This window comes from Cedecea sp. NFIX57, from assembly GCF_900177785.1.
Taxonomy (GTDB): Bacteria; Pseudomonadota; Gammaproteobacteria; order Enterobacterales; family Enterobacteriaceae; genus Cedecea; species Cedecea neteri_C.
Genome location: NZ_FXAS01000019.1, coordinates 56,495 through 97,946, shown reverse-complemented (window position 1 = coordinate 97,946; position 41,452 = coordinate 56,495). Strand labels below are relative to the sequence as shown.

Sequence of the window (41,452 nt, the reverse complement as noted above, 5' to 3'; positions counted from 1 at the left end):
ATGGCGCTGCTGGCGCATCTTTGCTGGCTTTTTAGCATGGTGACGGCCTTCATGAGGGGATATGTGGCCCGGAGGCTGTGGCTGAAAACGCTGGCAGGGTGAGAGAAAAAATATCGCGATCGCGACCTGCGGTCGCTCAAAAACAGAACCCCACCAAAAAACAGTGGGGTTAGTCAGCAGTCTGAAGCGCCCTGAGGCGCTTTTTCAATGCTTCACAAACGGTGGATTACCCGATGTATTCCAGGCCGTTCATGTAAGGACGCAGCACTTCTGGTACCTGAATGCGGCCATCAGCCTGCTGGTAGTTTTCCAGGACAGCGACCAGAGTACGACCAACCGCCAGACCAGAGCCGTTCAGGGTGTGAACCAGGCGAGTTTTCTTGTCTGCTTTACTGCGGCAGCGTGCCTGTAAACGACGAGCCTGGAAATCCCACATGTTTGAACAGGAAGAGATTTCACGATAGGTATTCTGCGCGGGCAACCAGACTTCCAGATCGTAAGTTTTAGCAGAACCAAAACTGATATCACCGCTGCACAGCAGCACCTTACGGTACGGCAGACTCAGCAGCTGTAGCACTTTTTCCGCGTGGCCGGTCAACTCTTCCAGAGCGTCCATTGAGTCTTCCGGGCGAACGATCTGCACCATCTCAACTTTATCGAACTGGTGCTGACGGATCAGACCACGGGTATCACGACCATAAGAACCCGCTTCGGAACGGAAGCACGGCGTATGCGCGGCAAGCTTCAGCGGCAGGGAATCTTCGTCGATGATCTCGTCGCGAACCAGGTTGGTCAGCGGCACTTCTGCGGTAGGGATCAGCGCATAGTTGCTGCTGTCCGCTTCTTCTTCCAGCGGACGGGTATGGAACAGGTCACCGCCAAACTTAGGCAACTGGCCGGTACCGTACAGCGTGTCCTGGTTAACCAGATACGGAACATAGTTTTCCATGTAACCGTGCTGCTCGGTGTGCAAATCCAGCATAAACTGGCTCAGCGCACGGTGCATACGCGCCACCTGCCCCTGCATTACTACAAAGCGGGAACCGGTCAGTTTAACCGCCGCAGCGAAATCCAGACCTTTGGCCATTTCGCCCAGAGTCACGTGATCGCGCACTTCGAAATCAAATTTACGCGGTTCACCCCAGCGGCTGACTTCGACGTTTTCGCTGTCGTCTTTGCCCAACGGCACGCAGTCATCAGGAATGTTTGGCAGGGTCAGCGAGATATCGCGAATTTCTGCCAGCAGAGAATCAAGCTCGTTTTTCGCTGCATCCAGCTCTTCGCCCAGCTGGTTAACCTGCAGGCGCAGCGGCTCAATGTCTTCTCCGCGCGCTTTCGCCTGGCCGATGGATTTCGATCGCGAGTTACGTTCAGCCTGCAGATTTTCCGTTTTGACCTGCAGTACTTTACGACGCTCTTCCAGAGAGCGCAGCGTGTCTACATCCAGCTTAAAGCCCCGGCGTGCCAGTTTTTCAGCGACTGCGTCTGGCTCTGTACGCAGCAGATTGGGATCGAGCATGCTTATCCTGTGCTTATCGAATTGAATTTATAGGAGTGCGGCCACAGCCTGCGGCCGCTTTGATAGTCTTGCTAACCTTACCGCAACGCCTGCATTAGCGGTAGCGTTTTGTGGGGCTTTTCTGATCCTGTTCGGTAAGCCAGGCTAGCTTTTCACCAATCTTCCCTTCCAGACCTCTGTTGGTCGGCCGATAGTAGCGAGTTTGTGCCATTTCAGGTGGGAAATAGTCTTCCCCGGCGGCATAGGCATTCGGCTCATCGTGGGCGTAACGGTATTCCTGGCCATAGCCCATTTCTTTCATCAATTTCGTTGGGGCGTTACGCAGATGAACGGGCACGTCATAATCGGGACGTTCGCGTGCATCGGCCATTGCGGCTTTGAATGCCGTGTAAACGGCGTTACTTTTCGGGGCGCAGGCCAGATAAACAATCGCCTGAGCAATAGCCCTCTCCCCTTCTGCCGGCCCTACGCGGGTGAAGCAATCCCAGGCGGCAATCGCCACCTGCATACCTCTCGGATCGGCATTGCCAACGTCTTCAGAGGCAATCGCCAGTAAACGTCGTGCGACGTAGAGCGGATCGCCGCCTGCGCTAATAATGCGTGCGTACCAGTAAAGGGCCGCATCCGGGGCAGAGCCGCGAATTGATTTATGTACCGCTGAAATCAGATCGTAAAAGCGATCGCCTTTATTATCGAAACGCGCGCTGCGTTCGCCAGCAATCTCCGTTAGCAATTGGGTTTGCAAAATCCGGTTGCCGCTGGCGTCAATTTCAGCCATATCCGCCATCATTTCGAGCGTATTCAGTGCCCGGCGCGCATCGCCGTTTACCAGCTCGGCAATGGCTTTACGCGTTTCTTCCGGCAGGATGATATTTTGCCCGCCGTAACCCCTGGCTTTATCGTTCATCGCCTGATTGAGTACCTGCTCAATATCCGCCACGGTCAGTGATTTCAGCAGATAGACGCGGGCGCGGGAAAGCAGCGCCGAGTTCAGCTCAAAAGAAGGGTTTTCGGTTGTCGCACCAATGAAAGTAATGGTGCCGTCTTCAATATGCGGCAGGAAGGCATCCTGCTGGCTTTTGTTGAAACGGTGAACTTCGTCGACAAACAAAATGGTGCGCCGCCCGGCATTGCGGTTTTGCCGCGCACGTTCGATGGCCTCACGAATATCTTTTACGCCTGAGGTTACCGCAGAAATACGTTCGACGTCCGCGCTGGCATAGCGAGCAATCACTTCAGCGAGGGTCGTTTTACCGGTGCCCGGTGGCCCCCAAAGAATCATGGAATGCAGATGACCTGCTTCAATAGCTCGGGGCAGCGGTTTTCCATCGGCCAGCAGATGCTGCTGCCCGATGTATTGCGCCAGATTTTCTGGCCGCATACGCGCGGCCAGTGGCTGGAAGGTATTCTCTGAAAAATCGAGCGACAGGTTGCTCACTCAAGCCTCTACTTACGTTGGTCGTCCACCGTGACGCCTTTTGGCGGGGTGAACGTAAACTTACCGGCATCCACTGCGCCGTTTTGCTGAGCCTTCAAAGTATAGCTGCTGCGCTGGTCGTCTTGCTCCACTGCGCTGAACTGATGGATAGTGCCGTCACGGCCGACGTTGATGGTGAATTGCTTCAGGTTACCCGAACTGCTTTTTGGCGTCAGCACGAAGTCATCGCCGTTTTGCTTGATGTTGTATTGCTTCCAGTCGCTGGACTGGTTGCGGGCAATCAGCATAAACGGCGTATTGCTGGTGGCGTCTTTTAGCCAGGTGGCCGTAACCTGCTCAACAAACGGGTTGTAGAACCACAGGGTTTTACCGTCGGAAACAAGGATGCTTTCATCGGGCTGAGTCATGTGCCAGTTGAACAGGTTTGGGCGCTTAACCCACAGGTCCCCCTGACCTTCCTGCACGGCAGCGCCGCTGCCATCGGTGACTTTCTGGGTGAAGCTGGCGTGGAAGCTGCCAACTTTATCAAGGCGGCCCTGCAAATCCCCGGCCGCGTCAGCCCAGGCTCCGGTTGCGGTCAGGCCAGCTAACAGCGCGCAGGTCATTACGATTTTTTTCATTATTTTCCCTCTGGATTCATTGACCACCTGATGATGGCGCTTCTGCTGCTCACTCTAGTGAAGTCTTTGGCTACCGCAACAGAAGAATAAGCTGATTTTCCGGTAATTTACCCATCTTTGCAAAAAGAGCCGCAGATGCGGCTCTTTTTTACTCAGTGAACTAGCGCTTGGTCAGATTACTCAAACTGAGGCGGCGCAAGCACCTCTCGGTTACCGTTATGTCCTTGTGGACTCACGATCCCCTGCGCCTCCATCTGCTCGACAATCCTCGCGGCCCGGTTGTAGCCGATACGGAACTGGCGCTGCACGCCAGAGATAGATGCTTTCCGTTTCTCAACCACGAAAGCGACAGCCTGATCGAAGAGCGGATCCAGCTCTTCGTCGCCGTCCATCCCGCCACCACCGCCGTCACCGCTGCCTTCATCATCGGTAATGCCGGTGATGTACTGCGGACGACCGCGTGCTTTCCAGTCCTGCACCACCGCATGCACTTCTTCGTCACGAACAAAGGCGCCATGCACGCGAATCGGCGTCGTGGAATTTGGCGCAGAATAAAGCATATCCCCCATGCCGAGAAGTGATTCAGCACCGCCCTGATCAAGGATGGTACGTGAGTCAATTTTGCTCGACACCGTAAACGCGATACGGGTTGGAATGTTAGCTTTAATCAGGCCGGTAATGACGTCAACCGAAGGACGTTGGGTAGCCAGAACAAGGTGAATACCTGCGGCGCGCGCTTTCTGTGCGAGGCGAGCGATCAGCTCTTCTACTTTTTTACCTACCGTCATCATCAGGTCGGCAAATTCATCCACCAGCACCACGATGTACGGCAGTTTCTCCAGCATCGGGTGGCTGACTTCCATACTGTCGCCAGGCTTCCAGAACGGGTCAGGAATTGGGCGCCCCATGCGCTCAGCTTCCAGCACGCGTTCGTTGTAGCCCGCAAGATTTCGCACCCCAAGCGCGGACATCAGCTTATAACGGCGCTCCATCTCGTTCACGCTCCAGCGCAGCGCATTCGCGGCGTCTTTCATATCCGTAACCACTTCGGTCAACAGATGTGGGATGCCTTCATAGACCGACAGTTCGAGCATTTTCGGGTCGATCATAATGAAGCGAACGTCTTCCGGTGTTGCTTTATACAACATGCTGATGATCATGGCGTTTACGCCGACCGACTTACCGGAACCCGTTGTACCGGCTACCAGCAAGTGAGGCATCTTCGCCAGGTCTGCAACCACAGGCTCACCGCCGATGTCTTTACCCAGAACCACGGTCAACGGAGAGCCGTTGTCGCGGAATTTAGCGCAGTCGAGCACTTCTCGCAGATACACGGTCTGGCGCTTTTTATTAGGCAGCTCAAGGCCAACGTAAGGTTTACCCGGAATAACCTCAACCACACGCACGGCGACAGTGGAGAGTGAACGCGCCAGGTCACGGGAAAGGTTAGAGATACGGGCAGCCTTCACGCCCGGAGCTAAATCAAGTTCAAATCGGGTGATAACCGGGCCCGGAGAATAGTCCACGACATCGGCTTTGATACGGTAATCAGCCAAACGCGCTTCTACCAGACGCGCCATCTGCTCCATCGCAAAGGTATCTACTGGTTCAACCTCAGTTGGAGGAGAAGTCAGTAGATCCAGTGACGGCAGCGGCGTGGTCGGCTTCTGAAGTGGGCGGTCGTCACCGTTGCGCATCAAGAACGGATGGATCAGGCTCTCTTTTGGCTCTGGCGCAGCGGGCTGATGCTGAGCCGCCTGAACATATTGAGAAGGCTGTGCCGCTGGTTGACTGTGCTGAACTGGCTGCGAGGCCGGTTCAAAGCTCGGGGTAAACAACGGCTCGCTCGGCGTATCATCCACCAGCTCCTTCAACGATGACTGGAAATCAAAATCGTCCAGGGAGAACGGCGCATTATTTTGCTGCGGCTGCTCGCTGTAGCGCTGTTGCTGCTGCGCAGCAAACTGACGCGCAAGTTCCGCTTCTTCCGCCTCAGCCTGCTGTTCTTCAGACCAGCTTTCGTCTTCGTATTCTTCGCCATAGCGTTGCTGTTGCTGAGCTGCAAACTGGCGGGCCAGTTCGTGCTGCTGCAGCGCATCGCCTTCATCGCCGTAATCGTCTTCAGACTGCTGGTTCTCAGCGAGTCTTGCCTGCTCTTCAGCCATTCGCTGGGAAGGCAGTTTTATGCCGTAGGACGCCAGTTCACGACGAGTTGGAACGCGTACCCGGTTTGGGCGCGGCAGTTGAGGGCCAATGCCTTCTTTTACCTGCGGACGTGGCGCATCACTGGCGATACTGAATACGGGTGAAAATGCTGCCGCAGTCGCCGCAGTTTTTACTGCCTGCTGAACACCTGAGGCAGCCTGCGTTACATCCGACACTGGCATTTCGGGTGCCGATAACGGCGCGGAAACGGGCGCAGGTGTCGGTATCGAAGGTTGAGCCTGCTCCGGTGTCACAGATTTTACAGGCGCATAGTTGTAAGGATCAGGCTTTGGCTCATTGACTGGTTGGTACCACGCCGCAAGCTGTTCACGTTCGCGAGCTCGCTTCTCTTCGACTTCTTCAAAGTGGTACATCGGCGGGCGAACGTATTTCACCTCTTCTACCGGCTCAGGCGCAGGCTGTGGTTCAACGACTGGCTGAGCCACTGGCACAACAGGTTCAGACCAGCTTTGATGTGTCTCAGGCACAATCTGCTGTTGTATGCTTGCCGGGTGCGGCGAAGTGTAATGATCCGGGGCTGGCGCAATAACCGGTTCTGGTGTGACCGTTGTCGGTGCCGGTTCCCAGGCAATCGCTGGGGCAGCAGGCTCAGCGTCAACAGCAGGTGCCGGTGTTGATACTGGCGGCATTGGCGCAACCGGCGGTACTGGCGCAGCCCAAGACTGATTAGCCGTTGTCGCCGCGACCGCAGCAGCTATAGGTTCAACGGCAGAATGTCCACTGAACAGCGGATCGTATTCCTGATCTTCAGGCAAAGTCGCTTTATGCCCGGAGAACAGTACATCGTTCGGATCGGCTTCTACCCCACGCGCGCTGAACAACACGTCGTCTTCAGCATCGTCCATACGTTTGCCAGAGAACAATGCAGCATCCGTTTTGCGACCGTTAGGATTAGCAAACTTCTGTGACAGGCGCTGCTTGCGCGCAAGTGCACCGCGTAAAATACGCGCACGACGGGATTCGCGTTTCTCAGCAGAAACCTGCGGCGCTACGTCTGCGTCATGCTCTTCTTCGTATTCATCCTCATCCTGCCAGGTGTTATCCCGACGGGTGCGGTTGCTGGCAAAAGTCAGCACGGTAAGCACTGCGCTACCGAGTTTCTCGGCGATGCTGACCCATGACCAGCCGGTGAACAGTGTCAGGCCCGCGGCCCAAACGCAAAGCAGCGCAATTGTGCCACCGCTGCTGTTCAACAGCGGCATCATCGCGGTGCTAAGCAAGCTGCCCAGCACGCCGCCCGAAGCGAAATACCAGATATCGTCCGCATTGATGGCCGCCAGCCCGCATGAGGTCAACACCATCGCAAGGACGCCGATTAGGCGCAGCGAAACGGCAAAATAATCGATGAACTCTTCACTGCCGCGCTGGCGCCAGGTGAACCAACAGCCACCGATGATGATCACCGGAATGGTGTAGGCCATCACGCCAAAAATGAAGAACAGCGTATCGGCAAACCACGCTCCCGGCGCGCCACCCAGATTATGGATTGGCTCATGCCATGCGGTTTGCGACCAACTGGGGTCTGAGGGGTTAAAGCTTAACAAGGCAACCATCAAATAGATGGCGAATAAGGCGACAAGGATCAGCAAAGCCTCGAGTAAACGGCGCCCGCTGCTCAGTTTCCGCAATGTTACTTCTTTATCTTCGGTATATTCCTGGCTCAAGAAAGGCTCTCCAGGTCCTTAAACTCAATGGAGACAACAGCACCGGCGGCCTGCCGGAGCTGTTGCTGTATGGATTCCCAGGAGTGTAACCAAAATACGCCAATTTTGCACCTGGCCCGTATTAACGGGTCTTAATGACCAAACGGTTACTCTGTTTGACCTCTTCCATGACAACATAAGTACGGGTGTCGTTCACGCCCGGCAGACGCAGCAGGGTCTCACCTAAGAGTTTACGATACGCCGACATATCCGGCACGCGTGTTTTCAACAAGTAGTCGAAATCACCGGATACGAGATGACACTCTTGAATTTCTTCAAGTTTCTGCACTGCGGCGTTAAATTGCTCAAACACATCCGGGGCGCCACGATTCAGAGTAATCTCAACAAATACCAGCAGCGAGGCATCCAGATAATGCGGGTTTAACAGCGCCGTATAGCCCTGAATAAAACCCTGACGTTCCAGACGACGAACGCGCTCAAGGCACGGCGTCGGCGAAAGCCCAACACGCTTGGAAAGCTCAACGTTAGAAATGCGCCCATCCTTTTGCAATTCGTTGAGAATATTGCGATCGATACGGTCGAGATCTTTGCCCGGGCGCTTCTTGCTATCTACCATTATTATTGTCTCTCTCTATTCCTTCCTTCACCTGCCATAACCCTGGTGACGTCAATGTTCAGGGTGTACGTGAGAAGACCGATGCCTTGCGGCTGCTATCGACATCACGCATAGCGTCTGTCCACGTCATGCGTAAATTTCAATAACTCGGTAAATTTGCATCAGGTTTGCGCGAGAGCACGCGGCTTCCACATCACCAAATGTTTTTCTTCCTCGAATGTTTTCGCAAATGCTTAGGGGATTGTCAAAGCAAAACATCTATTTTTAGTGGAACGTGCCAGATATTCCTTTTGGCTGATGATTATTCATCATTTTCGCCCCGTGATTACCGTGCTATTACAATGATTATTTATGCACATGACGGCGATATTCATTGGGCTTATAGGCAGCATCAATGACACACATCGTTAACAACATTGCTGCACTCTTTTTTTAATGCAACGAATTCCCTACAATCATCCCCATTGTCTGTAAACGTTCAATGAGGATCTCATGGGCACAGCTAAACACAGTAAGCTGCTTATTCTTGGCTCCGGCCCTGCGGGCTATACCGCAGCGGTCTATGCTGCACGCGCCAACTTAAAACCGGTTCTGATTACCGGGATGGAAAAAGGCGGTCAGCTGACCACCACAACCGAAGTCGAAAACTGGCCTGGCGATCCTAACGACCTGACTGGTCCGTTACTGATGGAACGTATGCACGAGCATGCGGCTAAGTTCGAAACTGAAATTCTGTTCGACCACATCACCAGTGTCGATCTGCAGAACCGTCCTTTCCGCCTGGTGGGCGACAGCGGCGAATATACCTGTGACGCGCTGATCATCGCGACCGGCGCATCTGCACGCTACCTTGGCCTGCCTTCCGAAGAAGCCTTCAAAGGCCGCGGCGTTTCTGCCTGCGCCACCTGTGACGGTTTCTTCTATCGCAACCAGAAAGTCGCGGTTATCGGCGGCGGGAATACCGCAGTTGAAGAAGCGCTTTATCTGGCCAACATCGCCTCAGAAGTGCATTTGATCCACCGCCGCGACAGCTTCCGTGCGGAGAAGATCCTGATTAACCGTCTGATGGATAAAGTGCAGAATGGCAACATTGTGCTGCACACCCACCGCACGCTGGAAGAAGTCACAGGCGATCAAATGGGCGTCAGCGGTCTTCGCCTGCGCGACACGCAAAACACCGATATTACCGAAGAGCTGGAAGTCGCCGGCCTGTTTGTGGCTATTGGTCACAGCCCGAACACCGCCATCTTCAACGGTCAACTGGAGCTGGAAAACGGCTACATTAAAGTGCAGTCCGGCATCCACGGCAACGCCACGCAGACCAGCATTCCGGGCGTATTTGCCGCGGGCGATGTGATGGATCATATTTATCGTCAGGCCATTACCTCCGCCGGAACCGGCTGTATGGCTGCTCTGGACGCCGAGCGCTATCTCGACGGCCTGGCCGAACAGTGTAAATAATTTAAAGATGTTAAAAAAGGCGGCCTTGCAGGTCGCCTTTCTTGTTTCTGCCATGTAACATTGCCTGTCAAAATTGCCTGAGAATTCCTTCTTCTACCAGCATCTGGCACGCGATGAATAAAACCCGTCAGCAAGAACTTAGCCTCTGGCTAAAGCAGCAAAGTCTTATCTCTCGCCGTTGGCTCGGCTTGTCACGTCTGCTCGGTTTGGTCAGTGGTTTACTGATTGTCGCCCAGGCCTGGCTGCTTGCCCGCATTCTCCAGCACATGATCATGGAAAATATTCCGCGTGAAGCACTGCTCATGCCGTTTATTTTGCTGGTTCTGGTATTTGTGCTGCGCGCGTGGGTCGTGTGGCTGCGCGAAAAGGTCGGATTCCACGCAGGGCTGCACATTCGCCAGGAAATTCGCCGCCAGGTACTCGACAGATTGCATCAGGCAGGTCCTGCCTGGATTCAGGGCAAACCCGTCGGCAGCTGGGCGACGTTGGTACTTGAGCAAATAGAAGACATGCACGACTACTATGCGCGCTACCTGCCGCAGATGTCGCTGGCGGTCATGGTGCCTCTGCTGATTATTATTGCCATTTTCCCGATCAACTGGGCAGCAGCACTCATTTTGCTGGGCACCGCGCCGCTTATCCCCATTTTCATGGCGCTGGTAGGCATGGGCGCAGCCGATGCGAACCGCCGTAATTTCCAGGCGCTGGCAAGGCTCAGCGGCCATTTCCTCGATCGTCTTCGTGGGATGGAAACACTCAGGGTATTTAACCGCGGTGCGGCGGAAACTGAAAATATTCGTGCGGCAAGCCAGGACTTTCGTCAGCGCACCATGGAAGTGCTGCGTATGGCCTTTCTTTCTTCCGGCGTGCTGGAGTTTTTCGCCTCGTTATCTATCGCCGTGGTGGCCGTCTATTTCGGCTTCTCTTACCTGGGCGAGCTCAATTTCGGCCACTACGGAACCGGAGTGACGCTATTCGCTGGCTTCCTGTCACTCATTCTTGCGCCTGAGTTTTTCCAGCCTCTACGTGATATGGGTACCTTCTATCACGCCAGGGCTCAGGCCGTGGGCGCGGCAGAGACCCTCAAGACCTTCCTCGACGCACCGCTGCAACATCCCGAGCAAGGCACCGTGCAGCTTTCAGGCAACGGGACTTTTACTCTTGAAGCCCGAGAGATGTCAATTCTGTCCGCAGAGGGGAAAGTGCTGGCCGGGCCGCTGAATTTCATGCTTCCCGCCGGGCAACGCGTGGCCCTGGTGGGCCAAAGCGGTGCGGGCAAAAGCTCCCTGCTAAATGTCCTGTCCGGCTTCCTGCCCTATCAGGGGCAGTTGCTGGTCAATGGCGTCGAGCTGGCACAGCTTTCACCTGAATGGTGGCGTACGCAGCTTAGCTGGGTGGGACAAAACCCGCAGCTACCGGCGGCTACCCTACGTGGCAACGTACTTCTTGGGATGCCAGAAGCTGACGACGCTCGTTTACAGGCCGCTCTGGATAAAGCGTCGGTGACAGAGTTCCTGCCGCAGTTGCCAGAAGGAATTGACACCCCAATCGGCGATCAATCTATCCGTTTATCCGTGGGTCAGGCGCAGCGAGTGGCCGTTGCCAGAGCGTTGTTGTCCCCTTGCGGTATTTTGCTGCTGGATGAGCCTGCCGCAAGCCTGGATGCTCACAGCGAACAGCGCGTAATGGAAGCGCTCACGGAAGCGTCCCACAAACAAACCACGCTGATGGTGACTCACCAACTCGACTACATCAGCAGTTGGGATCAAATTTGGGTGATGCGTAACGGACAGATTGTTCAGCAGGGAAACTTCGAACAGCTCTCCGCTGAAGAAGGCCCCTTTGCTGTATTACTGGCAAGCCGCCAGGAGGAGATTTAATGCGCGCATTGCTGCCTTATCTGGCGCTTTATCGTCGCCACAAATGGTTACTGTCTTTAGGCGTTGTGCTGGCGATTATCACGCTGCTTGCCAGCATTGGCCTGTTAACGCTTTCCGGCTGGTTCCTTTCTGCCTCGGCCGTGGTGGGCGTAGCCGGGCTCTACAGCTTTAACTATATGCTACCTGCTGCAGGCGTTCGCGGAGCGGCTATCACCCGCACTGCGGGTCGCTATTTTGAGCGTCTGGTCAGCCACGATGCCACCTTCCGCGTCCTGCAGCATTTACGCGTTTCAACCTTTAGCAAGCTGCTCCCCCTCTCCCCTGCCGGACTGGCGCGCTTTCGCCAGGGAGAATTGCTCAATCGCGTCGTGGCAGATGTCGATACGCTCGATCACCTTTATTTACGGGTTATATCCCCGCTGGTCGGCGCGTTTGTGGTGATCCTGGTGGTCACTTTTGGTCTGAGTTTCCTTGATGTTTCCCTCGCCTTAACGCTTGGAGGAATTTTACTCGCGACGCTTATCTTGTTACCGCCGCTGTTCTACCGCGCCGGGCAGCCAACCGGAGAAGCGCTAACCGTTCAACGCGGTAACTATCGCCAACAGCTAACCTCCTGGCTGCAAAGCCACGCGGAATTAACCATTTTCGGCGCAGCAAACCGCGCACGCGAACAGTTAGATGCCACAGAAAACAGCTGGCAGGAAGCACAACGACGCCAGGCCGGGCTAACTGCTCTGTCGCAGGCTGTCATGCTGCTCATCAGCGGTATTGCCGTGCTGACGATGCTGTGGATGGCTTCTGCAGGTGTCGGCGAGAGCCAGTCTCCCGGCGCGCTGATTGCCCTGTTCGTCTTTTGTGCCCTGGCCGCTTTTGAAGCGATGTCCCCGGTTACCGGCGCCTTTCAGCATCTTGGCCAGGTCATTGCCTCCGCGCTCCGCGTGACGCAAATCACCAGCCAGACACCCGAAGTTATTTTTCCCGAAGCAACGCAGCCCGAGCAACGGCAGGCTGCTCTGGACGTTCGCGGGCTGAACTTTACCTATCCAGGCCAGAGCCAGCCGGCACTGAAAGACATTTCACTGTCTGTCAGCGCTGGGCAGAGAGTAGCGATCCTCGGTAAAACCGGCTGCGGTAAATCCACTTTACTGCAATTGCTAACGCGCGCTTGGGATGCTCAGCAGGGCGATATTCAACTTAACGACATAGCCCTTAGCGCTTTTGATGAAGCCACTCTGCGCAAAGCTACGAGTGTAGTCCCGCAGCGCGTACACCTGTTTAGTGCCACACTTCGCGATAACCTTTTACTGGCGTCTCCAGAAGCCAACGATGAGCAACTCAGCATCGCCCTGACTCAGGTAGGACTTGAAAAATTGCTTGAAGACGGCGGGCTTAATAGCTGGCTCGGCGAAGGTGGTCGTCAGCTTTCTGGCGGGGAACTTCGTCGCCTTGCGATTGCCAGAGCAATATTGCATAACGCTCCTCTTATGCTGCTGGATGAACCTACCGAAGGCCTGGATGCAGAAACAGAGCGCCAAATACTTGATTTGTTAGCTGAAGTCACCAGAGATAAAACTGTGCTGATGGTCACTCACCGCCTGCGCGGTTTGAACGCTTTTGACAGCATAATTGTGATGGACAACGGGCAAATAATTGAGCAAGGTAATCACGCCGAATTAATGGCGTCCGGTGGACGTTATTATCAATTTCGCCAGCGCCTGTAGGCGTTCCTGATAAACTATGTATAACCCTAAATAATTCGAGTTGCAGGCAGGCGGCAAGACCGTAAGTCCCCAGGAGCATAGCTAACTATGTGACTTGTGTAACAAATCTGTCGGGAACAGATTTGAACGTTGCTCGCAGCGGCCCTTCAGGGTGAGGCTCATGGATGAGCCGAATAACGGGTGCAGTCCACGCACCTGCAGCTTGAAGTATGACGGGTTTATCAATTTATTATTGCTCTATTGCTCTGGAGTATTGGTCGTCATGCGCCTGGTACAGCTGTCTCGTGACTCGATTGCCTTTCCTTCACCGGAAGGGGCGTTGCGTGAACCTAATGGGTTACTGGCGCTTGGCGGCGACCTGACCCCCGCACGTCTGCTGATGGCCTATCAGCGAGGTATCTTTCCGTGGTTTTCTCCCGGCGATCCTATTTTGTGGTGGTCGCCCGATCCCCGTGCCATTCTTTACCCGGAACAGTTTCACCTTAGCCGCAGCATGAAGCGCTTTCACCGCACTTCGCCTTACACCATCACGCTCAACCATGCTTTTGAGCGCGTACTCTACGGCTGCGCAAGCGACCGTAATGAAGGCACCTGGATCACCGCTGACATTGTAGAAGCCTATTTGCGGCTGCATGAATTAGGCCATGCTCATTCCATTGAAGTATGGGAAGGAAAAGAGCTGGTGGGCGGCATGTACGGCGTGGCGCAGGGGGCATTATTTTGCGGCGAATCCATGTTTAGCCGCCGGGTGAATGCCTCCAAAACGGCGCTGCTGGTTTTCTGTCAGCACTTTATTCGCCACGGTGGCAAATTGATCGACTGCCAGGTATTAAATGAACACACGGCTTCACTGGGCGTGATTGAAATTCCCCGTCGGGAGTATCTGCAAGCATTAGCGGAACTTCGCCCGCAACATTTAGGCTCTCATTGCTGGGTTCCACAGACGCTTGAGCAATAATGTTTAACAACACATTTTATGTGAGGGTGTTATAATTAGCGCCGCTAAGTGGCTTTTGCCTGCTACCCCGCCGTTATCTGGGATTTATTGTTTAAGGGAATACCCTCTCATTTATCTCCTTGCGTTTGTCATCGCAGCCGTTGCCATGCGGCAAGCGGGTGACCGGCGGGTAATAAGCAAAATGCACTTTCACTGGTGATTTCACCAACAATTCTTTACATGATAAGCGAACTTCGGCATTATCTTGCCGGTTCAAACTACGGTAGTGATACCCCAGAGGATTAGATGGCCAAAGAAGACAATATTGAAATGCAGGGTACCGTACTTGATACGTTACCTAACACCATGTTCCGCGTTGAGCTGGAAAACGGGCACGTGGTTACCGCTCATATCTCCGGTAAAATGCGCAAAAACTACATCCGCATTCTGACGGGCGACAAAGTCACCGTTGAGCTGACCCCGTACGACCTGAGCAAAGGCCGCATTGTCTTCCGTAGCCGTTGATAGTTTTTATTCCGCGGCCTGAGATGGGCGGCGTTGAGAGTTAGTTGTAATAGAAAGGCCGGGCAATGCCCGGCCTTTTTTATGCTCGTTTCACGGCACTAGTGCGCCGCTTCCGGCTTGTGTTTCTGGGCACTCACGAAGCTGTAGGTCAGCTGCTGCTGGTCTTTATCCAGCGCAACGGTGACCTGCCCACCGTCAACCAGGCTGCCGAACAGCAGTTCGTTGGCCAGCGGTTTTTTCAGGCTGTCCTGAATGACCCGCGCCATTGGGCGAGCGCCCATTGCACGGTCATAGCCCTTCTCTGCCAGCCAGTCACGCGCTTCCTGGCTAACTTCCAGCGAAACGCCTTTCTGATCCAGCTGAACCTGGAGCTCGACGATAAATTTATCCACTACCTGATGAATCACCTCGGTGGAGAGATGGTTGAACCAGATAATGTTGTCGAGACGGTTACGGAACTCCGGCGTAAAGATCTTTTTGATCTCTTCCATCGCATCGGTGCTGTTATCCTGGCGGATAAGCCCGATAGATTTACGTTCGGTTTCCCGTACCCCGGCGTTGGTGGTCATCACCAGAATCACGTTACGGAAGTCCGCCTTACGCCCGTTATTATCTGTCAGCGTACCGTTGTCCATCACCTGCAACAGCAGATTGAAGACATCCGGGTGCGCTTTTTCGATTTCATCGAGCAACAGAACAGCATGCGGATGCTTAATCACCGCGTCCGTCAGCAGCCCGCCCTGATCGAAACCAACATAGCCTGGAGGGGCACCAATCAGGCGGCTTACGGTATGGCGTTCCATGTACTCAGACATATCAAAGCGCAGCAGCTCAATGCCCAGCGACTTCGCTAGTTGTACCGTGACTTCAGTTTTACCAACCCCGGTAGGGCCAGCGAACAGGAACGAACCAACGGGCTTATGATCCTGCCCCAAACCGGCGCGGCTCATCTTGATCGCTTCGGTCAACGCTTCAATCGCTTTATCCTGGCCAAACACCAGCATTTTCAGGCGATCGCCCAGGCTTTTCAGCGTATCGCGATCGCTCGCGGAAACGCTTTTTTCCGGGATGCGCGCAATGCGGGCGACTACGGTTTCGATGTCCGCCACGTTAACGGTTTTCTTACGCTTGCTGACCGGCATCAGGCGGCTACGTGCGCCCGCCTCATCAATAACGTCGATAGCCTTATCCGGCAGATGCCTGTCATTGATGTATTTCACCGCCAGTTCAACCGCCGCGCGAATCGCCTTCGCGGTATAGCGAACATCGTGGTGCGCTTCGTATTTCGGTTTCAGCCCGTTGATGATCTGCACCGTTTCTTCAACGCTTGGCTCAGTAATATCAATCTTCTGGAAGCGGCGCGCCAGGGCACGATCTTTTTCGAAGATGTTGCTGAACTCCTGATAAGTCGTCGAGCCAATCACCCGAATTTTACCGCCGGAAAGCAGCGGTTTAATCAGGTTAGCGGCGTCGACCTGGCCACCGGAAGCCGCGCCCGCGCCAATAATGGTGTGGATTTCATCGATAAACAGGATGCTATTTTGATCCTGCTCAAGCTGTTTCAGCAGCGCTTTAAAACGTTTTTCAAAATCGCCGCGGTATTTGGTACCAGCCAGCAGAGAACCGATATCCAGAGAGTAGATGGTGCAGTCGGCCATCACTTCCGGCACATCACCCTGCACAATTCGCCACGCCAGCCCTTCGGCAATCGCCGTTTTACCCACACCTGATTCACCGACCAGCAGCGGGTTATTTTTACGGCGACGGCACAGAACCTGAATAGCACGCTCCAGCTCTTTATCGCGGCCAATCAGCGGATCAATCCCGCCCACGCGCGCAAGCTGATTAAGATTGGTGGTGAAGTTTTCCATACGTTCCTCCCCGCCTGCTTGCTCTTCGTTGACCGGATTTTCAGAACCCGAAGACTGATTCGGTTCGTCTTTACGCGTGCCGTGAGAGATAAAGTTCACCACGTCGAGGCGGCTCACTTCATGTTTGCGCAGCAGATAGGCTGCCTGGGATTCCTGCTCGCTGAAAATGGCAACCAGCACGTTGGCGCCGGTCACTTCACTGCGCCCGGAGGACTGCACGTGGAACACCGCTCGCTGCAGCACACGCTGGAAGCTGAGCGTCGGCTGCGTGTCGCGCTCTTCAACGTTGGGTGGCAGGACCGGCGTAGTTTGTTCGATGAAGGCTTCGAGTTCCTGTCGCAGCGCCACCATGTCCACAGAACACGCTTCCAGCGCTTCGCGGGCAGATGGGTTACTGAGCAATGCCAGTAACAGATGCTCGACGGTCATAAACTCATGTCGGTGCTCGCGCGCTCTGGCGAAAGCCATGTTTAAACTGAGTTCCAGTTCTTGATTGAGCATAGGCACCTCCCCAAATTATCGGCCTTGTCAGGCTTTTTCTAGCGTACACAGCAACGGGTACTCGTTCTCCCTTGCATACTGGTTCACTAACGCCACTTTGGTTTCCGCTACTTCTGCAGTAAAGATGCCACAGATAGCTTTACCCTGATAGTGAACCGTGAGCATCAACTGCGTGGCACGTTCAACATCATAAGAAAAGAACTTTTGCAGTACGTCAATAACAAATTCCATTGGCGTGTAGTCATCGTTCATCAGTATAACTTTATACATGGAGGGCGGTTTTAGCGTTTCGCGCAGTTTATCCGCCGCCATTTGGTCAAAGTCCAACCAGTCGTTCGTCTTACCCATTGCGATTTATCATCGTTTGTTGAAGCCCAACATACTGTCAGGCAAGGCCTTATATTGAGTGTAATACGCTTTTCGCAAACGTATGACAACGTATTCGATCCCGTGACGAATCTCCGTAAGCGAGCTACATCACATTAATAGCAATAGCGTTAACTGCTTCAAATTTTTGACTCATTGTTGCCTTACCTGCCCCGCCAGACGCTTGACGCAGTGTATAAAATATCTACATTGTAGCGGGGTGAGTTGGCGAGGTTTTGAACAGCCCGCCCTTACCCACCGGTTGATTCCATCTCACTATTAAGAGTTACGAAGGATGTCGAAGCATGGAGACGGGTACTGTTAAATGGTTCAATAACGCCAAAGGGTTCGGTTTCATCTGCCCGGAAGGCGGCGGCGAAGACATCTTCGCCCACTACTCCACCATTCAAATGGACGGATACAGAACGCTAAAAGCCGGACAGCTTGTCAGGTTTGATGTGCATCAGGGACCTAAAGGCAACCATGCCAGCCTGATCGTTCCCCACGAGGCGGAAGCGGTCGCGTAGTTCCCCATTGATTGTGTACATCCCGCAAATAAAATGCCAGCCCATAAGGCTGGCATTTTTATGACCAACCGCCGGGATTACTCACGGGCTAATGCATCGATAGGGTTCAGGCGTGCCGCGTTTCTGGCCGGCAACCAGCCAAAGAGCACACCCGTTGCCGTGGAGCAGCCAAACGCGGTCAGCAGCGCCACCGGCGAGAAACCTATCTGCCAGCCCGGCAGCACCAGCTGCAGCGTGAACGCGATAACCAGCGACAGCGATATCCCCAGCGCGCCACCGACCAGACAAACCAGCACCGCCTCAATTAAAAACTGCTGCAGCACATCGCTGGCTCGCGCGCCCACCGCCATACGGATACCGATCTCTTTGGTACGTTCAGTGACCGACACCAGCATAATATTCATGACCCCAATCCCCCCGACCAACAGCGAAATAACCGCCACCAGCGTCAGGAACATCTGAAGAGTACGTGTGGTCTTTTCCGCCGTTTTCAACAGCCCGTCCATGTTATAGGTGAAAAAGTCTTTCTTGCCGTGACGCAGCGACAGCAGGCGATTAAGCTGCTGCTCGGCTTCGTGGCTGTCATACCCTTCTTTAACACGCACCGTTATTGAGTTGAGCCAGCTCTGCCCCATTACTCGCCCGGCCATCGTGTTATAAGGCAGCCAGACGCGCAGCACTTTGCTGCTGCCGAACATCGATTGTTTCTCTTCCGCCACGCCAATCACCGTGGCGGGCATATTGCCTACTAGCACAACTTCCCCGACAACATCACTTTTGTTCGGGAAAAGCTGTCTTTTGCTATTGGCATCCAGCACCACAACCTGCGCACGGCCCTTCATCTGCTCGTCGTTAAAGCTCGCGCCCTGGCTTATGGTCATGCCGTAAACATCAAAATAGTCGCCGCTGACGCCATTGACGCTGGCCGCCGCATCCACGTTGCCGTAGCGAAGGCGTAAATTGCTGGAAATAGAAGGCGTGGCCGAACTCACCCAGGGCTGCTGGCCGATAGCCAGCAAATCATCATATTTTAATGCCTGCTGGAACTGCGGATTGTCATCACCAAAATCTTTACCGGGGTAGACGTCGATAGTATTGGTGCCGATAGAACGAATATCCTCCAGCACCATCTGCTTAGCGGCATCGCCCACCACAACAATAGAGACCACTGAGGCAATGCCAATAATAATGCCAAGCATGGTTAGCAGCGTGCGCATCTTGTTCGCAGCCATCGCCAGCCAGGCCATACCGAGCGCCTCGCGGAAGCTACTGATGAGTTGCTGTATTGACGAGCCGCTCCGCAGAGCCTGATTTTCAACCTTCCGCGCGGCCGGCTGATGAACAGGCGGAGGATTACTGATAATTTCTCCGTCGCGAATTTCAATAATACGCTGAGCCTGCGCCGCCACGGCCGGATCGTGAGTCACGATAATCACCGTATGCCCACGCTCACAAAGCTGCTTCAGCGTGGCGATCACCTCTTCGCCGGAATGGCTATCCAGCGCACCCGTGGGCTCATCCGCCAGAATCACCTGGCCACCGTTCATCAACGCGCGGGCGATACTGACGCGCTGTTGCTGCCCGCCAGAAAGCTGCGAAGGCAGATATTCCACCCGCTCCTTTAGCCCCAAACGCCCAAGCAATTCATGCGCACGCTGCTGACGCTGGGCCCTGGTTGTCCCGGCGTACACCGCAGGGACTTCAACATTTTGCGAAGCATTAAGGTGAGAAAGCAGGTGATAACGCTGGAAGATAAAGCCGAAATGCTCGCGACGCAGCGTCGCCAGCGCATCGTTATCCAGCCCCGACACATCCACCCCCGCCACTTTATAGCTGCCGCTGCTGGGTTTATCCAGGCACCCGAGGATGTTCATTAGCGTCGATTTACCGGAACCGGACGCGCCGACAATCGCCACCATTTCCCCGGCTTCAATCGTCAGGCTGACGCCCTTCAGCACCTCAACCTGCTCTTCACCAGATGGGTAGCTGCGACGAATGTCCTTTAATTCAAGCAGCGCCGTCATTTGCCACTCCCGGCATTGGCGCGACCAGTCACCACCTCTTCGCCTTCTTCCAGCCCGTTAACGACCTGAACCTGCGTGTCGTTACGCATACCGATAGTTATCTCACGGGTTTTGGTTTCCCCATTGCGCAGCACCGTGATGTTATAGCGATTATCACCAATCGGCTCGCCCAACGCGGCCAGCGGAATCGTCAGCACATCTTTTACGCCGCCGAGTTGAATATGCACCTGAGCAGTCATATCCAGGCGCAGAATGCCCTTCGGATTCGGCACCTCGAAACGCGCATTATAGAAAATAGCCTCATTGACTTTGTCTGGCGTCGGCAGAATATCTTTCAGCACTCCTTCATAGCGCGTCATCGGGTCGCCAAGTACCGTAAACCAGGCTTTCTGGCCCGGCTTGAGGTGGATAACATCGGCCTCAGAAACCTGCGCCTTCACCAGCATGGTGCTTAAATCCGCCAGCGTCAGAATATTTGGCGCCTGTTGCGCGGCAATCACGGTTTGCCCCTGCAGCGTTGTGATCTGCGTCACTTCCCCCGCCATTGGCGCGACGATACGGGTGAACTCGAGGTTAGTTTTCGCGGTGCTCAAAGAGGCCTGATTGCGTTTAATTTGAGCGTCAATGGTGCCAATCTGCGCCTGTTTTACCGCCAAATCGGTTGCCGCTTTATCAAGATCCTGGCGGGATACCGCCTGAGTTTTTGCCAGTGCCTGCTGGCGGGAGAGCGTCACCGCGGCAAGTTTACTTTCGGCCTCGGACTGCATGCGCTGGGCACGCAGCTCCATCAGCGTGGCTTCAACCTCTTTGACCTGGTTTTCTGCCTGTTCGGGATCGATAACCCCCAAAAGCTGATCTTTTTTCACTTTATCGCCAATGCTAACTGACAGCGTTTTTAACTGCCCGCTCACCTGCGCCCCGACGTCAACTTTGCGTACGGCATCGAGCTTTCCGGTTGCCAGAACGCTTTGCTGAAGCGAAGCCTTACGCACGATCATCGTTTGATATTGTGGGGCTGGCGCATGCAAAAACTGCCAAAGCCAGAGGAAAAATATCACCACCAACAGCGCGTAAAGCCAATAACGTTTTTTAAATTTTCCCTTAATTTTCATATAAATCCTGAAATAGCTAACGCATGATTAAACGGTTCTTAAACAAACTGCACAATGTGAAGATATGTAACAGTTATTGAACGTCGGTTGACATCCGGCGTGCTGAAATAGTGCCATCTTTCCCGAATATCAGGTTGTTATTATGTCCCAGATCGCTGCCGCGCATGTTACCGAAACCCTGCCTCAAACAGGCTGGAAACTCTTCCTTTCCCTCGCGACGGGGGAGTGGCAGCCGGGAGCATCCTGGGGCAAGAAGGCTTACCGCCGCAAGTTTATTTTACGCTCGCTGGCGATGCCGGTGTATACCGCCAGCCTGATGAAAAACCTGGCAAGCCAGCCACATCTTGCCAACATGCTGAACGCTCAACCGGGTCTGCCATGCCGACTGCATCGCCCTTACCTTGCGATGCCGCTGAAACGTAAGGATACGCGGGATACTATCGCTTACCACTACCAGAAAATTGCCGAGAAAATGCCGAAAAAGTTACTTAACGGGCATTTCTCTACCGAAGGTTACCGTCTGGCCTCGCTGGTAGGTAAAAACAACGAGTTGATGTTTATCGATCTCACCTCGCACGATATAGAAGGTAAAGAAGGTGAAGCCTTCCTTAATTTCTGTAATGAAGAGGGCGTTCCCCTGGCGCGCATAACCTTCACGCTCAACCAGTTCGAAGGTAAGAACACTTTCTTTATTGGCTGCCTGCAGGGCGCAAAACCCTGGGTGCCTCATGAAGCTATACAGGCTGCAACTAAAGCCTGCCACGGATTGTTCCCTAAACGCATACTGCTTGAGGTTGCGTGTGAACTGGCAAAACTTTTCGACGCAGAGCGCATTCTGGCCGTAGGCAACAGCACGCATATTTACCGTTCATGGCGCTACGAGAAGAAGAAAAAAGACAGTCTACATGCAGACTATGACAGTTTCTGGCAGTCCATGAGCGGCGAACCTCGCGCCGATGGCCTGTTTGCCCTACCGTCCTGCGTGGAACGCAAACCGCTGGAAGATATTGCCAGCAAAAAACGTGCGGAGTATCGCCGCCGCTATGAACTGCTCGACGGTATGATGAGCAGCATCAACAGTCATTTCTAAATCTGCATTATCAGCCGGGCGCTAATCCGCCCGGCCACGCGCCAGCCAGAGTACCCTGGAGAACATTTTCCTCAGTAAAGGCGGGACCGCATCCACGCCCCGGCGCCCGGCTTCCAGCGCCACTTCGATGGCTAAATCCGGCTTTGACGAGCGATGAATCGCTTTGGTAATAATCCTGCGCAAATTCATCGGCACATTTTCGGGCAACTGAGCCACGCGATGAAACACATCTGAAAAACCCTGCCGATACATAAAATGCTCCATATCCAGCGCAGGTAACGCCGTCAAATGTTCACGCTCCCGATCGCGGTCGTTGTCCAGCAAGCCGCGTACGGTTGCCGCATATTTTTTACCGGCATCATCCCCGTCCACCAGCACATGCCATTCAATGCCCATCCTGCGAGCGAATTTAATCAGCGGGCGCAGGCCGGATTGTGCAAACTCGATAACCTTCACGCCTTCAGCATCGAAATGATGTCCACACTGCCGCGCCAGTTCGTTCATCACCCACACTTCGGTCTCGCCTTCTACCAGCAACCAGCAGCGAGCAAAAAGCGAGGACGCGCGGTTAAAACGAATGTGAAAAGCAATTCGCCGGCTGTCCTCCGCGTTCATGCCGCCCGGTCCTAACCGCCATGCAGCTACCCGGGAGGATTCACGCACCAGCCGACAAACCTGTTCTACCGGCGTCAACGAGAGCAACTCTCCGGAATTTGTCGTAGTAATTTTTTGCAGCGGCAGCAAATTCAGCAAGTGCCAGGCAACAGAGAGCATAATCGGGTGCAAACGAGTTTCAGGATCTTCCACCAGCAGCAAGGGGCGAGCGTCCCTGTCGAGCGCAATACTCCCCTTCGCCTGCAGCAACGTGGAAAACATGCCCAGCAGGATCATCCGATGCGAACGGCTGCCGGGCTTGTCGATCATGCGGTTGATCACATCCAGATAGCGCCAGCTGCGCTGCTCATCATGAGAGCGTCGTCGCATCAGCCGCTGGTGAGCTATCGCGCCTTGTTCAGAGAAATAGTGTTCAAGCAGCTGCACCATGGCCGACAGCCCCTGCCGTAGCTGCGCATCGGTAAGGTTTTGCGGCCTTGATACCAGCTCTCGCGCCAGGAAATCGAGCTGGCGCGCGGTCAGCTCCGTTTCCGGCATTTCGGGCATGCTGCCGTTGCGCAGTCGCCGCATGAATCTGGCATCCCTGAGGCGCAGCACGGGGTTCAGCCGTGTGATATTCATGGCCATGTCGTCAATTTCGTCCAGCGCCAGCGGCTGGCCGTGGGCATTAAGAAAGCTTCGCAGGGTTAAAACCGTCCCTTCATCCCCAAGCTCTCCTTCCAGACGGTAATAAATACGATGAAAGCCGTCGTTCCCTTCCACCCAAACCGGGGAAAGATTACGATACCGCCGTCCTAAATGGTGGCCAGACGCCGCCTCGCGGAAGGTCAGGATAATTTGCAGGTGACTCTCTCGCCCATGCAGCTCGCCAGGGGGAAAGTAGAAATCTTCGCGAACAAAATGGTACAGCTCCCTGTGCGGGGAAAGTAACAAGGTCAGCGCATCTAACAGGCTGGATTTACCCCAGGCATTTTCGCCAATCAGCACGTTGTTTTGCTCAAGCATTAACGACAAACGGTTAATACCGCGAAAACCAACCATCTCAACTCGCTCGAGAAACATACCGCCTCCTGTGCATCCGCTTTCATCCAGCGTCCTTTTCGAGTATAGCGGCAACCCGAAGGGCAATGTAACCACACAATGTCAAAGCGTTACGCGATAAACACGTGCCGCACTTACCATAATCAATTCGTGCTGAGACGTATTTTTTTATTATCCAGAATATTCTTACTTCATTCAAAGATAACCTATACTTCTGCTACCTCTCCTCAGAAAAGGAATAACACCTCATTGCCCTAAATCAAAAAACTGGAATTTATTGTGCTGGTGGCGAATTGGCGAAATACCTAATATTAACGCGCATTTAATATTACTTTCGTCATTCACTTAATGACGGTGAATTAGCGACAGTCAGGGTCATGTGATTTAGCGCCTGAACCTTGCATTGTTTCTGGCTTTTATCAGAGGTGGTTATGTTTAGAAAATTAGCAGCCGAGTTCTTCGGGACGTTCTGGCTGGTATTTGGTGGCTGTGGTAGCGCAGTATTAGCGGCAGCATTCCCGGAATTAGGCATTGGCTTTGTCGGCGTCGCGCTGGCATTTGGTTTAACCGTGCTGACCATGGCTTTTGCCGTCGGTCATATTTCCGGTGGTCACTTTAACCCGGCCGTCACTCTTGGCCTCTGGGCCGGCGGCCGCTTCCCGGCTAAAGAAGTGATTGGCTACATTATTGCCCAGGTGATTGGCGGGATTGTCGCAGCCGCTATCCTTTATTTAATCGCCAGCGGTAAAGCAGGCTTTGATGCAGCAGCCAGCGGTTTTGCTTCTAACGGCTACGGCGAACATTCACCGGGTGGATATTCCATGCTGTCCGCCATTGTGATTGAAATCGTATTAACCTGTGGCTTCCTGATTGTTATTCACGGTGCAACGGACAAATTTGCTGCACCGGGTTTTGCGCCAATAGCCATTGGCCTGGCATTAACTTTAATTCACTTAATTAGTATTCCGGTTACCAACACCTCCGTAAACCCTGCGCGCAGTACCGCAGTGGCTATTTTCCAGGGTGGCTGGGCGCTGGATCAACTGTGGCTTTTCTGGGTCATGCCTATTATTGGCGGGATCCTGGGCGGTATTATTTACCGTACTCTGCTGGAAAAACGCAGCTAAGTTCCCAGGCAGGCTTACCCCGGTAAGCCTGCTATTTTCTTTTTTTCCCCGCGCAAACCTTTTTCTTCTCCCCTACTCGACTCGATTCCTTTCTTTCGGTAGTGTGACATCCGTCGTAACATTTTAACTACAAGGATTGTCCCTCCCATGCTGTCAGGATTACTTATTATCCTGGTGCCGTTGCTCGTCGGTTACCTGATCCCATTGAAACAAACTCATCTGCTCAGGCTGATTCACCGACTGCTGGGCTGGATTGTTTACGTGATCCTGTTCCTGATGGGCATTAGCCTGGCGTTTCTGGATAATCTCGCCAGCAACCTGCTGACTATCCTGCATTACTCGGTGATAAGCGTCATAGTGATCCTGCTGTGTAACATCGCCGGCCTTCTGCTGCTGGAACGCTCTCTCCCGTGGCGGCATCAGCATAAACAGGAAAAACTGCCCTCGCGCCTGGCGATGGCCCTGGAGTCCTTACAGCTCTGCGGCGTTGTGGCCTTGGGCTTCCTGCTGGGGCTGACCGGGTTCGACGTGCTCAAATACGCCACTGAGGCCAGCGAATACACGCTTATCTTCCTGCTGCTGCTGGTCGGGATCCAGCTTCGCAACAGCGGCATGACCTTCCGGCAAATCGTGCTTAATCGTCGCGGCATTATCGTCGCCATTGTGGTCGTGTTCAGCTCAATGGTCGCAGGGGTGATTAACGCCCTGCTGCTTGGCCTGCCGATAAAAACAGGCCTCGCGATGGCTTCCGGGTTCGGCTGGTATTCGCTGTCCGGGATCCTGATGACCGAGTCCTACGGGCCGGTAATTGGCAGCGCGACCTTCTTTAACGATCTGGTGCGGGAATTACTGGCTATTATGCTTATTCCGGCGCTGGTGCGCCGCAGTCGATCAACGGCGCTCGGTCTTTGTGGTGCTACCTCGATGGACTTCACCCTACCGGTGCTGCAGCGCAGCGGCGGCGTGGAAATCGTGCCTGCCGCTATCGTTCACGGGTTTATTCTTAGCCTGCTGACTCCGCTGCTCATCGCCTTCTTCGCCGCCTGATACCTCTCTGGCGGTAGCCTGCTGCCGCCAAAGTTGAGCTATATCAATCTCCCTTTAAGTTGCACCAAAAAGTCCTTTTAACCTGTTAAGCCGCAGCCTAACCTTAAACATGTATTTAAAATATAACTTTAAGGTGACATCATGTTTTGTGTGCAATGTGAACAGACCATCCGTACCCCGGCCGGCGACGGCTGCGCCTATGCCCAAGGCGTCTGCGGTAAAACGGCCCAGACTTCCGATCTACAGGATCTTCTGATCGCGACATTGCAGGGCCTGTCCGCCTGGGCAGTGGCCGCGCGCGAACGAGGCATTATCGACCACGAGATTGATAACTTTGCTCCCCGCGCCTTTTTCTCAACGCTGACCAACGTGAACTTCGACTCCGCCCGCATCGTTGGCTATGCCCGTGATGCCATTGCTATGCGCGAAGATCTGAAAACCCGCACGCTGGCTATAGATCCTGCAGCAACCGTAGCCAACCCGATGGCAGAACTTCAGCTGACCAGCAGCGACCTCGGTGAGCTACAGCGCCAGGCCGCCGAATTCACGCCAAACCGTGACAAAGCCGACATTGGCGAAGATATTCTCGGCCTGCGTCTCCTGTGCCTGTACGGCATGAAAGGCGCTGCCGCTTACATGGAACACGCGCACGTCCTGGGCCAGTACGACAACGATATCTACGCCCAGTACCACAAAATCATGGCGTGGCTTGGCACCTGGCCTGCGGACATGGGCGCCCTGCTGGACTGCTCCATGGAAATCGGCCAGATGAACTTCAAAGTGATGAGCATTCTGGATCAGGGGGAAACCGGTAAATACGGCCATCCAACCCCAACCCAGGTTAACGTTCGCCCGGTAGCCGGGAAGTGCATCCTGATTTCCGGCCATGACCTAAAAGATCTCTATAACCTGCTCGAGCAAACCGAAGGCACCGGCGTGAACGTCTACACCCACGGCGAAATGCTCCCGGCGCACGGCTATCCCGAACTGCGTAAATTCAAACACCTGGTCGGCAACTACGGTAGCGGCTGGCAGAACCAGCAAACGGAATTCGCCCGCTTCCCTGGCCCTATTGTCATGACTTCCAACTGCATCATCGACCCAACCGTGGGCTCGTACGATGACCGCATCTGGACCCGCAGCATCGTCGGCTGGCCAGGCGTCAGCCACCTCGAAGGCGACAACTTTGGCCCGGTGATTACCCAGGCCCAGCAAATGGCCGGTTTCCCGTACAGCGAAATCGAGCATCTGATCACCGTCGGTTTTGGCCGCCAGACGCTGCTGGGTGCGGCGGACACGCTCATCGATCTGGTCAGCCGTGAAAAACTTCGCCACATCTTCCTGGTCGGCGGCTGCGACGGCGCACGCGGAGAACGTAACTACTTCACCGACTTCGCCACCAGCGTACCGAAGGACTGCCTGATCCTGACCCTGGCCTGCGGCAAATACCGCTTCAACAAGCTGGACTTCGGCAACATCGAAGGGCTGCCTCGCCTGGTGGATGCCGGCCAGTGTAACGACGCTTATTCAGCGATTATTCTGGCGGTCACCCTCGCTGAGAAACTCGGCTGTGGCGTGAATGACCTGCCGCTGAGTCTGGTGCTCTCATGGTTTGAGCAAAAAGCGATTGTGATTCTGCTCACGCTACTGTCGCTAGGCGTCACAAATATCGTCACCGGCCCGACCGCACCGGGTTTCCTGACGCCAAATCTGCTGGCGGTACTGAACGAGAAATTTGGCCTGCGCGCCATCACTACCGTTGAGCAAGACATCCAACAGTTAATGAGCGCGTAAGGAGTAGCCATGACCATGCCAACGCCGCTGTGCCCGTACCGAATGCAGGTACACCATATTCATCAGGAAACGCCGGATGTCTGGACGCTGTCGCTGATTAACCACGACTTCTATCCCTACAAAGTCGGGCAATATGCGCTGGTGAGCATCCGCAACGGCAGCGAGACGCTGCGGGCCTACACGATCTCTTCCACACCGGGCCTCAGTGAATTCATCACGCTGACGGTACGGCGCATCGACGGCGGCGCTGGCTCGGAGTGGCTGACCGGAGAAGTGAAAATCGGCGACTACCTGTGGCTGTCTGAAGCGCAGGGCGAGTTCAGCTGTGAAAACATCGTGTCGGAGCGCTATCTGCTGCTGGCGGCGGGCTGCGGCGTCACGCCCATTATGGCCATGCGCCGCTGGCTGGCTAAGCATCGCCCACAGGCGGACGTGCAGGTCATCTATAACGTGCGCTCCCCGCAGGACGTGATTTTTGCTGACGAATGGCGGCATTACCCGGTCACGCTGGTGGCAGAAAACAACGCCACCCACGGCTTTATTGCCGGGCGACTGACTCGCGAGATCCTGGCCGCGGTGCCGGATATCGCCAGCCGGACAGTCATGACCTGTGGGCCTGCGCCTTATATGGCTATGGTTGAGAAGGAAGTAAAAGCGCTGGGCGTCACGGCGTTTTACCAGGAAGTGTTCTTCACGCCAGCCGCAGCACCCTCAGCGGGTGGCCTGAAGTTCACCACGCTCCAGCCGATGCGTGAGTTTTACTCGCCGGTAGGCAGTACGCTGCTTGCCGCCCTGGAGAGTAATCGCGTGCCGGTGAATGCCGCCTGCCGCGCCGGGGTTTGCGGCTGCTGTAAAACAAAAGTGGTCTCCGGCGACTATACCGTCTCCAGCACCATGGCGCTGACCGAAGAGGAAATTGCCAGCGGCTACGTTCTGGCCTGCTCCTGCCATCCTCAAAGCGACCTTGTGCTCGCTTGACCTTAAAGAGGCACCTTCACGGTGCCTCTTCTTTTTTTACCGCCAGGCAGACTTACCAAACGCGTAACGCCCTCCACCACAAAAGACTATCGCCAGCGCGCCGAGGAAAAAGTACATCAGGCTTTCAATGCCCCAGGCCCCGGTTTTATCCAGCATAAAGGTTTCCCCCACGCCCACCAGTAGCCAGGCCACAATCATCGTGCACGCCAGCCCAAGCGCGGACAGGCGCGTTAGGATCCCTAAAATAATCAGCAGCGGCGCAAGCACCTCGCCCAGCAGCACGCCGTAGGCGACAAACTCCGGGATGCCGTGCGCCGCCAGCATTCCTTTAATTCCGCCCACACCGCCAAACAACTTGTGCAGGCCGTGAAACAGCATCAGGCCGCCTACCGCCAGACGCAGTAAAAGTTTCCCCAGATCGTCTTTATTCAGCGCGCCATTCACTGCATTTAACAATTTAGTAACCATATGAATTGCCAACCTTTTAAAATGATAACGAGAATAATTTACGCTTAATATTTGCTAACAAATAGCCCCAATTTTAGGGAGGCCATTCCCCGCCGTTACGTGGAATTGAACTAAGCTTGTAAGCGCTATCACACTGGACAAGGAAAACCGATGAAACAATCCGTAGCGGCCTGGCTGGCCAAAACCCTTGAGAGCGCGGGCGTGAAACGTATCTGGGGCGTCACTGGTGATTCGCTGAACGGCCTCAGCGACAGCCTCAACCGGATGGGCACGATTAAATGGATGCCAACTCGCCATGAAGAAGTGGCCGCTTTCGCCGCCGGGGCCGAAGCGCACCTCACCGGCGAGCTTGCTGTCTGCGCCGGTTCATGCGGGCCAGGTAACCTGCACCTGATAAACGGCCTGTACGATTGCCACCGCAATCACGTGCCCGTTCTCGCCATTGCAGCCCATATTCCCTCCAGCGAAATTGGCAGCGGTTACTTCCAGGAAACGCACCCCGAAGAGCTTTTTCGCGAATGCAGCCACTATTGCGAACTGGTTTCTAACCCGGAGCAGATCCCGCAGGTATTAGCGATTGCCATGCGCAAAGCTATTCTGAACCGGGGCGTTTCCGTGGTAGTGCTGCCTGGTGACGTGGCGCTCAAACCCGCGCCAGAACATGCCACGACGCACTGGTATCCTGCACCGCAGCCCATCGTGGTTCCCCCTCACGATGAGCTTAAAAAACTCGCCCAACTGCTGCGCTACAACGACAATATCGCCCTGATGTGCGGCAGCGGCTGCGCAGGAGCGCATACTGAGCTGGTGCAGCTGGCAGCAACCCTGAAAGCGCCCATTGTTCACGCCCTGCGCGGCAAAGAGCACGTTGAGTACGACAACCCTTACGACGTTGGCATGACCGGATTAATCGGCTTCTCATCCGGCTTCCACACCATGATGAACGCCGATACGCTGATCCTGCTCGGCACCCAGTTCCCCTACCGCGCGTTCTACCCGACGGACGCAAAAATTATCCAGATTGATATCAACCCCGGCAGCATCGGCGCGCACAGCAAAGTCGACATGGCGCTGGTGGGCGATATCAAAGCCACGCTGTCTGCCCTGCTGCCCATGCTGGAAGAGAAAACCAATCGCAGCTTCCTCGACAAAGCACTGGAGGATTACCGCAAAGCGCGGGAAGGACTGGATGAGCTAGCCAAACCCACCGAAGGCAAGCAAATTCACCCGCAATATCTGGCACAGCAAATCAGCCATTACGCCGCCGATGACGCCATTTTTACCTGCGACGTGGGCACCCCCACCGTCTGGGCCGCGCGCTACCTGAAAATGAACGGTAAGCGCCGCCTGCTGGGTTCGTTTAACCACGGCTCAATGGCCAACGCTATGCCACAGGCGCTGGGCGCCAAAGCCACCGCGCCCGAACGCCAGGTGGTGGCGATGTGCGGTGACGGCGGCTTCAGCATGCTGATGGGCGACTTCCTGTCCGTTTCGCAAATGAAGTTGCCGATTAAAATCGTGGTGTTCAACAACAGCGTGCTCGGTTTTGTGGCGATGGAGATGAAAGCCGGGGGCTACCTCACCGACGGGACCGAACTGCACGATACCAACTTTGCCCGTATAGCCGAAGCCTGCGGCATTACCGGTATCCGCGTTGAGAAACCCGAGGAGCTGAACGCCGCGCTGGAACGGGCCTTCAGCATTGATGGCCCGGTGCTAGTCGATGTTGTCGTCGCCAAAGACGAGCTGGCTATCCCGCCGCAGATCAAGCTGGAGCAGGCGAAGGGGTTCAGCCTTTATATGCTGCGCGCCATTATCAGCGGGCGAGGAGATGAAGTGATCGAGCTGGCGAAAACCAACTGGTTCCGGTAAAAAAGAAGGTTGCCTCAGGCGCCCGGATAACCATCCGGGCGCAGCCTCTCGATAAAGGACCCGTCATGATCGATTTACGCAGCGATACCGTTACCCGCCCTTCCCGCGCCATGCTGGAACAAATAATGGCCGCCCCGACCGGGGATGATGTTTACGGCGATGACCCCACTGTTAACGAGCTTCAGGCATACGCGGCAAAAATCAGCGGGAAAGAAGCTGCCCTGTTTTTACCTACCGGCACGCAGGCCAACCTCGTGGCTTTGCTGAGCCACTGCGAACGCGGCGAAGAGTATATCGTTGGCCAGGCCGCGCATAACTACCTGTATGAAGCTGGCGGCGCAGCGGTGCTGGGCAGCATTCAGCCTCAGCCCATTGAAGCGGATCGTGACGGCACGCTCCCGCTGGATAAAGTCGCGGCAAAAATTAAGCCGGACGACATCCACTTCGCCCGCACTAAACTGCTGAGCCTTGAAAACACCCATAACGGCAAAGTGCTGCCGCGCGAATACCTCCAGCAGGCCTGGGAATTCACCCGCAAACACAACCTGGCGCTGCACGTAGACGGCGCGCGTATTTTTAACGCCGTGGTGTCCTACGGCTGCCAGCTGGAAGAGATTACTCGCTACTGCGACAGCTTCACCATTTGCCTGTCGAAAGGTCTGGGCACGCCGGTGGGATCCCTGCTGGTGGGCAGTAAAGAGTACATCAAGCGCGCTGTGCGCTGGCGCAAGATGACCGGCGGCGGTATGCGCCAGGCCGGTATCCTCGCTGCGGCAGGCCTGTATGCGCTGAAAAATAACGTCGAGCGGCTGAAAGAAGACCACGACAACGCCCACTGGCTGGCAGGCGAGCTACGCGAAATCGGCGTCGATGTGATGCGTCAGGACACCAACATGGTCTTTGTCCGCATGACGGCGGAAGAAGCAGAAGATTTAGGGCCATATATGCGTGAGCGCGGCATCATCATCAGCGCAGGCCCGGCAACTCGCCTGGTTACCCATCTGGACGTCACCCGCAGCCAGCTGGCAGAAGTCGTCGCCCACTGGCGCAGCTTCCTGCAAAACTAACGGGACTCAGGGACGATGGCAGAACCTCAAAGGATAGTGGTCCTCGGCGCCAGCGGCTACATTGGCCAGCACCTGGTGCCGTTACTCGTGGCGGCGGGGCATCACGTCACCGCCGCCGCCCGCCGCATTGACTGGCTGAAAAAACAGCCCTGGCCAGGCGTGGAATGCCGGCACGTAGATTTGCACTGGCCGCACAGCCTGGGCGCCCTGCTCGAAGGGGCGGACACCGTCTACTACCTGATCCACAGCATGGGAGACGGCGATAATTTTCTGGAGTTCGAACGCCAGGCGGCGCTGAATATGCGCGACGCGCTGAATATGCGCGACGCGCTGACCGAACATCCGGTTAAGCAGGTCATTTTCCTCAGCTCATTGCAGGCCAAAAGCGGGCAAACGCATTCGAAGCACCTGAAAGCCCGGCAAATCACCGCGGATATCCTGCGAGACTCCGGCGTACCGGTCACCGAACTGCGCGCGGGGATTATTGTGGGCGCTGGCTCGGCGGCTTTCGAAGTCATGCGGGATATGGTGTACAACCTGCCGGTGCTGACGCCGCCGCGTTGGGTTCGCTCCCGTACTTCACCGATAGCGTTGGATAACCTGCTGCATTACCTCGTCGCGCTGCTGGACCATCCGGCCACGGAACATCGCCTGTTTGAAGCCGCCGGGCCGGAAGTCCTGAGCTATCAGCAACAGTTTGAGCGCTTTATGGCTATCAGCGGCCGCCACCGCCCGCTGATCCCCGTACCACTCCCCACCAGCTGGATTTCCGTGTGGTTTCTGAATGTCATTACCTCGGTGCCGCCCGGCATTGCTAAGGCGCTGATTCAGGGGCTCGAGCACGATTTGTTGGCGGACGACCGCAGCCTGCGTGAACTTATCCCGCAGCAGCTCATCAGCTTCGACGACGCCGTGCGGCTGACGCTGGCCAACGAACACCAGCTTGCTAACTCGCAGGACTGGGGCTACGACGCCCAGGCGTTTGCCCGCTGGCGGCCCGACTACGGTTTTTTTGCTAAACAGGCGGGCTGCACGCTGACCACCCAGGCCTCGCTCTCTTCGCTCTGGCAGATGATCAACAAGCTAGGCGGCAAAGAAGGCTACTTTTTTGGCAACGTGCTGTGGAAAACCCGCGCGCTGATGGATTTGCTGGTCGGGCATCGGCTTGCCAAAGGGCGGCCTGATAAAGCCATGTTGGAAGTGGGCGATGCCGTCGATAGCTGGAAAGTGATTATCGCCGAGCCGGAAAAAGAGCTGACGCTGCTGTTCGGTATGAAGGCTCCGGGCCTGGGGCGGCTGTCGTTCACCTTACAGGATGATGGCAAGCAGCGCCGTCTGGACGTCAGAGCCTGGTGGCATCCTCATGGCTGCACCGGTTTGATCTACTGGCTGACGATGATCCCCGCCCATTTATTTATCTTTAGGGGAATGGCGCGGCGAATTGTTCATTTAGCGGAACAAAACTCGATCAAAAAGAGAAGTTAGCTCCTAATCTTTCAGTATTCCCATTGCATGCGCTGCCGTTTCACGGAAAAATGCGCAGCGTTAATCCAAAACATAACGAGTTGGTCACATGAAGGTACTGGTCACGGGCGCAACCAGCGGTTTAGGCCGAAACGCGGTCGAGTATTTACGCGCCAGGGGCATCAGCGTTCGGGCCACCGGGCGCAACGAAGCGATGGGCAAACTGCTGCAGAAAATGGGCGCCGAATTTGTCCATGCCGATCTGACGGAGCTGGTTTCTTCCCAGGCAAAGGTCATGCTCGCCGACGTCGACACGCTCTGGCATTGCTCCAGCTTCACCTCGCCGTGGGGAACCCAGCAAGCCTTCGACCTCGCCAACGTCCGCGCCACGCGCCGTCTGGGCGAATGGGCCGTGGCCTGGGGCGTGCGTGACTTTATTCATATCTCGTCGCCGTCGCTCTACTTCGACTACCACCACCACCGCAACATCAGCGAAGATTTTCGCCCGGTGCGCTTCGCCAACGAATTTGCCCGCAGCAAAGCCGCCAGCGAAGAGGTGATTCAGCTGCTGGCGCAGGCCAACCCGAATACCCGTTTTACCATTCTGCGCCCGCAAAGCCTGTTCGGGCCGCACGACAAAGTATTCTTCCCGCGTCTGGTGCAGATGATGCGCCACTACGGGAGCGTGCTGCTGCCGCGCGGCGGCGATGCGCTGGTGGATATGACCTATCTGGAAAACGCGGTACACGCGATGTGGCTGGCGACGCAGAAACAGGATTTACCTTCTGGCCGCGCCTACAACATCACCAACATGGAAGCGCGCCCGCTACGCACCATCGTGCAGAAGCTGATCGACGAACTGGGCATCAAATGCCGCATTCGCTCGGTGCCATACCCGATGCTGGATATCATCGCCCGCAGCCTGGAGCACTTTGGCAATAAATCGGCCAAAGAGCCGGTGCTCACGCACTACGGTGTTTCCAAGCTGAACTTCGACTTAACGCTGGACACCACGCGCGCGGAAACAGAGCTGGGCTACCAGCCTATCGTGACCCTCGATGAAGGCATTCGCCGTACCGCGCTGTGGTTGAAAGATCACGGCACGCTACACCGCGGTTAACCCTGACCATATTTTTCCAGTAATGCCTCGGCAATCGCCAGGCTCTCCGCATCCGCCTCGCCGCTGTAGTTGGCCGGGCGGAAATGCATCTGGAAGGCGGTAATCACCCTTTTCTGCTGCGCCTCGGTCATGCCTGGCAGCACTTCGTAGCCATACCGGGAAAGCACATCCAGCAGCTCGGTTTTATCCACGGGCTGCAGCGGGCCGCGGCCGTTAAGATAAAACGCCACTCTAGCGGCGTCCGGCCATGCGCCAATCCCTTTTTCCGCGAATTGCTTCCAGGGGAACAGCGGGCCAGGATCAACCTTGCGCTGCGGCGCAATATCGCCGTGAGCGACCACGTTCTGCGGCGCGATGTTATAGCGCGCAATAATCTGCTTCGCTAAATCCTCAAGCACCGCAATCTGCGGCTGGCTGAAGGGGTAAAAGCGCTGAACGCCCCCTATTCTCGTATAACCTTTGTTTTCCAGCTCAATGCCAACGGACGTGTCGTTAATCCGCGTAGCCCCTCGCCAGAAACTGACCCCGGCATGCCAGGCCAGCTGTTCTTCCGGCACCAGCTGCCAGACAACGGGCTTCCCGCCGGACAGAGGCGGCTCGGCAGGAACAAGATAGTGGGCGCTGACGTTACGATCGGTAAGCGTGGAAAGTGAACTTGAAAAATCATCCGCCGTGTAGTGGATCACCAGAATTTTCACACGCGGATAAGCGGCCTGAGCCTGATGCGTGGTGTCCACTTTATAACTGCCCCGATCGACAATCCCTTTTTGTCCGGCGCAACCCGCCAGCAACAGCGCCAGGGCAATCGCTAAGATCCTGGTTTTCATTTACGCGTTTTCACCGCCGTCCCGCTGACGCAAACCATCAGCATGCTGCCGTCCTTGCCGACGGTTTCATAGTCGATATCAATCCCGACCACGGCGTTAGCGCCCAGGCTTTCCGCCTGTTCCTGAATTTCACGAAACGCGATGTCCCGCGCTTTGCGTAACTCTTTTTCATAAGCCCCGGAGCGGCCGCCGACGATATCGCGAACCCCGGCAAAAAAATCGCGGAAAATATTGGCACCCAGGATAGCTTCCCCGGTCACCACGCCGCAGTATTCAGTAATGGTGTGGCCTTCCAGGCCTGGCGTCGTTGTAAACTGCATCACGTTCTCCTCTCTTTGCCATCAACATGTTAGCCCGGCAATCGCCACGCGATTTTGAGCCAATACGCTATGCTAAGGTAGTCCTCCTGAGAAAATAAGGAAATAAAAATGCGCAGCTCAGCTTTGGTTCTTCTTCCCTGTGCGCTGGTGTTGTCGGCCTGTACCACCGTCACTCCGGCCTTCAAAGACATCGGCACCCGCAGCGGCCCCTGCGTCAGCGGCGGCCCGGATGACGTCGCTCAGCAGTTCTATGATTACCGTATCGCGCACAAGGGTGAAGGCCTTAGCTCCGTTGCCGCGCTGCGCCCCTACCTGAGCGATTCCTTGTTCCAGCTTCTGCAAAAATCCAGCACCTCTCCGGCGGCGCAAAGCGCATTTACCCGCAGTGATATCTTCTCCAGCCAGTCTGAAGGGCCTGACAAAGCCAGCGTGGCTTCGGCGTCAACTATCCCGAACACCGATGCGCGAAATATTCCTCTGCGCGTAGAGCTGACCCGCGGCAGCCAGACCTGGAAAGATGAAGTGTTGATGGTCCGTGAAGGCCAGTGCTGGGCGGTGGACGATGTGCGTTACCTCGGCGTGGCGAGCCACGCGCCAACCGGCACGCTGCGTCAGGCAGTTGAAGGCAAATAACGGCAATTTATGCTTACGCTATGCGGGTGGAAGAAACGTAACCCCTGTAAATAGTCTGGTATATTCAGGGATCCCGGTTTTTTATACTTAGCCACCACCCGCCTCGCTATTTTGTGCTAACTTTAGGCAAGATAAGTGGTTACTTATAAGTTTTAACGCACAAAGATTGCATAACTATTCTGTTAAAGGTACCCTTTGCGGCCTCAATTGCTATTCAACTTCAGCGCATGAGTATTCAACTAGACAGCATTAATTGCTTTTACGGTGCCCATCAGGCGCTGTTCGATATCACACTACATTGCCCGCAGGGCGAGACACTGGTATTGCTGGGCCCTAGCGGCGCCGGCAAGAGTTCTCTGCTGCGCGTCCTTAACCTGCTTGAGATGCCGCGTTCCGGCAAGCTGAGCATTGCGGGCACAACGTTCGATTTTGCCAAAGCCCCCAGCGACAAAGCGATTCGCGATCTGCGCCAGAACGTCGGCATGGTCTTCCAGCAATACAATCTGTGGCCGCACTTAACCGTGCTGCAAAACCTGATTGAAGCGCCTTGCCGTGTGCTCGGATTAAGCAAAGATCAGGCGCGTGAACGCGCCGATAAATTGCTTGAGCGCCTGCGCCTGAAGCCGTACATGGACCGTTATCCGCTGCACCTTTCCGGCGGCCAGCAGCAGCGCGTTGCCATTGCCCGCGCCCTGATGATGGAGCCGCAGATTCTGCTGTTTGATGAGCCTACCGCCGCGCTGGATCCGGAAATCACCGCGCAGATCGTCAGCATTATCCGCGAACTGGCGGAAACCAACATTACTCAGGTCATCGTGACCCATGAAGTAGAAGTGGCGCGTAAAACCGCCAGCCGCGTGGTGTATATGGAAAACGGCCACATCATCGAACAAGGTGATGCCGGCTGCTTTGCTAACCCGCAAACCGATGCGTTTAAATTCTATCTCTCTCACTGATGTTGAACGGGAAAACGACAATGAAAAAAGTTTTGCTGGCCACTCTTTTAGCCACTCTGAGCCTTTCTGCTACCGCCGCACAGACTATCCGTTTTGCTACCGAAGCCTCTTACCCCCCGTTTGAGTCTATCGACGCCAACAACAAGATCGTCGGTTTTGACGTTGATCTCGCTAACGCCCTGTGCAAGCAGATCGATGCCACCTGTACCTTCACCAATCAGGCCTTCGACAGCCTGATCCCAAGCCTGAAATTCCGCCGTATTGACGCGGTAATGGCGGGGATGGACATCACCCCTGAGCGTGAAAAACAGGTACTGTTCACTAAACCTTACTATGACAACTCCGCGCTGTTTGTTGGCGTGAAGGGTAAGTACGCTGATATTGCCGCGCTGAAAGGCAAAAAAGTGGGTATCCAGAACGGCACCACCCACCAGAAATACATCACCGACAAGCACCCGGAAATCACCACCGTGCCTTACGACAGCTACCAGAACGCTAAGCTGGATCTGCAGAATGGCCGTATCGACGCTGTCTTCGGCGATACCGCCGTGGTGACCGAGTGGCTGAAAGCCAGCCCGGAACTGGTTGCCGTGGGTGACAAAGTGACCGACAAAGATTACTTCGGCACCGGCCTCGGCATCGCCCTGCGCCAGGGCAACACTGACCTGCAGAGCAAATTCAACGCCGCGCTGGATAAAGTGAAACAAGATGGCACCTACAAAGCCATCTACGACAAATGGTTCCAGAAGTAATCGACTCGATGAACGAATTGTTTCCATTAGCAAGCGCCGCCGGGATGACCGTCGGCCTTGCCGTTTGTGCCCTCATCGTCGGCCTCGTGCTGGCGATGATTTTTGCCGTCTGGGAATCCGCCAAATGGCGCCCGGTGGCATGGATAGGCTCCGGGATGGTCACGCTGTTCCGCGGCCTGCCTGAAATTCTGGTGGTGCTGTTCATCTACTTCGGCTCCTCCCAGCTGCTGCTGATACTCTCTGACGGCTTTACCCTCAACCTCGGTTTTACCGCGATCCCGGTCAAAATGGAGATTGAGAATTTTGACGTCAGCCCGTTCCTCTGCGGTGTGATTGCCCTCTCCCTGCTCTACTCTGCCTACGCGTCGCAGACACTGCGCGGCGCGCTGAAAGCGGTGCCGGTGGGGCAGTGGGAATCGGGCCAGGCGCTGGGTTTATCCAAAACCGCGATTTTCTTCCGGCTGGTCATGCCGCAGATGTGGCGCCACGCGCTGCCGGGCCTGGGTAACCAGTGGCTGGTGCTGTTGAAGGACACCGCGCTGGTGTCGCTTATCAGCGTGAACGACCTGATGCTGCAAACCAAAAGTATTGCCACACGCACCCAGGAGCCGTTTACCTGGTACGTCATCGCTGCGGCCATTTATCTGGTCATTACCCTGCTGAGTCAGTACATCCTGAAGCGCATTGACCTGCGCGCCACGCGCTTTGAACGGAGACCTGGCTGATGCTCGAGTATTTACCGGAGCTGATGAAGGGTCTGCACACCAGCCTGACGCTCACCGCCGCTTCCATTGCCGTCGCGCTCGTGCTGTCGCTGCTGTTCACCATCGTTCTGACGCTGAAAACGCCGGGACTGGTGCACATTGTGCGCGCCTACATCACGCTGTTTACCGGCACGCCGCTGCTGGTGCAGATCTTCCTGATTTACTACGGTCCGGGGCAGTTCCCGTCGCTCCAGCATTATCCGGTGCTGTGGCATCTGCTTTCCGAACCGTGGCTGTGCGCGTTAATTGCACTCTCGCTTAACAGCGCCGCGTACACTACGCAGCTGTTTTATGGGGCAATTCGCGCCATTCCGGAAGGTCAGTGGCAGTCCTGCAGCGCCTTAGGGATGAGCAAGAAAGACACGCTGGCTATTCTGCTGCCTTATGCCTTCAAGCGCGCGCTCTCTTCTTACTCAAACGAAGTCGTGCTGGTGTTCAAGAGCACCTCGCTGGCCTACACAATCACGCTGATGGAAGTGATGGGCTATGGGCAACTTCTGTATGGCCGTACCTATGATGTGGCGGTGTTCGGTGCCGCCGGTCTGGTCTACCTGATCGTCAACGGGCTACTTACGTTGCTGATGCGCCTGATCGAACGCCGGGCGCTGGCGTTTGAACGCCGCAACTAGAGCAGCTAACAGAAAAAGTGGGGCAACCCGCTTTTTTTACGCCCACGAAAGTATAATTATACATTTTAATTGCATATAAATTCACACTTTGGCATGGTGGTCTGACGCCGGGAAACGGCGACTTAAAACAATATTGACAGACAGGAGCAACACGCATGAAAAAGTTACTGTTAGCCGCCATGTTCGCTACAACCGCATTCAGCGCGGCTGCAGCGGAGAAAATCAACTTCGGCTCTTCGGCAACCTATCCTCCTTTTGAATCTCTGGACGCCAGCAATCAGATCGTCGGTTTCGATATTGATCTGGCCAAGGCATTATGCAAACAAATGCAGGCAGAATGCACCTTCACCAACCACGCTTTCGACAGCCTGATCCCTTCCCTGAAGTTCCGTAAATACGACGCGGTGATTTCCGGGATGGATATCACGCCTGAGCGCGCCAAACAGGTCGCCTTTACCAACCCGTACTACGCCAACTCAGCGGTAGTGATTGCGAAAAAAGGCCAGTTTGCTTCTCTGGACGATCTCAAGGGCAAACGCATCGGGATGGAAAACGGCACCACGCACCAGAAATATCTGCAGGATAAACATCCTGAGATCAAAACCGTCTCCTACGACAGCTACCAGAACGCGATTATTGACCTGAAAAATGGCCGTATCGATGGCGTATTTGGCGATACCGCCGTGGTGAACGAATGGCTGAAGACCAACCCGCAACTGGGCACCGTGGGCGAGCATGTGACCGACGCACAGTACTTTGGCACCGGTTTAGGGATTGCAGTGCGCCCGGATAATCAGGCCCTGTTGAAGAAGCTGAACGACGCGCTGGCGGCGATTAAAGCGGATGGGACGTACCAGAAGATCAGCAATCAGTGGTTCCCGCAGTAAATTTATCCTCACCCGGGCCGCTCCTTAGTCACAAATATGCTTAATGTAAGGCCCACTAAGATTCCGTTCACCTAAAGTGCAAGCTCATATGCAGCCACCGCACCAGTGAACGTGTCAGGGGGCATTACGCCATGCCCCCTGACAACCCCTGGCGCCCGGCGAGCTCATCGCCGCTGAAGCGGTAAACCCACCGGCTATCACCCAAACATTCGGGGAAGTTGAGAAAGAACCGGGAACATGTATTCCCCTCACCCCGGCCCTCTCCCCAAGGGGGCGAGGGAGAAAACACCAGGTCAGAACAGAACACAATCTATTCCCTCTCCTTTCCAGGGAGAGGGTTAGGGTGAGGGTAAAAAAACAGCAGCGATGCAGCGGGTTAAGCCAGTGCTGAACATAAAGCGAGGCACGGTTCCGGCTTAAATCGCCTCCGTTTTCTCTCCGACTGGCCAGGGTCCGGACGTCGGGAACGGCCGGAGGCTGAGAGCGTCGGGAACGCATCTCAGCCGACCCAGGACTGGGAGATAAAACGGAGGTTTGCCGCTTCAGCGGTCGATTTATTTGGCCGGGAGTCCGGGTTCTCAGGGGAATGACGGTGATTCCCCTGAGACGTTCACCGATGCGGTGGTGGCATATGGAAACCGAACTGGAAGTGAACGGAACCTTAGCCGAGTCTGCAGAAGCCGCTAGCACGAATGTCAAAGTTAGGAACAACGCTCCAACAGCGTCAACACTTCGTAATGCGAAGTATGCGGGAACATATCAAACAGCTGGGTACGCACCACGCGATAACCCGGCAGCATCTGAATATCCTTCGCCATGGTCTGCGCGTTGCAGCTTGAGTAGACGATAAACGCCGGGGCCATCTGCGTCAGATAATCGCACAGCGCTTTGCCTATCCCACGGCGCGGCGGGTTCACCAGCACCAACTGCGGGATATCCTGCTGGGCAACGGCAAACTGCGTGGAATCCAGCGCCTGAAAATGAATATTATGC

The 41,452-nt window shown here is 55.3% G+C and carries 35 protein-coding genes (1 of these 35 only partly in view); 21 read left to right on the top strand and 14 right to left on the bottom strand.

Annotated features, from left to right (window positions below):
• Positions 1 to 226 precede the first annotated feature (226 nt).
• From serS to lrp, 5 genes are all read right to left on the bottom strand, one after another.
• The gene (gene serS / locus B9Y90_RS17040) at positions 227 to 1,519 is read right to left on the bottom strand and encodes a serine--tRNA ligase (RefSeq protein WP_085541976.1); all 1,293 of its coding nucleotides are present in this window, start codon (positions 1,517 to 1,519) and stop codon (positions 227 to 229) included.
• 94 nt (positions 1,520 to 1,613) lie between these two features.
• A complete protein-coding gene (locus B9Y90_RS17035) occupies positions 1,614 to 2,957 on the bottom strand; it encodes a replication-associated recombination protein A (protein ID WP_085541975.1) in 1,344 nt (447 codons plus the stop codon).
• An 8-nt stretch (positions 2,958 to 2,965) separates the two neighbouring features.
• The gene (gene lolA, locus B9Y90_RS17030) at positions 2,966 to 3,577 is read right to left on the bottom strand and encodes an outer membrane lipoprotein periplasmic chaperone LolA (RefSeq protein WP_039291483.1); all 612 of its coding nucleotides are present in this window, start codon (positions 3,575 to 3,577) and stop codon (positions 2,966 to 2,968) included.
• Between the two features lie 176 nt (positions 3,578 to 3,753).
• Complete coding sequence (locus tag B9Y90_RS17025; RefSeq protein WP_085541974.1) at positions 3,754 to 7,467, bottom strand: DNA translocase FtsK 4TM domain-containing protein; 3,714 nt, start codon at positions 7,465 to 7,467, stop codon at positions 3,754 to 3,756.
• Positions 7,468 to 7,588: 121 nt separating this feature from the next.
• Complete coding sequence (lrp, locus tag B9Y90_RS17020; RefSeq protein WP_000228469.1) at positions 7,589 to 8,083, bottom strand: leucine-responsive transcriptional regulator Lrp; 495 nt, start codon at positions 8,081 to 8,083, stop codon at positions 7,589 to 7,591.
• A 492-nt stretch (positions 8,084 to 8,575) separates the two neighbouring features.
• Here lrp and trxB point away from each other — a divergent pair, with 492 nt between their 5' ends.
• The 5 genes from trxB to infA all read left to right on the top strand — a co-directional run bounded on the left by trxB (position 8,576) and on the right by infA (position 14,607).
• Complete coding sequence (trxB, locus tag B9Y90_RS17005; RefSeq protein ID WP_039291478.1) at positions 8,576 to 9,544, top strand: thioredoxin-disulfide reductase; 969 nt, start codon at positions 8,576 to 8,578, stop codon at positions 9,542 to 9,544.
• Positions 9,545 to 9,657: 113 nt separating this feature from the next.
• Positions 9,658 to 11,424 carry a heme ABC transporter permease/ATP-binding protein CydD gene (gene cydD / locus B9Y90_RS17000; protein ID WP_085541973.1) on the top strand — a complete coding sequence of 589 codons (1,767 nt, stop codon included), beginning with the start codon at positions 9,658 to 9,660 and terminating at the stop codon, positions 11,422 to 11,424.
• Entirely contained in the window at positions 11,424 to 13,145 is a 1,722-nt protein-coding gene (gene cydC, locus B9Y90_RS16995) for a heme ABC transporter ATP-binding protein/permease CydC (protein WP_085541972.1), read from the top strand. Before cydD ends, cydC begins: the two co-directional genes overlap by 1 nt.
• Before the next feature lie 262 nt (positions 13,146 to 13,407).
• A complete protein-coding gene (aat, locus tag B9Y90_RS16990; protein ID WP_085541971.1) occupies positions 13,408 to 14,103 on the top strand; it encodes a leucyl/phenylalanyl-tRNA--protein transferase in 696 nt (231 codons plus the stop codon).
• 285 nt (positions 14,104 to 14,388) lie between these two features.
• A complete protein-coding gene (infA, locus tag B9Y90_RS16985; protein WP_002211347.1) occupies positions 14,389 to 14,607 on the top strand; it encodes a translation initiation factor IF-1 in 219 nt (72 codons plus the stop codon).
• 98 nt (positions 14,608 to 14,705) lie between these two features.
• Here infA and clpA read toward each other — a convergent pair whose 3' ends face one another.
• Both clpA and clpS read right to left on the bottom strand, forming a co-directional pair.
• Complete coding sequence (clpA, locus tag B9Y90_RS16980; protein WP_039291474.1) at positions 14,706 to 16,979, bottom strand: ATP-dependent Clp protease ATP-binding subunit ClpA; 2,274 nt, start codon at positions 16,977 to 16,979, stop codon at positions 14,706 to 14,708.
• A gap of 27 nt (positions 16,980 to 17,006) precedes the next feature.
• Positions 17,007 to 17,327 (bottom strand): ATP-dependent Clp protease adapter ClpS, encoded by a 321-nt coding sequence (clpS, locus tag B9Y90_RS16975; protein WP_008461103.1) that lies wholly within the window; start codon positions 17,325 to 17,327, stop codon positions 17,007 to 17,009.
• 323 nt (positions 17,328 to 17,650) lie between these two features.
• Here clpS and cspD point away from each other — a divergent pair, with 323 nt between their 5' ends.
• Positions 17,651 to 17,872, top strand: a complete 222-nt coding sequence (cspD, locus tag B9Y90_RS16970) for a cold shock-like protein CspD (protein WP_008461102.1) — start codon at positions 17,651 to 17,653, stop codon at positions 17,870 to 17,872.
• 77 nt (positions 17,873 to 17,949) lie between these two features.
• Here the strand turns inward: cspD and macB are convergent, their stop codons facing one another.
• Together macB and macA are read right to left on the bottom strand one after the other, a co-directional pair.
• Entirely contained in the window at positions 17,950 to 19,896 is a 1,947-nt protein-coding gene (gene macB / locus B9Y90_RS16965; RefSeq protein ID WP_085541970.1) for a macrolide ABC transporter ATP-binding protein/permease MacB, read from the bottom strand.
• Positions 19,893 to 21,008, bottom strand: coding sequence for a macrolide transporter subunit MacA (macA, locus tag B9Y90_RS16960; protein ID WP_085541969.1), 1,116 nt, complete (start codon positions 21,006 to 21,008; stop codon positions 19,893 to 19,895). The genes macB and macA overlap by 4 nt, the downstream gene beginning before the upstream one ends.
• Before the next feature lie 142 nt (positions 21,009 to 21,150).
• Between macA and B9Y90_RS16955 the strand changes: the two genes are divergently transcribed.
• Entirely contained in the window at positions 21,151 to 22,098 is a 948-nt protein-coding gene (locus tag B9Y90_RS16955) for a VirK/YbjX family protein (RefSeq protein WP_085541968.1), read from the top strand.
• A gap of 21 nt (positions 22,099 to 22,119) precedes the next feature.
• Here B9Y90_RS16955 and B9Y90_RS16950 read toward each other — a convergent pair whose 3' ends face one another.
• Entirely contained in the window at positions 22,120 to 23,775 is a 1,656-nt protein-coding gene (locus B9Y90_RS16950; RefSeq protein WP_039291470.1) for an ATP-dependent endonuclease, read from the bottom strand.
• Positions 23,776 to 24,185: 410 nt separating this feature from the next.
• On the opposite strand from B9Y90_RS16950, the gene aqpZ reads away from it, so the two are divergent.
• The 4 genes from aqpZ to hcr all read left to right on the top strand — a co-directional run bounded on the left by aqpZ (position 24,186) and on the right by hcr (position 28,700).
• On the top strand, positions 24,186 to 24,881 hold the full coding sequence (gene aqpZ, locus B9Y90_RS16945) for an aquaporin Z (RefSeq protein WP_039291469.1): 696 nt from the start codon (positions 24,186 to 24,188) through the stop codon (positions 24,879 to 24,881).
• A 147-nt stretch (positions 24,882 to 25,028) separates the two neighbouring features.
• A complete protein-coding gene (locus B9Y90_RS16940) occupies positions 25,029 to 25,928 on the top strand; it encodes a LysO family transporter (RefSeq protein ID WP_085541967.1) in 900 nt (299 codons plus the stop codon).
• Positions 25,929 to 26,069: 141 nt separating this feature from the next.
• A complete protein-coding gene (hcp, locus tag B9Y90_RS16930) occupies positions 26,070 to 27,722 on the top strand; it encodes a hydroxylamine reductase (RefSeq protein ID WP_085541966.1) in 1,653 nt (550 codons plus the stop codon).
• 9 nt (positions 27,723 to 27,731) lie between these two features.
• Positions 27,732 to 28,700: an NADH oxidoreductase gene (gene hcr / locus B9Y90_RS16925; RefSeq protein ID WP_085541965.1), complete on the top strand. Its 969-nt coding sequence runs from the start codon at positions 27,732 to 27,734 to the stop codon at positions 28,698 to 28,700.
• Positions 28,701 to 28,736: 36 nt separating this feature from the next.
• Here the strand turns inward: hcr and B9Y90_RS16920 are convergent, their stop codons facing one another.
• Entirely contained in the window at positions 28,737 to 29,168 is a 432-nt protein-coding gene (locus B9Y90_RS16920) for a DoxX family protein (RefSeq protein WP_039291460.1), read from the bottom strand.
• 150 nt (positions 29,169 to 29,318) lie between these two features.
• Here B9Y90_RS16920 and poxB point away from each other — a divergent pair, with 150 nt between their 5' ends.
• The 4 genes from poxB to B9Y90_RS16900 all read left to right on the top strand — a co-directional run bounded on the left by poxB (position 29,319) and on the right by B9Y90_RS16900 (position 34,691).
• Entirely contained in the window at positions 29,319 to 31,040 is a 1,722-nt protein-coding gene (poxB, locus tag B9Y90_RS16915; RefSeq protein ID WP_085541964.1) for a ubiquinone-dependent pyruvate dehydrogenase, read from the top strand.
• Positions 31,041 to 31,105: 65 nt separating this feature from the next.
• Positions 31,106 to 32,107, top strand: coding sequence for a low-specificity L-threonine aldolase (gene ltaE / locus B9Y90_RS16910; RefSeq protein WP_085541963.1), 1,002 nt, complete (start codon positions 31,106 to 31,108; stop codon positions 32,105 to 32,107).
• A gap of 15 nt (positions 32,108 to 32,122) precedes the next feature.
• On the top strand, positions 32,123 to 33,592 hold the full coding sequence (locus tag B9Y90_RS16905; RefSeq protein ID WP_085541962.1) for an SDR family oxidoreductase: 1,470 nt from the start codon (positions 32,123 to 32,125) through the stop codon (positions 33,590 to 33,592).
• An 88-nt stretch (positions 33,593 to 33,680) separates the two neighbouring features.
• Positions 33,681 to 34,691 carry an NAD-dependent epimerase/dehydratase family protein gene (locus tag B9Y90_RS16900; RefSeq protein WP_039291455.1) on the top strand — a complete coding sequence of 337 codons (1,011 nt, stop codon included), beginning with the start codon at positions 33,681 to 33,683 and terminating at the stop codon, positions 34,689 to 34,691.
• On the opposite strand, the gene B9Y90_RS16895 is transcribed toward B9Y90_RS16900, so the two are convergent.
• Together B9Y90_RS16895 and B9Y90_RS16890 are read right to left on the bottom strand one after the other, a co-directional pair.
• A complete protein-coding gene (locus B9Y90_RS16895) occupies positions 34,688 to 35,518 on the bottom strand; it encodes an N-acetylmuramoyl-L-alanine amidase (RefSeq protein WP_085541961.1) in 831 nt (276 codons plus the stop codon). The genes B9Y90_RS16900 and B9Y90_RS16895 overlap by 4 nt on opposite strands.
• The gene (locus B9Y90_RS16890) at positions 35,515 to 35,838 is read right to left on the bottom strand and encodes a heavy metal-binding domain-containing protein (RefSeq protein WP_008461083.1); all 324 of its coding nucleotides are present in this window, start codon (positions 35,836 to 35,838) and stop codon (positions 35,515 to 35,517) included. The genes B9Y90_RS16895 and B9Y90_RS16890 overlap by 4 nt, the downstream gene beginning before the upstream one ends.
• A gap of 108 nt (positions 35,839 to 35,946) precedes the next feature.
• On the opposite strand from B9Y90_RS16890, the gene B9Y90_RS16885 reads away from it, so the two are divergent.
• The 6 genes from B9Y90_RS16885 (at position 35,947) to artJ (B9Y90_RS16860) (ending at position 40,459) form a co-directional block, all read left to right on the top strand.
• Positions 35,947 to 36,471 (top strand): lipoprotein, encoded by a 525-nt coding sequence (locus B9Y90_RS16885; RefSeq protein ID WP_085541960.1) that lies wholly within the window; start codon positions 35,947 to 35,949, stop codon positions 36,469 to 36,471.
• A 227-nt stretch (positions 36,472 to 36,698) separates the two neighbouring features.
• Positions 36,699 to 37,427 carry an arginine ABC transporter ATP-binding protein ArtP gene (artP, locus tag B9Y90_RS16880; RefSeq protein ID WP_039291449.1) on the top strand — a complete coding sequence of 243 codons (729 nt, stop codon included), beginning with the start codon at positions 36,699 to 36,701 and terminating at the stop codon, positions 37,425 to 37,427.
• Positions 37,428 to 37,447: 20 nt separating this feature from the next.
• Positions 37,448 to 38,179: an arginine ABC transporter substrate-binding protein gene (artJ, locus tag B9Y90_RS16875; RefSeq protein ID WP_008461077.1), complete on the top strand. Its 732-nt coding sequence runs from the start codon at positions 37,448 to 37,450 to the stop codon at positions 38,177 to 38,179.
• A gap of 8 nt (positions 38,180 to 38,187) precedes the next feature.
• Positions 38,188 to 38,904, top strand: coding sequence for an arginine ABC transporter permease ArtQ (gene artQ / locus B9Y90_RS16870; RefSeq protein WP_085541959.1), 717 nt, complete (start codon positions 38,188 to 38,190; stop codon positions 38,902 to 38,904).
• Entirely contained in the window at positions 38,904 to 39,572 is a 669-nt protein-coding gene (gene artM, locus B9Y90_RS16865) for an arginine ABC transporter permease ArtM (protein ID WP_039291448.1), read from the top strand. Before artQ ends, artM begins: the two co-directional genes overlap by 1 nt.
• 155 nt (positions 39,573 to 39,727) lie before the next feature.
• Entirely contained in the window at positions 39,728 to 40,459 is a 732-nt protein-coding gene (gene artJ / locus B9Y90_RS16860; protein WP_085541958.1) for an arginine ABC transporter substrate-binding protein ArtJ, read from the top strand.
• Between the two features lie 701 nt (positions 40,460 to 41,160).
• Here artJ (B9Y90_RS16860) and rlmC read toward each other — a convergent pair.
• Positions 41,161 to 41,452, bottom strand: the 3' portion of a protein-coding gene (gene rlmC, locus B9Y90_RS16855; RefSeq protein WP_085541957.1) for a 23S rRNA (uracil(747)-C(5))-methyltransferase RlmC. It continues 839 nt past the right edge of the window; 292 of the gene's 1,131 nt are visible here — the last part of the coding sequence; its start codon lies beyond the right edge, outside the window — the gene reads right to left on this strand; it ends in the stop codon at positions 41,161 to 41,163.

Bases quoted from the DNA above. Each gene is read 5' to 3' on its own strand.
- artP (WP_039291449.1), top strand. From the start codon at position 36,699: ATGAGTATTCAACTAGACAGCATTAATTGCTTTTACGGTGCCCATCAG.
- B9Y90_RS16885 (WP_085541960.1), top strand. From the start codon at position 35,947: ATGCGCAGCTCAGCTTTGGTTCTTCTTCCCTGTGCGCTGGTGTTGTCG.
- B9Y90_RS16895 (WP_085541961.1), bottom strand. From the start codon at position 35,518: ATGAAAACCAGGATCTTAGCGATTGCCCTGGCGCTGTTGCTGGCGGGT.
- artQ (WP_085541959.1), top strand. From the start codon at position 38,188: ATGAACGAATTGTTTCCATTAGCAAGCGCCGCCGGGATGACCGTCGGC.
- artM (WP_039291448.1), top strand. From the start codon at position 38,904: ATGCTCGAGTATTTACCGGAGCTGATGAAGGGTCTGCACACCAGCCTG.
- B9Y90_RS16955 (WP_085541968.1), top strand. From the start codon at position 21,151: ATGTCCCAGATCGCTGCCGCGCATGTTACCGAAACCCTGCCTCAAACA.
- B9Y90_RS16950 (WP_039291470.1), bottom strand. From the start codon at position 23,775: ATGTTTCTCGAGCGAGTTGAGATGGTTGGTTTTCGCGGTATTAACCGT.
- lrp (WP_000228469.1), bottom strand. From the start codon at position 8,083: ATGGTAGATAGCAAGAAGCGCCCGGGCAAAGATCTCGACCGTATCGAT.
- lolA (WP_039291483.1), bottom strand. From the start codon at position 3,577: ATGAAAAAAATCGTAATGACCTGCGCGCTGTTAGCTGGCCTGACCGCA.
- macA (WP_085541969.1), bottom strand. From the start codon at position 21,008: ATGAAAATTAAGGGAAAATTTAAAAAACGTTATTGGCTTTACGCGCTG.
- clpA (WP_039291474.1), bottom strand. From the start codon at position 16,979: ATGCTCAATCAAGAACTGGAACTCAGTTTAAACATGGCTTTCGCCAGA.
- cydD (WP_085541973.1), top strand. From the start codon at position 9,658: ATGAATAAAACCCGTCAGCAAGAACTTAGCCTCTGGCTAAAGCAGCAA.
- aqpZ (WP_039291469.1), top strand. From the start codon at position 24,186: ATGTTTAGAAAATTAGCAGCCGAGTTCTTCGGGACGTTCTGGCTGGTA.
- artJ (WP_085541958.1), top strand. From the start codon at position 39,728: ATGAAAAAGTTACTGTTAGCCGCCATGTTCGCTACAACCGCATTCAGC.
- macB (WP_085541970.1), bottom strand. From the start codon at position 19,896: ATGACGGCGCTGCTTGAATTAAAGGACATTCGTCGCAGCTACCCATCT.
- clpS (WP_008461103.1), bottom strand. From the start codon at position 17,327: ATGGGTAAGACGAACGACTGGTTGGACTTTGACCAAATGGCGGCGGAT.
- serS (WP_085541976.1), bottom strand. From the start codon at position 1,519: ATGCTCGATCCCAATCTGCTGCGTACAGAGCCAGACGCAGTCGCTGAA.
- B9Y90_RS16905 (WP_085541962.1), top strand. From the start codon at position 32,123: ATGGCAGAACCTCAAAGGATAGTGGTCCTCGGCGCCAGCGGCTACATT.
- cspD (WP_008461102.1), top strand. From the start codon at position 17,651: ATGGAGACGGGTACTGTTAAATGGTTCAATAACGCCAAAGGGTTCGGT.
- ltaE (WP_085541963.1), top strand. From the start codon at position 31,106: ATGATCGATTTACGCAGCGATACCGTTACCCGCCCTTCCCGCGCCATG.
- artJ (WP_008461077.1), top strand. From the start codon at position 37,448: ATGAAAAAAGTTTTGCTGGCCACTCTTTTAGCCACTCTGAGCCTTTCT.
- poxB (WP_085541964.1), top strand. From the start codon at position 29,319: ATGAAACAATCCGTAGCGGCCTGGCTGGCCAAAACCCTTGAGAGCGCG.
- hcp (WP_085541966.1), top strand. From the start codon at position 26,070: ATGTTTTGTGTGCAATGTGAACAGACCATCCGTACCCCGGCCGGCGAC.
- infA (WP_002211347.1), top strand. From the start codon at position 14,389: ATGGCCAAAGAAGACAATATTGAAATGCAGGGTACCGTACTTGATACG.
- B9Y90_RS16900 (WP_039291455.1), top strand. From the start codon at position 33,681: ATGAAGGTACTGGTCACGGGCGCAACCAGCGGTTTAGGCCGAAACGCG.
- B9Y90_RS16940 (WP_085541967.1), top strand. From the start codon at position 25,029: ATGCTGTCAGGATTACTTATTATCCTGGTGCCGTTGCTCGTCGGTTAC.
- cydC (WP_085541972.1), top strand. From the start codon at position 11,424: ATGCGCGCATTGCTGCCTTATCTGGCGCTTTATCGTCGCCACAAATGG.
- trxB (WP_039291478.1), top strand. From the start codon at position 8,576: ATGGGCACAGCTAAACACAGTAAGCTGCTTATTCTTGGCTCCGGCCCT.
- hcr (WP_085541965.1), top strand. From the start codon at position 27,732: ATGACCATGCCAACGCCGCTGTGCCCGTACCGAATGCAGGTACACCAT.
- B9Y90_RS16890 (WP_008461083.1), bottom strand. From the start codon at position 35,838: ATGCAGTTTACAACGACGCCAGGCCTGGAAGGCCACACCATTACTGAA.
- B9Y90_RS16920 (WP_039291460.1), bottom strand. From the start codon at position 29,168: ATGGTTACTAAATTGTTAAATGCAGTGAATGGCGCGCTGAATAAAGAC.
- aat (WP_085541971.1), top strand. From the start codon at position 13,408: ATGCGCCTGGTACAGCTGTCTCGTGACTCGATTGCCTTTCCTTCACCG.